The 57,671-nt window shown below is 38.2% G+C and carries 55 protein-coding genes and 1 rRNA gene (1 of these 56 running past the window's edge); 42 read left to right on the forward strand and 14 right to left on the reverse strand.

Features of this window, described 5'->3' with window-relative positions; all coding sequences use genetic code 11:
• Nucleotides 1-94 (forward strand): 5S ribosomal RNA (rrf, locus tag B1B04_RS17725); the annotation flags it as partial.
• A gap of 159 nt (nt 95-253) precedes the next feature.
• On the opposite strand, the gene B1B04_RS17730 is transcribed toward rrf, so the two are convergent.
• Nucleotides 254-925 (reverse strand): LytTR family DNA-binding domain-containing protein, encoded by a 672-nt coding sequence (locus B1B04_RS17730; protein WP_079562734.1) that lies wholly within the window; start codon nt 923-925, stop codon nt 254-256.
• A gap of 214 nt (nt 926-1,139) precedes the next feature.
• Between B1B04_RS17730 and aceA the strand changes: the two genes are divergently transcribed.
• The 7 genes from aceA (at nt 1,140) to B1B04_RS17765 (ending at nt 8,769) form a co-directional block, all read left to right on the forward strand.
• On the forward strand, nt 1,140-2,423 hold the full coding sequence (gene aceA, locus B1B04_RS17735) for an isocitrate lyase (protein ID WP_079562735.1): 1,284 nt from the start codon (nt 1,140-1,142) through the stop codon (nt 2,421-2,423).
• A gap of 110 nt (nt 2,424-2,533) precedes the next feature.
• On the forward strand, nt 2,534-4,132 hold the full coding sequence (aceB, locus tag B1B04_RS17740) for a malate synthase A (protein WP_079562736.1): 1,599 nt from the start codon (nt 2,534-2,536) through the stop codon (nt 4,130-4,132).
• A gap of 477 nt (nt 4,133-4,609) precedes the next feature.
• A complete protein-coding gene (locus B1B04_RS17745) occupies nt 4,610-5,005 on the forward strand; it encodes a GntR family transcriptional regulator (RefSeq protein ID WP_079562808.1) in 396 nt (131 codons plus the stop codon).
• A 3-nt stretch (nt 5,006-5,008) separates the two neighbouring features.
• Nucleotides 5,009-6,106, forward strand: coding sequence for a DUF1648 domain-containing protein (locus B1B04_RS17750; protein WP_079562737.1), 1,098 nt, complete (start codon nt 5,009-5,011; stop codon nt 6,104-6,106).
• Between the two features lie 140 nt (nt 6,107-6,246).
• Nucleotides 6,247-6,918, forward strand: coding sequence for a response regulator transcription factor (locus tag B1B04_RS17755; RefSeq protein WP_079562738.1), 672 nt, complete (start codon nt 6,247-6,249; stop codon nt 6,916-6,918).
• Nucleotides 6,918-8,288 carry a sensor histidine kinase gene (locus B1B04_RS17760; protein WP_079562809.1) on the forward strand — a complete coding sequence of 457 codons (1,371 nt, stop codon included), beginning with the start codon at nt 6,918-6,920 and terminating at the stop codon, nt 8,286-8,288. The genes B1B04_RS17755 and B1B04_RS17760 overlap by 1 nt, the downstream gene beginning before the upstream one ends.
• 76 nt (nt 8,289-8,364) lie before the next feature.
• Complete coding sequence (locus tag B1B04_RS17765) at nt 8,365-8,769, forward strand: hypothetical protein (RefSeq protein ID WP_079562739.1); 405 nt, start codon at nt 8,365-8,367, stop codon at nt 8,767-8,769.
• Nucleotides 8,770-9,244: 475 nt separating this feature from the next.
• Here the strand turns inward: B1B04_RS17765 and B1B04_RS17770 are convergent, their stop codons facing one another.
• Nucleotides 9,245-11,182, reverse strand: a complete 1,938-nt coding sequence (locus B1B04_RS17770) for an SEL1-like repeat protein (RefSeq protein ID WP_240518327.1) — start codon at nt 11,180-11,182, stop codon at nt 9,245-9,247.
• Nucleotides 11,183-11,551: 369 nt separating this feature from the next.
• Between B1B04_RS17770 and B1B04_RS17775 the strand changes: the two genes are divergently transcribed.
• From B1B04_RS17775 to B1B04_RS17790, 4 genes are all read left to right on the forward strand, one after another.
• On the forward strand, nt 11,552-12,262 hold the full coding sequence (locus tag B1B04_RS17775; RefSeq protein ID WP_240518328.1) for a glycosyltransferase family 2 protein: 711 nt from the start codon (nt 11,552-11,554) through the stop codon (nt 12,260-12,262).
• Between the two features lie 74 nt (nt 12,263-12,336).
• Entirely contained in the window at nt 12,337-12,597 is a 261-nt protein-coding gene (locus tag B1B04_RS17780; RefSeq protein ID WP_010857552.1) for a metal-sensitive transcriptional regulator, read from the forward strand.
• A gap of 247 nt (nt 12,598-12,844) precedes the next feature.
• Nucleotides 12,845-13,999: a transglutaminase domain-containing protein gene (locus B1B04_RS17785; RefSeq protein ID WP_079562741.1), complete on the forward strand. Its 1,155-nt coding sequence runs from the start codon at nt 12,845-12,847 to the stop codon at nt 13,997-13,999.
• 100 nt (nt 14,000-14,099) lie between these two features.
• Nucleotides 14,100-15,407 (forward strand): transglutaminase domain-containing protein, encoded by a 1,308-nt coding sequence (locus tag B1B04_RS17790; protein ID WP_240518329.1) that lies wholly within the window; start codon nt 14,100-14,102, stop codon nt 15,405-15,407.
• 213 nt (nt 15,408-15,620) lie between these two features.
• Here B1B04_RS17790 and B1B04_RS17795 read toward each other — a convergent pair whose 3' ends face one another.
• From B1B04_RS17795 to B1B04_RS17815, 5 genes are all read right to left on the reverse strand, one after another.
• Complete coding sequence (locus B1B04_RS17795; RefSeq protein WP_079562743.1) at nt 15,621-16,568, reverse strand: N-acetylglucosamine kinase; 948 nt, start codon at nt 16,566-16,568, stop codon at nt 15,621-15,623.
• Entirely contained in the window at nt 16,565-18,079 is a 1,515-nt protein-coding gene (gene argH, locus B1B04_RS17800) for an argininosuccinate lyase (protein WP_079562744.1), read from the reverse strand. Before argH ends, B1B04_RS17795 begins: the two co-directional genes overlap by 4 nt.
• Before the next feature lie 27 nt (nt 18,080-18,106).
• The gene (locus B1B04_RS17805; protein WP_079562745.1) at nt 18,107-19,828 is read right to left on the reverse strand and encodes an ABC transporter permease; all 1,722 of its coding nucleotides are present in this window, start codon (nt 19,826-19,828) and stop codon (nt 18,107-18,109) included.
• Between the two features lie 12 nt (nt 19,829-19,840).
• The gene (locus B1B04_RS17810) at nt 19,841-20,911 is read right to left on the reverse strand and encodes an ABC transporter ATP-binding protein (protein WP_079562746.1); all 1,071 of its coding nucleotides are present in this window, start codon (nt 20,909-20,911) and stop codon (nt 19,841-19,843) included.
• 292 nt (nt 20,912-21,203) lie between these two features.
• Nucleotides 21,204-22,304, reverse strand: a complete 1,101-nt coding sequence (locus B1B04_RS17815; RefSeq protein ID WP_079562747.1) for an extracellular solute-binding protein — start codon at nt 22,302-22,304, stop codon at nt 21,204-21,206.
• Nucleotides 22,305-22,996: 692 nt separating this feature from the next.
• Here B1B04_RS17815 and B1B04_RS17820 point away from each other — a divergent pair.
• A complete protein-coding gene (locus B1B04_RS17820) occupies nt 22,997-23,344 on the forward strand; it encodes an isochorismatase family protein (protein ID WP_079562748.1) in 348 nt (115 codons plus the stop codon).
• Between the two features lie 281 nt (nt 23,345-23,625).
• Here B1B04_RS17820 and B1B04_RS17825 read toward each other — a convergent pair whose 3' ends face one another.
• Both B1B04_RS17825 and B1B04_RS17830 read right to left on the reverse strand, forming a co-directional pair.
• The gene (locus B1B04_RS17825; protein WP_079562749.1) at nt 23,626-24,543 is read right to left on the reverse strand and encodes an EamA family transporter; all 918 of its coding nucleotides are present in this window, start codon (nt 24,541-24,543) and stop codon (nt 23,626-23,628) included.
• Nucleotides 24,544-24,560: 17 nt separating this feature from the next.
• The gene (locus tag B1B04_RS17830; protein WP_079562750.1) at nt 24,561-25,124 is read right to left on the reverse strand and encodes a GNAT family N-acetyltransferase; all 564 of its coding nucleotides are present in this window, start codon (nt 25,122-25,124) and stop codon (nt 24,561-24,563) included.
• 237 nt (nt 25,125-25,361) lie between these two features.
• On the opposite strand from B1B04_RS17830, the gene B1B04_RS17835 reads away from it, so the two are divergent.
• The 5 genes from B1B04_RS17835 to B1B04_RS17855 all read left to right on the forward strand — a co-directional run bounded on the left by B1B04_RS17835 (nt 25,362) and on the right by B1B04_RS17855 (nt 28,847).
• Nucleotides 25,362-26,309, forward strand: coding sequence for a carbohydrate kinase family protein (locus B1B04_RS17835; protein ID WP_079562751.1), 948 nt, complete (start codon nt 25,362-25,364; stop codon nt 26,307-26,309).
• A 20-nt stretch (nt 26,310-26,329) separates the two neighbouring features.
• A complete protein-coding gene (locus B1B04_RS17840; protein ID WP_079562752.1) occupies nt 26,330-26,761 on the forward strand; it encodes a protein-tyrosine phosphatase family protein in 432 nt (143 codons plus the stop codon).
• Nucleotides 26,762-26,974: 213 nt separating this feature from the next.
• The gene (locus B1B04_RS17845) at nt 26,975-27,178 is read left to right on the forward strand and encodes a PLDc N-terminal domain-containing protein (protein WP_079562753.1); all 204 of its coding nucleotides are present in this window, start codon (nt 26,975-26,977) and stop codon (nt 27,176-27,178) included.
• A complete protein-coding gene (locus B1B04_RS17850) occupies nt 27,175-28,068 on the forward strand; it encodes an ABC transporter ATP-binding protein (RefSeq protein ID WP_079562754.1) in 894 nt (297 codons plus the stop codon). Before B1B04_RS17845 ends, B1B04_RS17850 begins: the two co-directional genes overlap by 4 nt.
• Nucleotides 28,065-28,847 (forward strand): ABC transporter permease, encoded by a 783-nt coding sequence (locus tag B1B04_RS17855; RefSeq protein ID WP_079562755.1) that lies wholly within the window; start codon nt 28,065-28,067, stop codon nt 28,845-28,847. Before B1B04_RS17850 ends, B1B04_RS17855 begins: the two co-directional genes overlap by 4 nt.
• Nucleotides 28,848-29,084: 237 nt before the next feature.
• Here the strand turns inward: B1B04_RS17855 and B1B04_RS17860 are convergent, their stop codons facing one another.
• Entirely contained in the window at nt 29,085-29,804 is a 720-nt protein-coding gene (locus B1B04_RS17860) for a YetF domain-containing protein (protein ID WP_079562756.1), read from the reverse strand.
• Between the two features lie 115 nt (nt 29,805-29,919).
• Between B1B04_RS17860 and B1B04_RS17865 the strand changes: the two genes are divergently transcribed.
• Complete coding sequence (locus tag B1B04_RS17865; protein WP_079562757.1) at nt 29,920-31,122, forward strand: MFS transporter; 1,203 nt, start codon at nt 29,920-29,922, stop codon at nt 31,120-31,122.
• Between the two features lie 111 nt (nt 31,123-31,233).
• Here B1B04_RS17865 and B1B04_RS17870 read toward each other — a convergent pair whose 3' ends face one another.
• Nucleotides 31,234-31,923, reverse strand: a complete 690-nt coding sequence (locus B1B04_RS17870; protein ID WP_079562758.1) for an adenine nucleotide alpha hydrolase family protein — start codon at nt 31,921-31,923, stop codon at nt 31,234-31,236.
• An 843-nt stretch (nt 31,924-32,766) separates the two neighbouring features.
• On the opposite strand from B1B04_RS17870, the gene B1B04_RS17875 reads away from it, so the two are divergent.
• The 12 genes from B1B04_RS17875 to B1B04_RS17930 all read left to right on the forward strand — a co-directional run bounded on the left by B1B04_RS17875 (nt 32,767) and on the right by B1B04_RS17930 (nt 42,259).
• A complete protein-coding gene (locus tag B1B04_RS17875; RefSeq protein ID WP_079562759.1) occupies nt 32,767-35,181 on the forward strand; it encodes a Na+/H+ antiporter subunit A in 2,415 nt (804 codons plus the stop codon).
• Nucleotides 35,168-35,590, forward strand: a complete 423-nt coding sequence (locus B1B04_RS17880) for a Na(+)/H(+) antiporter subunit B (RefSeq protein ID WP_079562760.1) — start codon at nt 35,168-35,170, stop codon at nt 35,588-35,590. Before B1B04_RS17875 ends, B1B04_RS17880 begins: the two co-directional genes overlap by 14 nt.
• Before the next feature lie 3 nt (nt 35,591-35,593).
• Nucleotides 35,594-35,932, forward strand: coding sequence for a Na(+)/H(+) antiporter subunit C (locus B1B04_RS17885; protein WP_079562761.1), 339 nt, complete (start codon nt 35,594-35,596; stop codon nt 35,930-35,932).
• Nucleotides 35,925-37,430 (forward strand): Na+/H+ antiporter subunit D, encoded by a 1,506-nt coding sequence (locus B1B04_RS17890; protein WP_079562762.1) that lies wholly within the window; start codon nt 35,925-35,927, stop codon nt 37,428-37,430. The genes B1B04_RS17885 and B1B04_RS17890 overlap by 8 nt, the downstream gene beginning before the upstream one ends.
• Entirely contained in the window at nt 37,430-37,912 is a 483-nt protein-coding gene (locus B1B04_RS17895) for a Na+/H+ antiporter subunit E (protein WP_079562763.1), read from the forward strand. The genes B1B04_RS17890 and B1B04_RS17895 overlap by 1 nt, the downstream gene beginning before the upstream one ends.
• Nucleotides 37,912-38,196 carry a Na(+)/H(+) antiporter subunit F1 gene (locus tag B1B04_RS17900; protein ID WP_079562764.1) on the forward strand — a complete coding sequence of 95 codons (285 nt, stop codon included), beginning with the start codon at nt 37,912-37,914 and terminating at the stop codon, nt 38,194-38,196. Before B1B04_RS17895 ends, B1B04_RS17900 begins: the two co-directional genes overlap by 1 nt.
• Complete coding sequence (locus B1B04_RS17905) at nt 38,174-38,533, forward strand: Na+/H+ antiporter subunit G (RefSeq protein ID WP_079562765.1); 360 nt, start codon at nt 38,174-38,176, stop codon at nt 38,531-38,533. The genes B1B04_RS17900 and B1B04_RS17905 overlap by 23 nt, the downstream gene beginning before the upstream one ends.
• Nucleotides 38,534-38,674: 141 nt before the next feature.
• A complete protein-coding gene (locus B1B04_RS17910) occupies nt 38,675-38,899 on the forward strand; it encodes a hypothetical protein (protein ID WP_079562766.1) in 225 nt (74 codons plus the stop codon).
• A 30-nt stretch (nt 38,900-38,929) separates the two neighbouring features.
• Complete coding sequence (locus B1B04_RS17915; protein WP_079562767.1) at nt 38,930-39,727, forward strand: transporter substrate-binding domain-containing protein; 798 nt, start codon at nt 38,930-38,932, stop codon at nt 39,725-39,727.
• Between the two features lie 84 nt (nt 39,728-39,811).
• Nucleotides 39,812-40,471 carry an amino acid ABC transporter permease gene (locus tag B1B04_RS17920; RefSeq protein WP_079562768.1) on the forward strand — a complete coding sequence of 220 codons (660 nt, stop codon included), beginning with the start codon at nt 39,812-39,814 and terminating at the stop codon, nt 40,469-40,471.
• Nucleotides 40,464-41,186 carry an amino acid ABC transporter ATP-binding protein gene (locus tag B1B04_RS17925; protein WP_079562769.1) on the forward strand — a complete coding sequence of 241 codons (723 nt, stop codon included), beginning with the start codon at nt 40,464-40,466 and terminating at the stop codon, nt 41,184-41,186. Before B1B04_RS17920 ends, B1B04_RS17925 begins: the two co-directional genes overlap by 8 nt.
• A 257-nt stretch (nt 41,187-41,443) precedes the next feature.
• Complete coding sequence (locus B1B04_RS17930) at nt 41,444-42,259, forward strand: metallophosphoesterase (RefSeq protein WP_079562770.1); 816 nt, start codon at nt 41,444-41,446, stop codon at nt 42,257-42,259.
• Between the two features lie 426 nt (nt 42,260-42,685).
• On the opposite strand, the gene B1B04_RS17935 is transcribed toward B1B04_RS17930, so the two are convergent.
• Nucleotides 42,686-43,870: an alanyl-tRNA editing protein gene (locus B1B04_RS17935; RefSeq protein ID WP_079562771.1), complete on the reverse strand. Its 1,185-nt coding sequence runs from the start codon at nt 43,868-43,870 to the stop codon at nt 42,686-42,688.
• A 154-nt stretch (nt 43,871-44,024) separates the two neighbouring features.
• Here B1B04_RS17935 and B1B04_RS17940 point away from each other — a divergent pair, with 154 nt between their 5' ends.
• From B1B04_RS17940 to B1B04_RS17970, 7 genes are all read left to right on the forward strand, one after another.
• Nucleotides 44,025-44,312, forward strand: a complete 288-nt coding sequence (locus B1B04_RS17940; protein WP_079562772.1) for a DUF6509 family protein — start codon at nt 44,025-44,027, stop codon at nt 44,310-44,312.
• A gap of 331 nt (nt 44,313-44,643) precedes the next feature.
• On the forward strand, nt 44,644-45,789 hold the full coding sequence (locus B1B04_RS17945) for a VanZ family protein (RefSeq protein ID WP_079562773.1): 1,146 nt from the start codon (nt 44,644-44,646) through the stop codon (nt 45,787-45,789).
• A gap of 13 nt (nt 45,790-45,802) precedes the next feature.
• Nucleotides 45,803-47,137, forward strand: coding sequence for an FAD-dependent oxidoreductase (locus tag B1B04_RS17950; RefSeq protein ID WP_079562774.1), 1,335 nt, complete (start codon nt 45,803-45,805; stop codon nt 47,135-47,137).
• 18 nt (nt 47,138-47,155) lie between these two features.
• A complete protein-coding gene (locus B1B04_RS17955; protein ID WP_079562775.1) occupies nt 47,156-47,629 on the forward strand; it encodes a glutathione peroxidase in 474 nt (157 codons plus the stop codon).
• 272 nt (nt 47,630-47,901) lie between these two features.
• Nucleotides 47,902-48,669, forward strand: a complete 768-nt coding sequence (locus B1B04_RS17960) for an ABC transporter ATP-binding protein (protein ID WP_079562776.1) — start codon at nt 47,902-47,904, stop codon at nt 48,667-48,669.
• A complete protein-coding gene (locus B1B04_RS17965) occupies nt 48,656-50,524 on the forward strand; it encodes an FtsX-like permease family protein (RefSeq protein WP_079562777.1) in 1,869 nt (622 codons plus the stop codon). Before B1B04_RS17960 ends, B1B04_RS17965 begins: the two co-directional genes overlap by 14 nt.
• Before the next feature lies 1 nt (nt 50,525).
• A complete protein-coding gene (locus tag B1B04_RS17970; protein ID WP_079562778.1) occupies nt 50,526-50,888 on the forward strand; it encodes a YxeA family protein in 363 nt (120 codons plus the stop codon).
• A gap of 27 nt (nt 50,889-50,915) precedes the next feature.
• Here the strand turns inward: B1B04_RS17970 and B1B04_RS17975 are convergent, their stop codons facing one another.
• Nucleotides 50,916-52,307, reverse strand: a complete 1,392-nt coding sequence (locus tag B1B04_RS17975) for a sensor histidine kinase (protein ID WP_079562779.1) — start codon at nt 52,305-52,307, stop codon at nt 50,916-50,918.
• Nucleotides 52,304-53,026 (reverse strand): response regulator transcription factor, encoded by a 723-nt coding sequence (locus tag B1B04_RS17980; protein WP_079562780.1) that lies wholly within the window; start codon nt 53,024-53,026, stop codon nt 52,304-52,306. The genes B1B04_RS17975 and B1B04_RS17980 overlap by 4 nt, the downstream gene beginning before the upstream one ends.
• A gap of 263 nt (nt 53,027-53,289) precedes the next feature.
• On the opposite strand from B1B04_RS17980, the gene B1B04_RS17985 reads away from it, so the two are divergent.
• From B1B04_RS17985 to B1B04_RS18005, 4 genes are all read left to right on the forward strand, one after another.
• Nucleotides 53,290-53,856 carry a sigma-70 family RNA polymerase sigma factor gene (locus tag B1B04_RS17985; protein ID WP_240518330.1) on the forward strand — a complete coding sequence of 189 codons (567 nt, stop codon included), beginning with the start codon at nt 53,290-53,292 and terminating at the stop codon, nt 53,854-53,856.
• Nucleotides 53,853-54,887 (forward strand): DUF4179 domain-containing protein, encoded by a 1,035-nt coding sequence (locus B1B04_RS17990; protein WP_079562781.1) that lies wholly within the window; start codon nt 53,853-53,855, stop codon nt 54,885-54,887. Before B1B04_RS17985 ends, B1B04_RS17990 begins: the two co-directional genes overlap by 4 nt.
• Nucleotides 54,888-55,287: 400 nt before the next feature.
• The gene (locus tag B1B04_RS18000; protein WP_079562783.1) at nt 55,288-56,646 is read left to right on the forward strand and encodes an acetamidase/formamidase family protein; all 1,359 of its coding nucleotides are present in this window, start codon (nt 55,288-55,290) and stop codon (nt 56,644-56,646) included.
• Between the two features lie 502 nt (nt 56,647-57,148).
• Nucleotides 57,149-57,671: the 5' end (the start) of a hypothetical protein gene (locus tag B1B04_RS18005; RefSeq protein WP_079562784.1), read on the forward strand. 953 nt of this gene lie beyond the right edge of the window; the window shows 523 of its 1,476 coding nt (coding positions 1-523); its start codon is at nt 57,149-57,151; the stop codon falls past the right edge of the window.

Consider the following 57,671-nt stretch of genomic DNA (forward strand, 5'->3'; position numbering starts at 1 on the left):
TCACACCCGTTCCCATACCGAACACGGAAGTTAAGCTCTTTAGCGCCGATGGTAGTTGGGGGCTTCCCCCTGTGAGAGTAGGACGTCGCTAGGCAATCTAAAGTCTGAGAATTATTTCTCAGGCTTTTTTATTTTTTTTAGGCTGTCTTATACAAACAATGTATAGGACAGCCTTTTATCTTTATTCAGCGAATGTTTTTCTGTGCGAAAGCAAAGCGACAGCACAATAATAGTAATTACGCTAAGACAAAATCTAAAATTCAAGAGCATTTCGAAGATTATTTAAATAAGATTGGCTAACGGGTAGTTCACTTCCATCCTTTAAAGTGACAATAAAATTGGAAGTAAGATCACGAGCCATTTTTTTTATGAAATGAATATTAACAATATAAGATCTATGAATGCGAATAAAAGATGACGGTAGACGCATTTGGAGTTCTTTCAGTGTAATACTTGTTTTAAATTGTTCTCCCTCCACATAAAACCACGTTTTTTTCTGCAGACTTTCAATATGAGAGATTTTTTCAATTGCAATAGGATTCCATTCTTCTTCTTGCTTTCCTGTTAAAAATTGATAGGGCTCTAATTTCTTTTCGGTAAAGGTTGAAGGTAATACTACAATAAGTGCTGCAGGTACATCTAAAATGTTAATAGGATAACCTATCCCATAATACGGTGTTTCGAATAAGGAATTATCTAGAACGGCGTCTGTTCGTTTCCTTGTGCGTAGTACTTGTTCTGCAATGCTACCGGATTGTACTTGCTGGCCTACTTCTAAGTTAATGTTTTGATGTCCAGAATGAAAATAAATATAAGAGTTTTCAGCGGCAATTGCGATGGATGAATTGACTGGAACCCAGTCCTTTAGCATTGAAATAAACTGTTGTGAAATATCTTTTGGCAAAGAATTAAACTCATTATTCATTGTGAATATCCCCCTTATTTGTAAACAGTTTACCAAATTTCATCGCCAAAAAAAGCGGTTTCATCATTAAAATTTGGTGTTTTATCTAAAAATAATGAAAATTCAGAAGTTCTGTTATATATTAATTTACAACAAATAAACCTGTTATGGAACAGCGGATTAAAAGTTTTTTAACAGAGTATATTGTCTACAAAGGGGAAGGTGGAATTTCAATATGTCAACACGTCAAGAAAAAATTCAAGCATTAGAAAAGCAATGGGCAGAGAACACTCGTTGGGCAGGTATTGAACGTGCATATTCAGCTGAAGAGGTTGTTAAGTTACAGGGCTCTGTTGTACTTGAACAAACTTTAGCAACTAAAGGTGCGGCTCGACTATGGAACTCTTTACAAGAAGAACCGTTCATTAATGCGTTAGGTGCATTAACTGGTAATCAAGCTGTACAACAAGTGAAAGCTGGATTAAAAGCAATCTACTTATCAGGCTGGCAAGTAGCTGCTGATGCTAACCTTTCTGGTCAAATGTACCCTGACCAATCCTTATATCCAGCAAACTCTGTACCAGCAGTAGTAAAGCGTATTAACCAAGCTTTACAACGTGCAGATCAGATCGATCATGCTGAAGGACGTGTTGATCAATTTGATTGGTTCGCTCCAATCGTGGCAGATGCTGAGGCTGGCTTCGGTGGTCCACTAAACGTATTTGAGCTTGTAAAAGGTATGATTGAAGCTGGAGCTGCTGGTGTTCACTTAGAAGACCAATTAGCTTCTGAGAAAAAATGTGGACACTTAGGCGGTAAAGTTTTACTTCCAACACAAAATGCTGTTCGTAACTTAATTGCTGCTCGTCTTGCAACAGACGTAATGGGTGTTGATACAATTTTAATCGCTCGTACAGATGCTGATGCTGCAGATATGGTAACATCTGATATCGATCCACGTGATGCTGAGTTTATTACTGGTGAACGTACTCCAGAAGGCTTCTTCCGTACAAAACCAGGTATCAAACAAGCAATTGCTCGTGGGTTAGCTTACGCGCCGTATGCAGATTTAATTTGGTGTGAAACTTCTAAACCATCTCTTGAGGAAGCTCGTGAATTTGCGGCAGCTATTCATGCAGAATTCCCTGGTAAATTGCTAGCATACAACTGCTCACCTTCATTTAACTGGAAAGCAAATCTATCAGAAGAAGAAATCGCAGAATATCAACGCGAGTTAGGTAAATTGGGATACAAATTCCAATTCGTAACATTAGCTGGTTTCCACGCATTAAACCACTCTATGTTCGAGCTTGCGCATGATTATAAAGATAATGGTATGGCTGCATACTCTAAGCTACAACAAGCTGAGTTTGCATCAGAATCAAAAGGCTACACAGCTACTCGCCACCAACGTGAAGTAGGTACTGGTTACTTTGATGACGTATCTCAAGTTATCTCTGGTGGTACTTCTTCTACAACAGCGATGGCTGGCTCTACTGAAACAGAACAATTCGTATAAGTTTCATAAAGTACGTGTATTCCTAAATTCATAATCATAGATTAGTCTCTCCCGCTCCTCCTAAAGCGGGGGAAGACTACTTAAAATCGCAAAGGTGGGGGAAATAACTGATGGAACAAGCAACAACAGGTAAGCTTAAAATTGTTGGGGAACAAAATGAGCAAACAAAAGAAATTTTAACACCAGAAGCCCTTGAGTTTGTTCTTGCCCTGCACGAAAAATTTGATGCTCGTCGAAAAGAGCTGTTAGAGGCTCGTCAAGAACGCCAAAAGCGTCTTGATGCAGGTGAGAAACTCGACTTCTTACCAGAGACAAAGCATATCCGTGAGGGAAATTGGACAATTGCACCACTTCCAGCAGATTTGCAAGACCGTCGTGTAGAAATTACAGGACCTGTTGACCGTAAAATGGTTATTAATGCTTTAAACTCTGGTGCAAAAATGTTTATGGCTTGCTTTGAGGATGCATCTGCTCCGACATGGGAAAACATGATTGGCGGCCAAATAAATATGCGTGATGCTATTAATAAAGCAATTGAGTTTACACAAGCATCTAATGGTAAAACGTATAAGTTAAACGAAAACACAGCTGTGTTATTAGTGCGTCCACGTGGTCTTCATTTACTTGAAAAGCATGTACTAGTAGATGGCGAACCGATCTCTGGTAGTTTCTTTGATTTCGGTCTGTATTTATTCCATAATGCTAAAAATGCATTGGCACAAGATACAGGACCATATTTCTACTTGCCGAAGCTTGAAAGCCATTTGGAGGCTCGCTTATGGAATGATGTCTTTGTGTTTGCACAAGATTATATCGGAATCCCACAAGGGACAATTAAGGCTACTGTATTAATCGAAACAATTTTAGCTGCATTTGAAATGGATGAAATTTTATATGAACTGCGTGAACATTCAGCTGGTCTGAATTGTGGACGCTGGGATTACATTTTCAGCTACATCAAGCGTCTACGTAATCAACCTGATGTAATTTTACCGGACCGTGGACAAGTAACAATGACTGTACCATTCATGAAGGCATATACGTCTTTATGTATTCAAACATGTCATAAACGTAATGCTCCTGCAATGGGCGGTATGGCAGCACAAATTCCTGTTAAAGGGGATGACGATGCGAATGCTGTAGCGTTTGCAAAGGTTGCCGAAGATAAGCGTCGTGAGGCAACAGATGGCCATGATGGAACTTGGGTAGCACATCCGGGTATGGTTGCAACGGCGATGGAACAGTTTGATGCGATTATGACGACACCAAACCAAATCGATAAAAAACGTGAGGATGTAAATGTTACAGCGGAAGATTTAGTAGCTGTTCCAGAAGGTACAATTACACTTGAAGGGCTTCGAATTAACTGTAGCGTAGGGGTTCAGTACATTGCTTCTTGGCTACGAGGCAACGGAGCTGCACCGATTAACAACTTAATGGAGGATGCTGCAACTGCAGAAATCTCTCGTACACAAGTATGGCAATGGATTCGCCATCCAAAAGGTATCTTGGGTGATGGCCGTGGTATTACATTGGCCTTTGTATTAGAAATCTTGGAGGAAGAGCTTGTGAAAATTAAAGAGGCTGTTGGGGAACAAGTCTATAACAGTGGCCGCTATGAAGAAGCTGCTGAGCTGTTTAAATCTTTAATTGAACAAGACGAATTTGCGGAATTCTTGACGCTTCCAGGTTACGAAAAATTAGCTTAACTTGCTTTCAGCATAGATTGATTTGAGATACGAATCTATTAAACGAACATATCCAAGCTTTCCTAAATTGTTGTGGACTAAACTCGAATGGAGTCCACCTTATTCTACTAATGTAACGAGCGGGGTCTGTTCCCCCGTTCCTTACTGAAAATTGAACACGGTTACAAAAAAGGGGTCATGAATAAAGGGATTTAAAAGGGTAAAGGATGTCTTACGAGCTTAGATGGGGAGCTTGTAAGGCATTTTTTTATCTTCTAAAACATTGCAAGGAGGGAGTATAAAATGGAAATATTGCTGGCTCCCGGGGCGATGCCGGTAGTTGACGAAATTTATGATGCATTAGCAATAGTTGAAAGGGAATGTCTCGAATTAATCATGAGACATCTCTTTTTTGATTGTTCAATTGGTCTCGTTTTTTATGCACAAAGAATGATTATTTGTTATATTAGCTATATAACAATTTTGGAGATGATAGTAATGTTTATTCAAATAGAGCCACAATCTGATGTACCAATCTATGAACAGGTAACACGGCAAATTATTGAAGGTATTGCAAGAGGAGAAATGAAACCAGGAGATACCCTACCATCTGTACGTAGTTTAGCGGCTGATCTGGGCGTAAATATGCATACGGTTAATAAAAGCTATCATGAGCTAGAGCAAAAGGGGATTATTACTATTAGAGCCAAATCAGGTGCTATTATTCGTTCAACAGAGGAGCGAGCGTTAACTCTTGAACAATTTAAACAAATTGAAAAAAACCTAAAGCCTGTTGTGGTAGAAGGAATGGTGCTCGGCGCAACAGCCGAACAAATCGAGCACATGATAAAAAAGGTATTTTCCGATTTGCAAATACCTGCAGAAGGGGTGTAGCATATGCTACTTTTCGTTTTCTTAACCGTCTACCTCTTAACATTATCTCTACAAGTATTTGTTCCATATATAGTACGTGAGACAACCATTTTTGGCGTTACTGTACCTGAACAAAATGTAAAACATCCTGCATTACGTAATATGAAAAAGCATTATGCACAAATCGTTGGAATATCTGGTGTCCTATTTTTAATGATTATGATTGCCAGCTATTATTACCTTGCACCATCTGAGTTTATGCAAGGTATTTTACTGCTTGGGTGCTTATTTGCAATGCTTGCAGTCAGTATGACACTATATTGGATAAACCATCAAAAAGTTTTAAAACTCAAAAGGCAAGAGCAATGGGGCTTGAATATTAAACAAGTTCGTGCAGTTGACTTAACGGCACGTAGTCGTGATGAAATGCTTCCTTGGCCATTTTATGTAGTTCCTTTTGGTGTTACAGCGTTTTTAATTATCTTTACAATCCTCCATTATGATCAAATACCGGATCATATTGCTGTACACTGGGGACCTAGCGGAGAAGCGGATTCTTGGAGAAGTAAAACATATTTTACAGCGGTTTCAATGCCGCTTGTTATGCTGATGATGCAATGTATGATGTGGGGAGTTGTAGATTCCATAAAGCGTTCTGCAATCAAGTTGGCCGTTAATCGTAAGGAAGAATCATTAGAAGATCAGTTGAAAAGCCGAAAGTATATGAGCTGGAACATTATGTTGTTAAGCTATGCCCTTACTATATTATTTACAGTATTACAGTTAAACAATATCTATCCTTCAATGACTTCAGGAAATAGGCTATTACCGATATTTATTTTATTTTTATGCCTTGTTTTTGGCTCTGTCCTTATTTACGCATGGAAAAAACGCAAGCTGAGAGTGGAATATGGAAATAATGTTGTTTCAGAAGTAATGGATGTTGATGAGGATCGCTATTGGAAAGGTGGATTAATTTATGTGAATCGTCAAGATCCTTCCGTTTTTGTAGAGAAGCGTTTTGGGGTCGGTTGGACGATGAACTTTGCAAATCCACGAGGCTATATCGTAATTGGTTTGCCGTTACTTATATTGCTGTTGATTTCTTTCTTTTCGTTATAATATAAATGCGAAAGAAGTAAAAAATTCGCTACACTCCCGCGAGACAGCGATCATTGCATTTGTAGATCGCCCACACGGAATGGAGCGGATTTTTTGTTAAAGTAGTGTACCGGAAACAAGTTGGATGGGGGTAAGTTTGAATGAAAATTCTCGTTGTAGATGATGATGTACATATTTTACAGCTAGTAAATATTTATCTGACAAAAGAGGGCTATCAGGTGATACAAGCGGAAAGCGGACAACAGGCTCTTCAACTACTTGAGGGAAACTTGCCTGATTTAGCTGTTGTAGATGTTATGATGCCGGGTATGGATGGTTTTACATTAACTAAGACATTGAGCCAGGACTACGATATTCCTGTACTGTTATTAACAGCAAAAGGTGAGCTTGAGGACAAGGAACGAGGTTTTTTGGCAGGCTCAGATGACTATGTTGTAAAGCCTTTTGAACCTAAAGAATTGCTGTTTCGCATAGCAGCGATATTGCGTAGATTAGATAAAAAAAATCAGGTAACCATCCAGGTGAGCAGGCTAGTTATTGATCGTCGTAGCTTTGAGGTGGTCATTGGGGAAGATACACTGGTTCTGCCTTTAAAGGAGTTTGAACTATTGGCTTTACTTGCTTCCCGCCCGAATCAGGTGTTTACACGTAGTTTTATTATGGAGCAAGTGTGGGGCTATGACTACGATGGAGATGAGCAGACTTTAAATACGCATGTGAAGCGGATTCGTGAGCGGCTGCATCGTTATGAAACAGGTGTTGAGATTACAACGGTGCGAGGCGTTGGCTATAAGCTAGAGGTTATTGGATGATGAAAACGTTATATAGTAAATTTGTTGTCACGACAATGCTCGTTATGATCGGCAGCTTGTGTATCGGCTTTTTAGCGACGAATATTTATTATCATCAAGTTGTAAAGGAAAAAAACGATGCGAAAAACGTGAAGATTGCGCAAGATATTGCAAAATACATTGAGTCGTCAAAGCCTAGCGATTTAGAAAATTATTTAACAACTCTTGGGGAAATAGGTTATCAGATTTATGTAACAACCGGTGACGCAGGACATTTTTTCGGCGGTAAGTATCGTGATAAAGCACTACCGCCCAAAACTGTCGAGCGTGTTTTAAACGGGGAAATTTATCATGGTATGCGTGATTTTCCTAAAGAGACTTTTGTGACAGGCTTTTTTGCGAATGAGCTAATAAATACGATAGGTGTGCCATTTACTTATGAAAATAAGCAGTATGCACTGTTCATTAGACCCGATATTCGCTTGTTGTTTTCTGAGGTTCATACGATACTTGGTGGACTTATTTTAGCGATGGCAGTACTTAGTCTGTTGGCAATGCTACTTTTTGCTAAGGCACTAATTCGCCCTATTACACAACTAACAGAGGCAACACATCAGCTTGCACATGAAAAATTCGATACGCTACTAGATATAGAGCGAGCTGATGAGATTGGACAATTAGCAGATAGTTTTAATGTCATGACAGAAAAATTACAGGAAAATGATCGAATACGTAAAGAGTTTATTAGTAATGTGTCCCATGATTTTCAGTCGCCGTTGTTGAATATTCAAGGCTATGTAGATTTACTAAAGAATCCCTTGCTTACCGACAAGGAAAGGCGGGAATATACAACGATTATTGAACTAGAAACGAAGCGTTTGTCGACATTAACTAAGCAATTACTTTTACTAACGTCACTCGATCAATCTACAAGGTTGTTAAAGCGTGAGCCTTATCGTTTAGATGAGCAATTAAAGGAAACAGTAAGAAAATACCGCTGGCAGCTTGAAGATGCCAATGTACAATTATCGTATCAGCTAGAACCAATAATATGTAATGGTGATGCTGGGCTATTACAAAATGTTTGGGATAATTTATTGACGAACGCTATTAAATATAATGTCGAAGGTGGAGAAATTCATATTCACTTGCAAGAATTCTCAACCTCAATTGAAGTACTTATTGAGGACAGTGGCATAGGATTGACTGCTGAACAACTACAAAAGGTATTTGATCGCTTTTATCGAGTAGATGAGTCCAGAACAAAGCAAGGTACTGGGCTTGGACTAGCCATTGTGAAGCAAATTGCCGAGCTACATGGGGGAACGGTTCATATAGAAAGTGTTATGAATTCCGGCACAAAGGTCCGCGTTCACTTACCAAAATTGTAATGAGGAGTTCATGTAAAGTTCATGTTCACGAGATAAACTGCTGACTAAGTTGAAAAAACTTAGGGGGAGTTATTGTATGGAACTAAAATGGAGTATACGCCTTATTCGTCTTGCTGCGATTTTTGCTTTATTGGGAACGTATCTAGGCTCACATATTTCCGCCTCAGGTAGTTATGAATATAGACCGATACATGCACATATTTTGCTCGTAGGTTGGTTAAGTATGTTTGCATGGGGCATTTTCTATCGAGCTTTTAAAGTGAAATCGCAAAAATTAGTAACAGCACATGGTTGGACGGCTATTCTCGGGGTTTTTGGTTTAACACTAGGCATGTGGTTCTACAATATAAATCCATTTCATTTTAGCAGTACATTTACATTAATTTTCTTTATTATAGGTGGGACAACGCTATTAATTAGCTTTGCTTTATTTATCGCTGTAACATTTATGGTGAATCTAAAAGAAGAAATGAAAAACTAGAAAATACCGTGTCACTGTCTTTATGAGGTGGCACGGTATTTTATGCTATTGAAGCCTTTAAATAATGTATGGTTCTTCTGCAAAACGAGGGGTTGATTCCCGTTCCGACTGGGCGCTTTGTTGCTGTCGCTACGTTAGCACTACGCTTTCGCACAGAGCAAAGCTTCCTGGGGGCGTCCGATGAGCCGCTTCGCTGCGCTGCAGGGTCTCGGGCCAACACGATGTTTATCACAGGGCGTGATGCTTTTAGCCTTCGTTCCTCTATATCGCTGATCCCCAAGGAGTCGCCCAGTCGTAACGAAGATCAACCACTTCACATAGCAATGTATCTTCTGCATATCGCTCTAATTTAATGATAAAATGAAACTTCGGTAGCGATGTATCTGTGTGGAAGCGCGGGATGCGGCTCCACGCTCATCTATAGGAATGCGAGTAGCCTAAAAGAAATCACCCCCACGTTATGAGGGTGAGTACTTTATTTCATATTTTCAAGAGACTTTTTAAGCCATTTTGTTGCCTCGGTATAGTCTTGTGCGACACCATGTCCTTTTTTGTAAAGCATACCGAGCTGGAATTGTGCTTTTTGATGCCCTTGATTGGCAGCGAGTCGATACAGCTGGGCTGCTTTCACAAAATCCTTCGGTACCCCTTGTCCATGACTGTGCATTTGAGCTAATTGATATTGTGCTTTGGCATGTCCTGTAGCGGCAGCTTGTTCAAGCCATTTTGCTGCCTCGGTATAATCTTGTGCGACACCTTTTCCCTTATCAAATAAATTACCGAGCTGATATTGAGCACCTGAATGTCCTTGGATGGCTGCTAGTCGATAGCAGCGCCGTGCCTCTTCTAAGTCCTGCTCGACCCCCAATCCATGCTCATATAATAACCCTAATTGATATTCAGCCTGAATATGGGACTGATCAGTAGCGGCTCTCCACCATTTCACTGCTTCATCATAATTCAAGTTAGCTTCATATAATAATCCGAGCTCGTACTGAGCATCAGCATACCCCTTTTCAGCAGCAGCTTTGAAGTAAGGGAGCGCTTTTTCTGGTTGCTGAAGTTGGTATACATAAATACGTCCAAGCTCAAATCCTGCACTTATATGTCCAGTGTTAGTGGCTAACTGTAACCATTTTTCAGCTGAAGATATATCGTTTTCTTTGACATAGAGTACACCGAGACAGTATTGAGCATTTAAGTGTCCTTTATGTGCTGCGAGTTTAAACCATTTTATAGCCTCTATATGATCCTGAGGAATACCTTGACCAGTGTTATATAGCATTGCCAATTGAAATTCTGCATTAGTATGGTCTTGAAGTGCAGCTAAATGGAACCATTGCGCAGCTTCTTCAAAATTTTGTGAGATCCCACGACCTTTAAGGTACATATAGCCAAGATTATACTGAGAACTTGCATCACCAGCTAATGCGGCCATTTCAAAATAGGCTATAGCTTCCTCATAGCATTGCTCGACGCCGGTTCCATTGTGATAAAGGAATCCAAGGTTATTTTGAGCACTTGTATTCCCTTGATTGGCTGCTAGCATGTACCATTTTGCTGCCTCTGCAAAGTTTTGTGGCATACCAAGACCTTGATTGTATAGAACCCCCAGATTGTACTGTGCATCTGCGTTTTCTAAATCTGCAGCAGCTTTATAATAGCGAGTAGCTTCTTCATAGTCTTGTACAACACCATGTCCTAAATGATAGAGCACGCCTAAGCTATAAAGTGCATTTGCATCATTTTGAGCTGCGGCACGTTCATACCACATTTTTGCAACTGCATAATCCTTCTTAACACCACGACCTTGATTATAAAGAGCACCTAAATTATATTGAGCACTTGCATTCCCTTGTTTTGCCGCAAGCTCAAACCAGTTTGCGGCACTTTTATAGGCCTCAGCTGATTGGTTATCTTGAAGAAGCATATTTATATCAAAAACTGAGGTACTATTTTCAAAACTAGGGGCTATGCGAATCATCTTTGCCTTTACGCTACGGTCATAGCGTTTAATAAACCATTCTACAATGTCACTTATATAATCAAGAACAATTTTTGCGACCTTTGACTCCACAATTTCACTACTATTACTAGAAGTCATTTTGTTTACAAGATTCATTAGTAAATAAATGCGACGTGGATGAATTTTTGCAACAAAGCTACGATTATTGAGTAATGACCGGATGTTTTTTAGCTTTGGTTCTGAATCCATTTCTAGTTTATAAAGCTCATATAAAATTTCCTCCAGTACAAGGAGTGATTTTTGTAAAGATAGAGCTGGCTTTGACGTGGCGAGAGCGCTAGCATCCTGTAAATTTTTAGCCAATTTAATGAAGGACAAAGCTTTTAATTTCTTACAATGATCTTGGAAAATATCATATTGAATGACGATAGCACTCACCTCTTTCATAAAGTTTTTCTTATGCTCATTACCGAAATCTAGATATTTAATATGTAAAAACGTACACCATCTATATTAGTTGATCTTCGTGACCGACCTCGTGCTGCTGCCGCTACGTTAGCACTACGCTTTCGCGCAAAAAACATCATGTTGGCCCGAGACCTTGCAGCGAAGCGGCAGCTATAAAGCGCCCAGTCGGAACGGAAATCAACCATACGTTACGATGAAGTCCTCCTTTTTCATATATCGGGAAAATACCGTTATTGTTGAATTGTCCTCGTTAAATGATACTATGTGATATAAGGAGACTCGTCGAGGTTTGAAGTAGCGATTAAAAAAGTACATCTGTCAAAGTTTCATGTTATCCGGGGGATAGAGATGATGAAAAATATTGCAGCAATTATACCAGCCTATAATCCACAACAGTCACTTATAACCTATGTCCATCAATTATTAGCCACCACTATTAGCCAAATTATTATTGTCAATGATGGTAGCGATCAAAAATATGCATATGTATTTGAAGAGTTAAAAAAGATTGATTGCTGTCGAGTACTAGAGCATGACCACAATATTGGTAAGGGCGGCGCACTAAAAACAGCTTTTGCCTATGTAAGGTCGCAAAGAAGCATGTTTCAAGGTGTTATTACAGTAGGTGCTCATGGGCAACATACTTTACAAGATGTAAAGCTCGTTTTAACGATGACAAAGGTATTTTCTGAAGGGATTGTATTAGGAGTACGTAACTTCCATTCGGCGGACAGTAATCTTTTATCCTATTGGGGTAATCGTGCAACAAGTTTGTTTTTTGAAATCCTTTATCATAGAAGATTAGTGGATACCCAAACAGGTTTGCGGTTTATTTCTATAAAGGAACTACCGTGGCTGATGAAAGTGAAAGGTGAACGATATGACTACGATACCAATATGCTAGTCGCTGCGCTTAAAAGAAAGTGTCCAATTTTTGAGGTAGAGATAGGTCAGTTACGAATAAAGAAAAATACAGTGATACAGTATGATGAAATAACAAATGCAGGGTCAATTATTGCTACCATGCTTATGAATTATTTAAAACCAAGGGAAAAATAGCTACATGTTACATTTTGTAATAGGATAATAATTACTCAAGGGCGTAGCGAGTATAGAAAGAAGGAGCAATGATGATGGAATATTCAGATCAAGTGAAAAATCGTGTAAAGCGCATGGAAGGCCAGCTACGTGGGATTTTAAAAATGATGGAAGAAGAAAAGGACTGTAAGGCAGTCATTACTCAATTATCGGCTGTACGTTCAGCAGTAGATCGCACAGTTGGTGTCATTGTTAGCACGAATCTTTTAGAATGTGTACAAAATGCTGAAGGTGATGGCGAGAAAATGAATGAAGTTATTCAAGAGGCAGTTAATTTAGTAGTAAAAAGTCGTTAACATAAAGAGAAGCCTGCGCGCTAGAAAAGGGCTTAGAAAACTCACTAAAAACAGGTGAGTTTTTATTTTTGTACAAAAATATAGTTTAATTCGATACTTATTTTTTATTAAAGGGAGTTTGTACCTATGTGATGAATGGTGGTTATATAGTTAAAAGTCACAGTTAGTGAACTTGTCCGATAGATTCGTAGTCACTTTCTCTGTTATTCTAATTACAAGAATATAACAAATGGGAAGGTGATTTATTGTGAAAAAATGGTTGATAGGTGGAGCAGCATTGCTGATGTTAAGTCCAACAGCAGCTTATGCTCAACAGGCAGACGCTCGTTCAGTAAATACTTCCCCGGTGAGTGCTTATCATGTAGTAGCTAGTACTAACGTAACAACTTGGGATCAATTCACAACAGAAATCGTAAAGCAATTAAATAATTTCGCTCCCGAAATTAACATTACATATAGTGGACCAATGACAGATTTCAAAAAGAATTTTATGGAGTCCTTTAAAAAAGCACAGGAGCAAGCAGTCTATGCGGGTGGTCATATGGAAAGTACCAATATTTCTGCAGACTCAACAGGCAATGTAACGTTTAAAGTGAAGTATTTGACAAACCAAACGCAAGAAGCGGCGGTGCAAAAAAAGGTTGATCAATTATTAAAAGCGATTATTAAGCCTTCGATGACAGAATTCGAAAAAGTAAAAGCGATTAATGATTATATCGTGTCAAATGCTTCATATGGTACTAAAACAAAGGCTAGTCCCCATAGTGCTTATGCATTGTTAATGGAAGGACAAGCTGTGTGTCAGGGTTATGCGTTAACGGCTTATAAAATGTTGGATCAAGCTGGATTCGATGCAAAGTATGTTGTTGGTACTGTTAATGGTAACGAGGCACATGCATGGAATTTAGTAAAGGTTGATGGTCAGTGGTATCATTTAGATACAACATGGAATGATCCATTACCAAATCGTTTAGGGGCTTCTTCGTACGATTATTTTTTAGTAACGGATGCACAACTAAAGAAAGATCATAAATGGATAGCATCAAATTATCCAGCTGCAACAAGTGCAAAATATAACTATATGCTAAATGTTCATTTTGCATATCAGGATAAAAATACACTATACTTTAGTAATACAGCTGATAAAGATAAATTGTATAAGCTTGATCTAGCAGGTGGTAAGAAAACAAAGGTCATTGATAAACGTGCCTTGTATATTACTGGAGCGGATGACTTTTTATATTTCAGTGATTACAGTAACAGCGGTTACTTAACAAAATTAAATCTAAAAACATTAAAAACTGAGGTGCTCGTGAAACAGGCAGTTACAGATTTAAGAATTAATGATAATTTTTTAGTTTATAATGTTAAGGGCATCGAACAGAAACTTAAAATTAAATAAGAATATCCTTATCTATTGATAAAATGAAAGCACAAAAGGACCTCCAACTGAGTTCTTTGTGCTTTTTTTGTATATAATGAATACAGGAAACCGGTTGGAGGTGAGGATTTTGTGGAAAAAGTTAGCCATTATCGTAATAATCATTATTTTTATTGACCCCATTTATACGGCTGGTAAGGCAGTTGTACAGCAAGTGATAACTTGGACCAATAATGATGAGATAGAAACGATGCTTCTTTCAACAAAGGAAAAAATCATAGACGTTACTGCTAAGCTTTCAGAGAATACCTCCATTGAAACGGCCACACCACCTATAGAAGACAAACTAGAAGAAGGAGTAGCCGTTACAGCTCCTGCAGTCAAAAAACCTGAAGCAAAGTTAGTTGTAACAAATGCAAAGGAAATGGCTGATGCGATGTATGCGTACTACAGTAGTTTTTCGCCTACATTTGAGATTCAATATAAAGGCAATACACAACGAATTGAACAGTTAGTGGAAGAAGCTTATGAAAATGCTATTAAACGAGATGATTATGTATACGGTCATATTAGTAAACACTCAATTCGTTTTGAATATGGAGGAAGAGCGGCCAAAGTCTTTGGGGAGCAAAGTTATTTAATGACACCAGAGCAGTCCGGATATGTTGAAATGAATGTTCAAGAGGTTGTAGCTTCTATCGATAAACAATCATTAAGTAATGTAGAAAAGGTTAGGGCTGTCAATGATTATATCGTTGCCAATACCGCCTATACGGATCAAACGAATTCAAGTCCACATAGCGCTTACACAGTGCTTGCGGAACATGGTGGTGTTTGTCAGGGCTATGCATTGCTGGCTCATTCGATGTTACAAAAGTTAGGTATAGAAACAAAATATATAGTAGGCTATGTCGGACAGGAAGGACATGCATGGAATTTAGTAAAGCTGGATGGTCAATGGTACCACCTCGATACTACATGGAATGATCCGGTGCCTGATCGTAAAGGGGCAGTGCGTTATCAATATTTTTTAGTGGATGATCGAACGATGGCAAAAGATCATACGTGGATTGCTGAAGACTACCCGAAAGCAACGAGTACAAAGTATAACTACTTTCACAATGTAGATTTCGCTGCAAAGGTAGGGCAACAAATATTTTATAGTAATGTTTCTGAAAATAATAAATTGTATGTGCTTGATTTAGAAACAGGTAAATCGAAACGAGTTTCTAATTCGCGTGCCCAGTACCTCGTTTATGCTGATGGCTGGCTATATTTTAGTAATTATTCACACGGAGCGTATTTAACGAAGATTCGTCCGGATGGAAGCGGAGAACAAATATTAAATAGGGAAGAAACGAAGGATTTATTTGTGAAGGACAACTATTTATATTTCACGACAAATGAACTGAAAAAAATAGCGCTTTAACTTGATTGATCAATAAAATGATATGAGTGGCATGCCAGAAGATACACGTTATGTGAAGTGGTTGATTGGAGTGGAGACTGGACGCCCCCAGGAAAGCGCCCAGCCGGAACGGAATTCGACCCCTCGTTTTGCAGAAGAGTAATACTTTGTTTAAATACACACCTTGATTTCATTGAACATAATAGTGTTCAATAACATGAAGAGCCTATGACATTACAGATTGTCATAGGCCTTTTTTGTCCGCTCTATAAGATAATGGATTGGCGGATGCTGACACAGAGAAACTTCAATTTGCGGATACATCGATTTCATTTCCTGTGAAAAAGTTTTAAAAATTAATGGATTATGCTTAATGGCTCCACCATTACAATAAAGGCTAAAGGCGTCGTCTTGATAGTCAATTTTTTTCAACACAGCACATGCAAGGAGCGCTAGCTCATGGGCAGCACACATTGATATTTGGATGGCGCATGGATCCTTTTTGTCCACGGCATCTGCTAAAAATGCCCCCATTTTTGCAAGCTGCGCGTTCGTGTAAGATGGGTGGAAAAGCCATGTAGCTAGCTCTGTGACGTCTCGGATCCGTAAGTGATTATAGACAGCATTTTTTAATAGGGTCGGCTCACCGCGCCCGTCCTCCATGCGGAAAATGGCGCGTATTACTTCTTGCCCTAGCCAATAGCCACTGCCTTCATCTCCAGCACGATGCCCCCAGCCACCTGCACGTACTATTTGTGTACCGGTAAATGCGTAAGCAATGGCTCCTGTCCCAGCGATGAGTAACGCGCCTGCCTGTCCAGCAGTAACGCCGAGTAAAGTGGCTTGCGCATCATTTTCTATAATAAGCGTATCTATTTTTAGCTGTAATGCTGATACGGCGCTATGAACGATTGTTGATACGATTTCATGATCTTTGGGAGAATCAATCCCAGCCATTGCAAAGGTAGCTACAGCAATAGTAGAGTCATCTTGCTTTTGCAAAAAGTCCTGCACATTTGCTAATAACGCTTGCACTATTTCTGTAGCAGGTTCAGCACCGATTGCTTGATAATTCGAGCCACTTGTTGATGTTGTATAGATTATTTCACCAGACTCGGCATGTACGAGCGCACATGCCGTTTTTGTAGCACCACCGTCAATAATAAGTAGCCATCCCATCATTGATTCCATTCCTCTAAAAATACTGTTAATTGTTTTTCTGCTTCAATAATTTTAAATTCCTTCAAACGAATCCACTCATAAAGATTATGAGAATTTGCCTTGCAGTGTTCAAGAGATGCTTTCATCGTTGCGGGTGCTGGACCACCAGGTAATGTACGTACACCAACGAAGGTCTCCGGTTTTAATGTGTTATAAAAATCTTCCTCAGAAATTTTTAATGGTTTACCCGTAATTAATTTGGCTTGTGTATTGGTGAGCCCCCATGTAAGACTTGCTAAAGATTCCTCCCCATGAGAGAGCAATACTTTAATACATTTACTAACAATACTATGTGCCTGCCGGAATGAAATCCCTTCAGAACGCACTAACGTATCGGCAAGCTCTGTGACATTGGCAAAGCTATTGTTTGCTCGATTTCTTAGTTTTTTCTTGTTTACATCCATCGTGACAACTAGCGAACCAAATAGTTCGTAAATACCTATTAAACGGTCGATGGCGCGCCATAAATATGGTTGCATATCATCTTCTGTGTCTACAATATCTCCAAAAGGTGTATTATGTACCATCTGTAATACTGTACTAGCGTCACCAACAACTGCTGATAGCAATGAACGTGTATGCTCTATTGAAACAGGATTGCGTTTTTGTGGCATGATTGAGCTAACTTGTACGTACGGGCTCGCCAACGTAAATGCATTGAATTCCTGTGTAGCCCATAGTAGAAAATCCTGGGATGTACGGCCAAGATTAAGTGCCGCAAGCTGAACGATACTCGCTGCCTCTGCGATATAATCTGCACCAGCAACAGCATCCCACGCATTCTCGATAATATCATCGAAGGCCAATAACTCACGCATGCGCTCTCGATTAATATTGAAGCCTGTTGTCGTTAATGCTGCTGCTCCCATACTACTGCGATTCACCGTTTTGTAGACATGCTGTAAACGTTCAAAATCGCGTTCAAGTTGATCGATGACAGCCTTCAAATAATGAGCAAAAGTTGTTGGCTGTGCCTGCTGCGTATGTGTATAGCCAATCATAATCGTATCAACGTGCTCCTCAGCAGCTGCGATTAAATCATCCCGTAATGTCAGTAATTCTCGCATTAGCAATAACAATTTTTTTCTTAAAGTCATGCGATAGATGGCAATGCCCATATCATTACGACTTCTCCCAATGTGAAGATTTCCTGCAACATCGCCAGCAAGCTCTATCAATTTATTTTCGATGCGGAAAAACAAATCCTCATATAGTGGGCTGTAATCCTCTATACGATAATAGTTCAAATCTAGTTTTTTTAGAGCGATTCCAATTTCTTTAGCTTCTTCTTTTTTTACTAGTCCCTGTTCTTCTAACATTTTTAAGTGTGCAATATTGATTTGTAGAATAATTGTTAAAAAGTTTTTCTTGGCTTCATCGTAAGCCGGCTGTAAGACAATTTTACGATAAATATTAGAAGGGAAGATCATCCCATCTTCTTGCTGTGTTTTGTTGCGAAAATCTTCAAACATATGAATTGCCTCCTATTAGATTAGCAGTTATATGGCCGAACCAGCACTGCCTTTAGATAACTTCTCAGAAATAATAAGCACAATTAAAATTAAACAAATTTGTAAGACGCCATATGCACAAGCAGTTCCAAATTTAAACGAATATAGTTTTTGGAAGATCGCCACTGATAATGGGATGGTCGACGTACTGTAAATAAGAATAGACGCTACGAATTCGCCAAAGCTTTGAACAAGTGCTAGTAACGTACCTGCCAAAATGCCCGTAAATGTAAGGGGAAGTACAATACGTCTAAATGAATACCACCATGTTGCACCTAAACTCCGTGACGCTTCTTCGATAGATTGATCTAATTGAACAAGTGATGCCGATGTCGAGCGGAAAACAAGAGGTAAATGTCTAATAAAATAAGCTAATGGCAAAATCCAGAACGTCCCGACAAGAACTTGATTAAAGGCGAATATATTTTCTGTACTAAAGGCTGCAATCAAATTGACAGCTACAACCGTTCCTGGCAATGCCCAAGGAACCATAATTAAAATATCGAGTAATGTTTTACCTTTAAAGTTTAAGCGAACCATTGCATAGGCTGCTGCAACACCGAAAAGAATGTTGCCGAAAGTTGCAACAATCCCCATTTGAATGGAGTTCCAAATCGGTCGCCACGTCCGTTCATCTGTAAAAAGTGCTTGATAATGATCCAATGTATAGTCTGTTGGGAGAATTTGTGTTTTCCATGCACCATCAACGGAAAATGAAATTAAAATAAGTACTAAAATCGGTAAAATTAAAATTAATGTGCCTATGAAAGACGCAATAGTTGCCATAATTTTCATGCTTCTTGAAGACACTTCAGAACGGTGAACACTAATACCTTTACTGAGGTTTTGATAATTTCGACGGTTTTGATACCAGCGCATCACAATTAAAAAGGTAATGGACACAAAGGATAAAATCATAGATTGTGTCGCTGCCATATCTAAATTCCCATTCGTACGAGATAAATAGATTTGCATGGTCATTGTACGTTCGACACCGAACATTAGAGGTGCAGTGTAGGATGCCATAGATATCATAAAGACGAGTAAGGAGGAGGCAACAATCGAAGGTGTTAACATGGGCAAAATAACCTTTGTCCATACCCGAATACGCCCGGCACCTAAACTAGTAGCGGCTTCTTCTAAAGCTGGATCAAGACCTTTTATAGCTGCTGAGGCAGTTAAGTAGAAGTAAGTGTACATAGTGAATGTATGTACTACGATAACCCCCCATATGCCTTTTAATGAAAAGGGTACTTGCTCTAAACCGAATAGGTGCTGAAATGCACGCGGGAAAATACCACTGTCTCCATACAAAAAAGTAAAGGACAGTACACCTACTAACGGCGGAAGAGCCATAGGTACCAATACTAAAACAGAGAGTATTCGTCTACCTGGGAAATTATAGCGTTCCAGAAGAAATGCCATAGTTACACCGACGATCGCACAACAAATAACACTGATAGCGGATATATATATACTAGTCCACAATGCCTCTATATTTGCTGGGCTAGCTATATTAAAGAAATTTTTATAATTAGAGAGTGCATCATCACCTGAAAAGCTCTCTTTAAACGTTTGATAGAACGGGTATACCACATAGGCAAACAACACTAAAAATAAAGGTGCAACTAAAATATAGACAAACCAGTTCGCGCTAGTTAAACGTGTCCATGCATTTCCTTCAGAAGAACTGTGGTGTGTTTTTTCCATGTTAGTACCCTCCTATTCTCCTAAAAAATACAGTGAATCTTGGGCTATAGTTAGAGTGATTTCTTCACCAATTTTTTTGAATTGACCATTCATATTAATAATCATTACTTTTAGTGAAAAATCTAGACATTCTACAATGTAGTTCACACTAATTCCTGTAAATTCAACAAAAGTGATTTTACCCGTTAATGTGTTTTCACCAGTACCTTCATGAATAGATTCAGGACGAATAGAAATAAACACTTTGTCTCCAATCATATGCGTTAAAGTGGGGGAGCTTTGTTGCTTTCGCCCAGTGAGAATAAGTCCACTCGCTGTTTTTACTTGTATATCGTTACCGTTAATAGCATCGATTGTCGCTTCAATTAAGTTCGTCTCGCCAATAAAATCTGCTACGAAGCGGTTTGAAGGTCGGTTATAAATTTCTTGTGGTGTACCGATTTGTCTGACGTTTCCATTCTCCATGACCATTATCCGATCTGACATAGACATAGCTTCCATTTGATCATGCGTAACATAGATGGTTGTAACACCGAGCTCGGATTGAATACGTTTTATTTCGACGCGGGTTTCTTCACGTAGTTTAGCATCTAAATTTGACAAGGGCTCGTCTAATAATAAAATATCAGGCTCTATGACAAGCGCCCTTGCTAATGCAACTCGTTGCTGCTGCCCACCAGATAATTCATTAATTTTCCGATTACCATATTGCGATAAATGGACAAGCCCTCTAATACGGTCAACTTTTTGCTTAATCTCTGCCTTTGAAAATTTTCGTACTTGTAATCCAAAGGCGATGTTTTCGTCTACCGTCATGTGTGGAAAGAGGGCATAATTTTGAAACACCATACCAATGTTCCGTTTATTAGGTTGAAGCCTTGTCACATCAAAATCATCGAAAAGAATTTTCCCGTCAGTCGGGTAATAAAAGCCTGCAATCATCCTAAGAGTTGTCGTTTTCCCACAACCACTTGGACCGAGGAATGTAAAAAATTCACCAGATTTAATATGAAGATCTAAATCTTTTACGCCGTGAATGTGACCGAATTTCTTAGAGACATTTTCTATTTTCACACTTTTCAACTGAAATGCTCCTTTCTCGTTAGAAAATTAGTTGCATGAAGCCTCGAGCGAAATATACTCGAGGCTTAAAGATATGAACAATATTCATAGATGTCTTATGATATTAAAAGGCTCATCACCATAACGTGGGGTTGATTTCCGTTCCTCTATTGCTGATCCCCATGGAGTCGCCCAGTCGTAACGAAGATCAACTTATATACAAAGCAGACAATTTCACTAATGTCATTCCTAATTATTTTTGTGAAGAGCCTGTCAGCAACATAGGGCAAGTTCATAACTTTTTAGTCATCGGTCACTTTTTTCCTCGGCCTTTAATATTGTTATCCCAATGCTCCATCCATTCAGCTTCTTTCTCAGTCATGAGCTTCCAATCTATATCAAAAGTTTTTAAATCTAATTCTTTATACCACTCAGGCATTGCCTCTTTATCGATATCTGAGCGAGTAGGAATTTGATAGTAATCGTTGGCTAGCTGAGTCACCATACCTTTTTCAAATATGAATTCTGTAAAGAGCTTTGCATTTTCTAAGTTTTTAGCATTGTTTACAACACCAACACCGTCAACTAAAATCGGTGCACCACTTTTCGGATAAATGTAATCGAACGGATAATCAGTCGTATATTTCTTTAATAAAATATCTTGTAAATTCCATAAAGAAACGCTGCCTTCTTGTCGTGTCATCTTTAAATAAAGTGCATTTGGATCTTGTGTATATTCCTTAGTGTTGGCATCTAATTTTAATAGCCAATCGTAGCCTTTATCAGGTGAATCTGCGCCTTGACGTAAGATCATAGAGGAGTAAATAGTACGCATCGTCCCAGAAGCTAATACACCTCGAATTAAAATTTTATCCTTCCACTTTGGATCTAATAAATCATCCCAATCCTGTGGGCCCGTTTCTTTCTTTAATACATCACTGTTAATCATAATAACTTCGGGGAGTAACATTTCACCAAACCAACGACCATCTGCATCTTTATAAGCCGCATCAATAGAGTCGTTAAAGCTAGGCTTCCAAGCCTGAAGTAAATCTTCATCGGCGCCGACAGTTAGTGCAGATTGCGTACCGCCCCACCAAAAATCAGCCTGAGGATTAGCCTTTTCACCACGTAGGCGTTCTAAAATTTGCTGCGCACCCATCGTTAAAAATTCCACTTCAATGTCCGGGTACTTTTCATTAAACTGATCGATTACCTTTTGCACCATTTCTTCATCGCGCCCCGTATAGATCACAAGCTTTCCAGATGGCGTAGCTGCCACATCGGTCTTTTCAGAATCGGACGCTTTGCTATTTGTTGTATCTTTTGTAGAAGTCTTATTATCACTACTACAAGCAGCTAAGATAACAACCATCAGCACAAGTAAAAAGCCGAAGATACGTGTTTTCTGCATAATCTTCCCCCTCCCTAATAATGAAAAACTTACATATAGCAGTATAATCCGGAGACCTTACATTAATGTTAGAATAATTAAAAAATTATAATTGGATTCATCATAGCTAAATAAATACTAGATAGCAATGGTGTTTAACTTCTTTCAGCGGGTGCCCAAACACCCGCTGAAATAGAGGAACTCAGTCTAAGAATGCCACGTCCTGTGGCAACGACTGAGTGACCAACATCACGTTGGCCCAAAGCCTCCAGCGGATGTCGCGGAATCGAAAAGGAGTTCTTTGTGCAGGCACAAAGCCGATTCCGGACGCACTTATACCGAGGTATAAGAGATCTAGAGTCGAAAACTCTTTAAAGTAGCGAGAAGACCCAATTTTGGGGACTTTAAGAATAGATTATTAAAATATGTTCAAAAGTGAACAAAGATTGATTTTAGTAATTTTGAAATGAATGCTACGATTTAAAGCAAGAATATCTCTAAACTTTAAGGAACGAATTATACGACTGGGGGAGAGACTCATGAAAGAAGCTTTACTAATAATTGATTATCTAAGTTATATATTAGATTTTATAGATCAAAAATAAGTACTGGATAATATACAAAAATTGGTGGATTCATTTGAGTGAGAAGAAAAAGAGATTATATTTGTAAAAAACATTGTAGAAAATGATGATGTTAATGAGGATATACAAATGGATATAAAAGAATATCCCGTGTTCGAAAAGAAAAATCCAAATGCATTTAGTAATAAAAACTTTTATAAATATCTTCAACAAAAAGGAGTAGAACTTTTATTAATCACAGGATTTAACATTGAATATTGGTGCCTTTTTACCTCAATTGTTGCAAGCCACTTAGGGTTTCAGACGATCATGATAGAAGATGCTTGCGGTACAACTGGTGATGAAAATTCGTATGAAATGCCAGGAATAGATATTGTAGATTTTGTAGGCACTATACTCAATTGGTCTGATTATGTAGAAGTTCTATATTATGATGAATATATTGAACAGCGTAAAGAAATTGTTATTGATAATTGAAATATCAGGAATGAAAGCTTTAGCGATAGGAAGATAGAAATGGATAAGCCTATTTTTACTTTTGTTTTAGCAACTTCGATAAATCCAGGGCTTTCTAATTTGTTTAGGTAATAATGAATTTTTGAATAAATCATAAACCATTTTTTCGGTTTAGTGTGTGCTATGAACATATAGAAAAGCGCGAGAAATCAACGATTCTAAAATTGATTTCTCGCGCTTTTTAAATTTTGAGTAGTTTTTTTTAGCCTCAATATGTTTAGTGTTTTTTGATGCAACAATAGTTATTTATGGACGGACTCAATTACTTTATCCTTTTGTCGTCGATGCGAAAGTATTGCCGGTAGCATCATACCTAGAATAACCAAAATAATACCCGCTATTTGTAAAAGAGTTAAAGGTTCATGTAAAACAATAACTGAAACAGTTACAGCCACGGGTAACTCGATAGCACTTAAAATAGAAGCAAGGGCTCCTCCCACTTTCGGAACAGCTATAGAGAATAAATAAATCGGCAAAATAATACCGAAGAGTCCCAATGCTAGTCCGAATTTCCATAAACCACCGGCGAATAATTTACCGTTCCAAAGAACTTCAGGGTTTAAGAAAATACTAATTATGATAAGGGCGACAAAGGAAACAATCAACACGCGTGATGTAGTTGTAATACCTTCTACATGACGAGAGTTAAATTGAATAAAGCAAGCAAAAGTAAAGGCAGCAGCAAAACCTAGCAGCCAGCCTTGAATAGCAATACCGCTTAAATCTACATTCAGTACACCAGCCGCTAAAATAGTTCCAGCAAATAATACAATGATAGAAATCACTTCAGTCCGACTTGGTAAGCGTTTATGAAGTGCGCAATCTATTAATAAGCCTATCCACGTGAATTGGAAGAGCATTACTACTGCAAGAGATGCGGGAAGATACTTTAACGATTCTCCGTATACAATACCTGTAGTACCGGTAAGTATCCCGGCGCACACTAAAATTAGCAGTCCCTTTTTAGAAATCTTCGGTAACTGTCTTTGTGTCACTATAAAAATAGTTGCAACAAGCATAAAGCCAATAATATATTGACTTGATACTGCCTCTCCTGTTGTAAAGCCATGCTGCATAGCTACTTTGACAATTGTCGATAGTATTCCGTAGCTACTAGAAGCAATGACAATCAATAGAGGATAAATTAAGTTCTTTTTCATGTTTTTTATTTCACTTCCTAAAATTGCTTGACCATATGATGAAATGGTTCATCGATTATGGACCATGGCTCTGTAATAACAAAGCCCATACGTTCATAAAGGCGACGAGCGTCCTCTTTTTCCGATTCAACATTTAATGATAATTTTGAATAGCCTCGTTTTTGCGTTTCCTCTAAGGCGAATTGTAATAATAATGTTCCTATTCCTTTACCGCGAGCTTCTGGTGATACACAAATAGTATCAATATAATATTCATCTTCATGAGCTTCTTTATCGATGATGACGGATGGTGCATTTTTTTCTTCAAGCCATTTTACGAGATTCGCATCCATATGAATGGCTTGGACACCATTATAGTAAACAAGAATTCCTAGTACTTGCTCATTCTCAACAGCTACAAAAGTATTTAAATAGGAATGTCGATTATCCTCACGCTTGAATAGTACAGTAAGTTCTTGTTCTACTGCTTCAGCTGTCTGTTCTCCTGTTAAACGGTTGGCAATTTCACCAATCGCATCAATAATTAGTGGTATAACGGCATGGGCATCCTGCGGTTGCGCTTGTCGAATTGTAATACTCATTGTCAAAATCCCTACCTTTCTATACGCAAGTATAACAAAGATAAAGGATGACTCAAGTTTTTGAATAAATGGTGATATTCTGACGGCATCTTTACCGTATTGTTTATCTGCTCGAAAGCGAAGCGACAGCAACAATTAAGCCAAGGCATAATTGATTATTTTTCCGAAAGTTTAAAACTTTATACGATATCTGATTTCGTGTTAATCTATAAAGACTAGAGTTTCGGGAGGACAACAATGACAAAGGAAGATAAGGATTATATTTTAGTTTATGGAGATGCTTTTATTGACTATATCGCTGATGATGTAACAAATACATCTTTTACTAAATATATGGGCGGTGCGACGGTAAATGTTGCTGCGGGAATTAGCCGTATCGGTGCCCCATCTGCATTAATTACGATTACTGGAGACGACGAAGGCTCTCAATTCGTTCGAGATGGCCTTGTGCAAGAAGGAGTAAACCTGGATTATGCGGTATTTGACCCTGCGAAGCGTGTTAGCGGTGTCTATGTTCATTTAACGGAGGCATGCGAACGAATTTTTAAAGATTATGTCGATGAGACGCCAGATTTACAAGTAGAAGCAAGGCAATTAAATGAAGCAGCTTTTAAACATGCATCTGCTTTAACAGTGTGCTCGGGAACTATGTTCCATCCTACAGCCCTTGAGACAACACGTGCTGCTGTAGAGATGGCAAAAGAAAAAGGCGCAATTATTGCAATGGATGCGAATATTCGCCCTCTACGTTGGAGTAGTGAGCAGATTTGCCGTGAAACGATCACGTCATTTTTCGAGAACGTAGATATTTTAAAGGTCACTGATGAGGAATTATTTTTCCTGACAGAAACAACAAGCTTGGAAGAGGGAATTGAGCAATTAAACAGCTATTTAGTGCCTATTATTTTAGTAACAGTAGGGGAAAATGGCACATATGCGGTATTAAATGGTGAGGTTATCCATGTACCGACAGAAAAGGTTGTGCCAGTAGATACTACAGGTGCTGGAGATGCATTTATGGCTGGTGTATTACGCGATGTTCATTATAATGGTTTACCTACAACAGAGGAAGAACTTGCTCGTTGTGCAAGTTTTGGCAATAAGCTAGGTGCTTTGGCAGCTACTAAAGCAGGGGCATTAACAGCTCTTCCATACTTTGATGATATTAAGCATTTACTTAAATAGTCGTTTGGAGTGTGCATACAATGGAGAAAAATTACGATGTATTAGTGAAGGATCGATTATTCTTTGGCGGTGCGAAAGATGCAGATGTAGCTTTTGAACAAGAAACGGTGGATATTGTGATTGATGTTCGCGTAAATGGCCTATCTAATGAGGAGCAAGATGCGGCTTCATATGTGTACAAGCATATGCCAATTGCTGATGAGGACATAGAAGTAGCACCATCTATTCAAAAAGTTGCGAAAGAAATTGTTACTGCCTATGAGAGTGGGCAGAAAGTGTACTTCCATTGTGGAAGTGGGGGAGGTCGCGCAGGAGTGGCAGCCACTGCTGTACTAATGGAGCTTGGCATGACGGATTCTCTAGAGGAAGCGGAAGCAGCTGTAAAGGACGCGCGTCCACAAGTAACCATTCGACCAAAAATGGCAGATGCTTTGCAGAAGTTATATAAATAAATGAGAAGGTGTACCAGATTTTGGTGCGCCTTCTTTTTTAGTTAGTCGAAAAAACCTGAAAGTATTCCGATAAAATTAAAAAGTTGGATGATATTTTGTTAAAACGTATGTCATGTGCATAGATTGACCATTCTCAACATACATAAAATTGTGCTATGCACATTAGAACAGTTTTTGTTATAGTAATGATATAACAAAGGTGAGGTGATCTCTATGATGGAGGAGTTAGCGGAAGTTCCATGGGCAGTCATAGCGCCACTAATTGTTGTCCAATTTATTTTAATGATTATAGCTCTAGTTGATTTACGAAAAATCCATGCAACAAATGGGCCTAAAATTTTATGGGTGTTTCTTATCATTTTTACTAGTTACATTGGTTCGATTGCGTACTTTATAGTGGGGAGAAAACAATCATGACAATATTACTTCAGGTAACAGGACTTACAAAGCAATTTGCAGAAAGAGTAGTTGTGGACGGAGTGGAATTCACATTAGAAAAAAATACATCGACAGCTTTAATTGGACCTAATGGCGCTGGTAAAACAACAACATTATCGATGTTAACAGGTTTATTAAAACCAACCTCTGGAAGTGTGAAAATGCTAGATGGTAATTTAAGAGCTAATATTGGTTTCTTGCCGCAATATCCACAATTCCATCCTTGGTTAAGTGCGTTAGAGTTTACTGAAATGGCTGCAAAGTTAAATGGTGTGCCTGCAAAAAAAGCAATAGTAGAGGCACAAAAAACACTTGAGTTTGTAGGTCTAGGTAATGATTTAAATAAAAAAATTGCTACATTTTCTGGTGGCATGAAGCAACGGCTTGGAATTTCCCAGGCAATTGTGCATAAGCCTAAATTACTGTTATTGGATGAACCTGTATCTGCATTGGATCCGGTAGGTCGTAGAGAAGTTCTTGATTTGTTAAAGGGCTTACAACTAGAAACAACTATTTTATATTCGACGCATATTTTAAATGATGCCGAAGAGATGACCGATCAATTATTGTTTTTACGTGATGGGAAGTTAGTGGAACAGGGGACATTACGTGAAGTTCGACAACGTTTCGATGAACCAAATTATGTTGTAGAATTTAGCACTGAAAAAGAGGCAAAACTTTTTGCCAGTCAATCTGAACTTGTTGGAGAAGCAAAGGGTCGTAATGTATATATAGAAATTATTAATGAAAAGCCGAGTATGCAAGAGCTCCTTCAATATTTAAGTAGTAATCCTTATAAAATACGAAAAGTGGAGCGGCAAACAGCATCACTTGAAGAGATTTTCATGAAGGTGGCGAGAAAAATATGAGAGGATTTACTGTACTTCTGCAAAAGGAATTCAGAGAAGCTTGGCGAAGTTGGAAGTTTTTATGGATACCTCTTGTATTTGCGTTGCTTGGTATGAGTGATCCGCTAACAAACTATTACATGATGGATATTTTAAATGCTATTGGTAACTTACCAGAAGGCTTTGAAATGTTGATGCCGGAATTAATGCCAGTTGACCTATTACAAGCTTCCATTGGCCAATTTCAAACGATAGGTTTACTCGTAATAATAGCTTCTTTTGTAGGAGCAATTAGTAAAGAAAGAGCAAGTGGGATGGCTACTTTATTGTATGTCCGTCCTATATCGTTCGGCGCTTATTTTATGAGCAAATTTATCGTCATGAGTACTGTAAGCTTAATTAGCATTTTAGCTGGTTTTGCTGCGAGCGTATACTATACGGTCGTGCTTTATGGGACATTTGAGATAGGGACACTTATGGCAAGTTTTTTCACGTATTTTTCTTGGCTACTCTTCGTAATAGCAGTGACATTAATGATGAGTGCGGCTTTTACAACAGTGGTAGCAACAGCATGTGCATTCGCTGTCATATTTATTGGGCAAATAGTGGATGCTATAGTAGGGGCATTTTGGACAATATCACCGTGGAAACTGCCGGTATATGGCGTTCAATTAATGAGGGGCACGATGGAGATGTCGGATTATTGGTGGAGTCTATCTATTACATTAGCGATCACGATAATTTGTATGAGTATCGGAGCTTTGACGATGAAGAAAAACGCATCGATGACGAAAATCTAACTTCTTCTCAGTCTAAAAACGCCACGTCCTGTGGCATTACCGAAATGATCGACATCGAATCGGCCCTAGGGAACTCCATGTCTAACTTTGTTTTTAAATAACTTAATTATATTCATGAGCATCAACTTGGTAGATTTTTATCGGGTTGGTGTTTTTTTTAAGTAACGCCGCCTCGAAAACGAATCGGCATTGTGACACCGTTAGATATTAATAAATAAAACAAGACGAGACAAGCTGTTAAGGGCTTGATCGTCTTGCTTTATCCTTCAAGCTTATATATAAGGAGCCGTTTGCTTGAACTTGGGCAAAAAAGACATCTGTAACGGATTGGACATTTTGTTTTTTTAACTTTTTCATAAGCCACTCTTCCGTCAACTCAAGTTCAACTAAGTTTTCATAAATAATTTGCCCATCTGAAGCCACCTCTGTTGGAATATAAGTTGGTGGTGTTACATCGGCCTTTACATCTTGTTTTGTAGCCGGTTGTTCAGTAGGTTTTGGTAGCACACTAAGTTTACCGGTAGTTTCAAGTAGTGCATATTGCACATCTTGAACAGAGAATACAGCTTGTTCTCGTAGCATCATTGTTAACTCATCCATATGCAAACGATTTTTCCTTAAAGCAGATTCTAAAATAAGTCCATTTTGAATAAGGATTGTTGGCTTATCATCAACAATTACACGAGCTCTTTTAGATTTAATAGTAAGGATAGTCATCAAATATGTTAAAACGCCCCACCAAATTAATGCAATAAGTCCATCTAAAAAGGGTGTTTCTGCCTGTGCTGCTATTTCAGAAGCAATCGACCCAAATGTGATACCTGTTGTATAGTGGAAAAATGTAAGCTGACCAAGCTGTTTTTTTCCAAGAATTCGGGCTACCATTAGTAGTGCGAAAAAAGAAAGTGTTGCTCTAAGTATCATTTCCCAAAAATGAGCGTGAATAAAATCGTCCATACATAAATCAACTCCTTAAAACCGCTATTGAAAATAGCTTGTGCAAAAAGGTCAATAGTATGCGACAATCATTTGTAACCAAATTTTGAGATAATTTTAAAAGTGAGGTGGCAGCATGAAACAAGTCGGAAATTTAAATAACCCAGTGTATCCAATTATGATAGCAATAGGTATTGCCCATCTTATCAATGATACGATGCAAGCTGTTATACCAGCGATGTTCCCAATATTAAAGAGTGATTTAGGGTTAACTTTCACTCAAATAGGTCTTATTTCGTTCGCATTAAATATGTTTGCCTCTGCCTTGCAACCGGTTGTAGGTTTTGTTAGCGATAAAAAGCCGATGCCCTATGCATTACCAATTGGTATGATTAGTTCATTTATTGGCATAGCCATTATAGCGTTCACATCACAATATTCGATAATAATTATTGCAGTATTATTTTTAGGGTTTGGCTCAGCTATTTTCCATCCTGAGGGTTCACGTGTTTCATTTATGGCAGCAGGCTCAAAAAGAGGACTTGCTCAATCGATTTATCAAGTCGGAGGTAACTCTGGGCAAGCACTCGCACCATTAATTAGCGCTTATGTTTTCGCTATCTTTGGACAGCGTGGTGCAGCAATGGTCTTAGTAGTGGCAGCAATAGGTATTCTACTATTAAGTAAAATTGCAAAGTGGTATAAGAAGCAGTTGGAGCAAGAACGTATGGCAAAGAAAAAGCGAGTATTAGTTTCTAACTTGCCTCCATTAACGAAGAAACAAGTAGGCATTGCGTTGACGTTACTATTTACTATTATTTTTGCGAGATCATTTTATACAACTAATATTACAAGTTTTTATGTGTTTTATTTAATGAATCATTATGGCGTTAGCCTTCAACTAGGCCAAGTTTTAATATTCACCTTTATGGCATTTGGCGTTATTGGTACATTTTTTGGGGGTTCATTATCAGATCGAATTGGTAGAAAAAATGTTATTTTACTGTCCGTTGTTGTACCGATGCCATTTTGTTTAGCGTTGCCATATGTACCATTATGGGCAGCTATTATATTTTTAGTAATTATCGGTACACTCATTATGATTAGTTTCTCGGTAACGGTGGTTTACGCACAGGAGCTTGTTCCAACAAAAATTGGTACAATGGCTGGTTTAACAACTGGCTTTGCTTTCGGAATGGGGGCAATAGGTGCGATGGTCATTGGTGTATTGATGGATCATAGGGGAATTGATTTTACGATGATGGTTGTATCTTTGCTACCATTATTATTACTAGTAGCCTTTTTCTTACCTAAGGATAAGCCAGCTTCGGCGGTGTAATCATAAAGATCGCGAGGAGCATCGAGTTTGTTTCCTCCAAAGTGAAAGGTATTCATTATTTTATCGATAAGCAAAAACGCGTTCTCTAATTATTAGAGAAACGCGTTTTTATTATTGACGTAATGGTGATAAAAATTCAGAAGGAAGTTTTCCCTTATCTAGTATATAGCCCTCTGATATGTGAACTTCATGCATTTTATCATTGTAAGTGAATTTAAAAATACCATTATCAAAGTCAGTACCAACCTCTTTGAAGAATATCCCTTCAATGGATACATATTTAGGACATGTAAATGCTACTTTAAAGTCTCCATGTTCTTGAATTAAATAAGCACGTACACCTTTCTCATATGTATCGTTTGCATCATCATCGTCAGTTGGACGTTGGACAGCCACGATGTGAAAATCAACGAAAGGAACCTCTTTTAATAAAACATTTAGGAAAGAACCTTTTGTAATCTCTTCCCAGCGGCTTTGTGCGCTTTGGCCTACGATAATTTGAGAAATTCCGTAATTTTTTGCCACTTCTGCTATAACCTTTTGTATTGGACGCTTTTCATTATCTTGTAATATGAACTCTTCAATTTCAAGCTCATCAGATAACTTTTTCCATTGCTCAATGTAGCTAGACTTCTCTGCGTCAAAGGCATCAAGGGGTTGCGAATCGACTGAAAGGATATAGAGTGGACAATCTAGCATTGTAGCCATTTTATGACCGCGTCGTATTAATCGCTCGCCGTTAAGCCCATAGTAAACACAAACTAATATACTTTCGTCTAAACGCCCTTTTACATGCTTCATAAAAATTAACACCTCTTATCATGTTGTTATTTTATTAATTCTACTGTCGATTTTGAAAAAAATATCCTAAAACAGCTAAAATCGATGCTGATACAGTGCATTATGCTCATTTATATTGTATACTAAAAAACGTATAAAAGTTAATGACAATATATCGGGAAAACCTTGAGAAAACTGGGTTATCTTTATACTTTACAGTTATTTGATTTATGCATTTCGTGCATTTAAACCAATTGCTTCTATATGCCACACTATTATGCAGTTAGTTAAATAGATAGTCAAGTGACTTGGTACACCATTGTGTGTGTACATATTATCTCGTTTAAAAATCATGCCATTCTCTATAGGATTAAGGCGATATTGGTTATTTTTGCTTCTCAGGATATGAAGCTAAATAGCTAAAAAAGTTCCCCAGGTTTTATGCAGTGCTACTACCATCAAAAGCTTCTCTCTGCATAAAGTATGTGTTGAATGTTGAATGTTGAATGATCTAGATTTGTCTATATTTATAATGTCTATTATTACAACGCATACCGCTTACTTTCCAATTCAAGTTTATTACGTGAAAAAATCAAATTTCAAGAAAATTTCTGATATGTTAATTAGCTTTATTGATCTAATATCTTCCTGGTGGGAGGCAAAAAGGCTTAACTTTTTTTCAGTGTAAACGTTTGCTGAATAAAGTTAGAGTCTCCAGCGATTACTATAGAATTTTTGTGTTCGAAATAAAGTATAAACAGTAGTAACTTCAGTAGATTTGGGAATACTTTATTATCGGTTGTCACAGTTTTTCGCACTATAGTAAACAGTTGCTGAACGAAATTGATAGTAGGAGGTTTTCACTTGGTTACAGTTCTCATTGCGATACTTTTACCATTTGTTTGTGCTGCGCTTATTCCACTACTTTATAGGCGGTTAAGGCGTGTTGCACATCTTGGCTGGTTTGTTTTATCCGTTCCATTCATCCTATTTCTTTTACTCGCGCGCTATATTCCTCAAATTGCCGAGGGTAAAACGTTTATTCATACATATGAGTGGATTCCCTCTTTTAATATAAATTTCACAACTTACCTCGACGGACTCAGTATGATTTTTGGCTTGCTGATTACGGGTGTAGGTAGTTTAGTCATTTTATATTCTATATTTTATTTATCAACGAAAGAATCTCTTCACCATTTTTACTGCTATTTATTACTATTCATGGGTGCAATGCTTGGCGTCGTCTTTTCAGATAATCTAATGGTATTATACACATTTTGGGAGCTAACAAGTGTGTCATCATTCCTGTTAATTGCATTTTGGCATCATCGAAAAGCATCTCGTGCTGGTGCAAGAAAAGCGATGACTATTACCGTTTTTGGTGGCCTTTCAATGCTTGCAGGCTTTTTGATGCTGTATGTAGCATCGGGTACATTTAGTATTCGTGAAATCGTAGCCGACGTAGAGGTTATACGAGATCACACACTGTTTATTCCAGCGTTAATCCTTATTCTAATCGGTGCATTTACAAAATCTGCACAGTTTCCTTTCCATATTTGGCTTCCTGATGCGATGGAGGCGCCAACTCCTGTCAGTGCTTACTTACACTCGGCAACAATGGTAAAGGCCGGGATTTATTTAGTTGCACGTTTTTCTCCAGTGTTTGGAGGAGAGGCTGTTTGGTTCTGGCTAGTCAGTGTGATTGGTCTTGTAACGTTGTTCTGGGGCTCATTTAATGCTGTGAGGCAAACAGATTTAAAGGCGTTACTGGCCTTTTCAACGGTTAGTCAACTCGGTTTGATTATGAGTTTATTTGGACTAGGATCAGTAGCACATTATTACGGCTATGCTGCAGATACTGTTCTTTACACGCAGGCAAGCTTTGCGGCGTTGTTTCATCTTATTAATCACTCCACGTTTAAAGGTGCACTTTTCATGATGGTCGGTATTGTCGATCATGAGGTGGGCACACGTGATATTCGTCGTCTTGGAGGGTTAATGGCTTTAATGCCTATAACTTTCACCATTGCAGTTATTGGTGGATTTTCTATGGCCGGCTTACCTCCATTTAACGGTTTCTTAAGTAAAGAAATGTTTTTCGCTGCAGCATTAACTATTCGCAATGTAGAGGCATTTTCAATTTCTGATTTGGGATTATTATTTCCAATAGTGGCATGGGTAGCAAGTATCTTTACATTTGTGTACTGTATGATTTTAATTAGTCGAACGTTTTTCGGAAAACTACAGCTTGATAAGTTGGATAAAAAACCGCATGAGGCTCCGTTAGGTATGCTACTTTCGCCAATCATTTTGTGCGTCTTTGTAGTTGGGATTTTCTTCTTCCCGAATGTGCTAGGGCATTATATTTTAGATCCTGCTATGGCAAGTATTTATCCAGCATTCCCATCGGCTAGTGAATTAACACCACATATTCATGCTTGGCATGGCATTAATGCTGAATTGTTAATGACTGTTGGTGTCATTATTATAGGGATTATCTTGTTTAAAACGTTAAAAAGCTGGAAGCCTTTGTATCGGATATTCCCACAAAGATATACGTTTAATATGTATTACAATCGTTTGATTGAGTTTGGTGAAAATAGTTCGGCAAAGCTTACGAATCGGTATATGACAGGTAATTTAACACATTATTTTGTCTATATATATGTATTCTTTGTTGCCCTTATCGCAGGATATTTTATTTGGTCGGATGCTATTGCATTTAATTTTGCGAAGGATTCCGCAGTTGAGTCCTATGAGCTCATTTTAGTGTTTGTCATGATGTTCGCTGCCGTATGGATAATATTCGCTAAGGGACGCGTAACAGCAATGTTATTGAATGGCGTACTTGGCTATTCAATCGCATTTTTCTTTGTGATTTTCCGTGCGCCTGATTTAGCATTAACGCAATTAGTCGTTGAATCTGTGACAACTGCTTTATTCCTTCTATGCTTTAAATATTTACCTGATTTAATGCCTGAAGCCTCCCGCAAAAAAATGAAATGGTCTAAGGTCATTATATCCATTTTCGTTGGCGCCACAGTTACATTAGTAGGCTTAGCGGTTGTCCATTTCGATCGCTTTGAGCCAGTAGCTACTTACTTCAATGATTCTTACAAGCTGGCGGGTGGTTCAAATATCGTCAACACCATATTAGGCGATTTCCGTGCGTTTGATACGATGCTAGAAGTTGTCGTTCTTCTGATTGCTGGCTTAGGAGTGTATACATTAACGAAGCTAAAGCCACGAAAGGAGGAAACGGATCATGAAAATCAATGACGTCATTTTACGTACTGTCACAAAGACAGTCGTATTCATAATTTTAACCCTTGGTATTTATTTATTCTTTGCAGGGCATCATGCTCCGGGTGGAGGTTTTATAGGTGGTCTCGTACTAGCCTCCGGCATTGTCCTACTATATTTAGCGTATGACATTGAAACAGTGCATAAAGGGATGCCTTTTGATTTTAAAAAAGTTGCTGCACTTGGCGTATTACTTGCGACGGGCACAGCAATTGGCTCACTATTTTTTGATGCTCCGTTTTTAACGCAGACACATAGCTATATAAATGTACCGATATTCGGGAAGATGGGCTTTTCGACGGTAACCATTTTCGAGGCTGGTGTAGCTTTAACAGTAGTTGGTGTTGTAGTCACAATTATTTTAAGTATAAGTGAGGATGAGTAGCCAATGGAGTCTTTAATACTAGTGTTAGTTGGTGTATTAGTAGCTGTTGCGACGTACTTAATCCTCTCGAAACAGTTATTACGTGTGATTTTAGGAACGGCGGTATTATCGCATGCGGCACATTTACTGATTTTAACGATGGGTGGACTGAAGAAGGGGAATGTACCACTTTTAGAGGAATCAGAAGGTCCTTACACAGATGCTCTGCCGCAAGCTTTGATTTTAACTGCAATCGTGATTAGCTTCGCGGTGACGGCATTTGTGCTTGTTCTCGGTTACCGAGCTTATAAAACGAACGGTTCGGCGAATTTTGATGAATTGAGAGGTACGCCGGATGAGTAATATGATTGTTTTACCATTAATCGTGCCGGTTATTACGGCCATTTTACTTGTGTTTTTACGTGACAATGTATTTTTGCAGCGCATCATTAGTTTATTGACATTAAGCTTTGTTGCCTTTATTAGTGTTATTTTATTGCTAGAGATTCAAAAACAGGGTGTAATGCGTATTGATTTTAGTGGCTGGGCACCGCCATTCGGCATTTTATTTGTTGCTGATTCGTTCGCAATGCTTCTCGTATTAGTAGCGAATATTGTCGCAGCTATTTGTCTGTTATATGCCTTTTTTACAATCGGTAAGAGCTTTGAAAAGATGTATTTTTACCCGTTTGTCCTACTTATGGTGGCGGGTGTGAATGGCTCATTTCTAACAGGGGATGTTTTTAACTTGTTTGTGTGCTTTGAGGTGATGTTACTTGCTTCATATGCACTCATTAGTTTAGGCGGCGAGAAAGTTCAGTTGCGAGAGGCATTAAAATATGTCCTTATTAATATTGTTGCATCTTGGATTTTCCTAGTGGCATTAGCTTTTTTATATGGAACCGTTGGAACGTTGAATATGGCACATATTTCAGTCCGCGTGATGGAGCTAGGAGCTGACCCACTGATCACGACTGTGGCTCTTATTTTCTTAATTGTCTTTAGCTTGAAGGCTGGCCTATTATTATTCTTCTGGCTCCCAGGCTCATACAGTGCACCACCAACAGCTATAGCCGCACTTTTTGCTGCATTATTAACAAAAGTTGGGATTTATGCGCTCGTCCGCACTTTTACATTACTTTTCCCGAATAATACTGAAGTGACTCATATGATACTAGGAATTATGGCGGGACTGACGATTATTGCTGGATGTATGGGAGCACTAGCAGGACGAGATGTAAGAACAATTGCCTCGTATAATGTCCTTATTGGTGTGGGCTTTATAGTAGCTGGTCTAGCGATCGGTACCGAGTCTGCCTTACAGGGCGTAACATACTATTTGATGCACGATATGGTAGCTAAGGCCATGCTGTTTTTAGCAGTTGGCATGATGATGTATGTTACTGGCGAAACGGTTATTGATAAAATGAGTGGGCTTATTCGAAATTACCCTCTTTTTGGCTGGTTATTCTTTATTGTCATGTGTTCCCTTGCTGGGATACCACCATTGAGTGGCTTTTTAGGGAAGGTTTTAATAGGACAAGGAGCTATTGAGGGCGGTAATTTTGTTCTACTAGGGCTAGGATTTTTATCTAGTTTAATTGTTTTGTATTCCCTATTACGAATATTTCTTTCCTCATTCTTTGGGGAAACGATTATTAGCCTAGAGGATGAAAAGCCGTTACCAAAGCGTATGGTTTTACCATTAACATTGTTGGCCGCTTGTACGATTGCTTTAGGAATTGGAGCTGAATGGATGGCTCCGTATGTAACAGACGCGGCAGAGACACTCTATACGCCATCAATCTATATTGATGCAGTGCTAGATGGCACAACATGGCAAGGTGAGGTGAATGAATAATGGCGATGCAATTTATTCTGAATTTATTTATCGCAACACTTTGGCTCTTGTTACAGGATGAAGTGGTACCACAGTTTTCGACATTTCTAATGGGCTTTATCGTCGGAATAGGGATTTTATATGCGATGCACCGCTTTTACGGCACACAATTTTATTTACGACGTGTGTTTTCAATCATTAAATTATTATGGCTCTTTAATTGGGAGCTACTATTATCGAGTTACAGCGTATTAAAACAAATTACGACGCCGAAGCTCACTATAACTCCTGGAATATTTACGTATAAAACAGCGCTAAAAGGAGATTGGGAAATAACAGCTCTTGCATTGTTGCTCACACTGACTCCAGGTTCAGTCGTGATGGAAGTTTCTGAAGAGGGAGATATGTTTTATATTCATGCAATGGATATTGAACAATCGAAAGAAGCAGTCATTCGTTCAATAGGAAAATTTGAACAAGCGATCATGGAGGTGACACGTTAATGATTGATAAAATTTTACTTTTAGCTCTTGCATTATTCAGTGTATCGATTGCGTTGTCACTTTTTCGTGTGATTCGAGGCCCTTCGTTACCTGACCGTGCTATTGCACTTGATACAATAGGTGTTAATCTACTTTCAGCAATCGCTATCGTCTCTATTATTTTGAAAACAAAGGCGTATTTAGAGGCGATATTAATATTAGGGATTTTAGCTTTTATCGGCACGATTGCATTTACGAAATATATTGAAAGAGGTGTGATTGTTGAACGTAAATCAAATGATTGAATGGGCGGCAGTTATACTTATATTGATTGGCTCCATTGTAAGTGTTATTAGTGCATTTGGGATGATTCGTTTACCGGACGTATACACGCGTTCACATGCTGCAACGAAAAGTTCGACATTGTCGGTCTTAACATGTCTATTAGGCGCATTTATTTACTTTTGGGTTCATGATGGATATGTTAGTGTACGTTTAATATTAGGAATTGGCTTCGTTTTTGTAACAGCTCCTGTAGCAGGGCATTTAATATGTCGTGCTGCGTATCGATCTCGCGTACCTTTAGCAGAAGGGTCCGGAGAGGATGAGTTAAAGGAAAAGCTATTTGCAGATGAAAAATAAAATAAGTGGCAACCTCCAAAGGCATCTCGGGCTTGGCTCTAGCTTATCCCGTAGGAGTAGCGTTAGTTAATAATCTGAGACCCCATTTTCGGGGTCTTTTTTGTTAAAACGTACGCCATGTATAAGTTGTTGGGAGTACAAATGAAGCGGCCGGTGGAGTATGATCGAGGAGCTTATTTTGTCGGTCGTAAATCTAAATGGATTGATTTTTCCGAAAATTATGTATATAATATTTTATCGGGGAATTTTCAGATTAGCTTGATTATTACTTCGAAAGAGTATATCTTATTAGCAGGTAGATATTTATTCTCCTTGTTGTATAAATATCCATGCGCTTATTTTCAAGAACAAGAGTATTATAGATAATAAAACATAAATAAAAGGAGATTGTTGAATATGAAAAACAAATTTTTCATGGTTATGCTCGTGCTAGTAATCGCTGTCCTAGCGGCATGTGGCGCAAAAGATGATAAGGCAAGCGATAAAGGTTCAAATGCTAACGAAGGCACAGAACAAAAGCAAGTATTAAAAGTAGGTACTTCATCTGATTATGCACCATTTGAGTATGTTGATGCTGCAAAAGGTGATGATATTATTGGTTTTGATATTGATTTAATTAAATTAGTTGGTGAAAAGATTGGTGCAGAAATAGAAGTTCAAGATATCGATTTCAATAGTTTAGTGCCAGCTCTACAAGCCGGAAAAATTGATATTGTTATCTCTGGTATGTCACCTAATGAAGAACGTGAAAAAGTTGTAGATTTCTCTGATAAATATAATCAAACAGAGCAAGTATTTATCGTGAAAAAGGATAGCGGTATTAAAAAAGAGGCTGATTTAGCCGGTAAAAAAATTGGTGTTCAAAACGCTTCTATTCAAGAAACTTTAGGAAATAAAATTGCTAAAGAAGTAGATGCCACTGTTGAAGGTCGTACTCGAATTCCTGAAATTGTTCAAGACATGATGTCTAAGCGTTTAGATGCTGGGATTGTAGAAAGTGGCGTAGCGAAAGGCTATCTTGATACGAACGATAAACTAGAAGCGTTCCCTGTTAAAGAGCAACCTGAAGACTTTAAAGCGATCGCTGTTCCAAAAGGTAGCGATCTTAAAGATAAAATTAACAAAGCATTAAAAGAATTAGCTGCTGAAGGTAAAATTCAAGAGCTAGAAGAAAAATGGTTAAAAGTTAAATAAGTAAGTTTACTGCGATAGCTCTATCTCGAGCTATCGCTTATATCTTTCATTTCCTGAAAAAAGAACAAGAAAGGAGGGGGCACTGTGAATTTAGATTTTACAGCTATCATTCCCTCTATTCCTTATATATTAAAAGGGATAGGTGTTACACTTCAAATTGCATTCGGTGCATCAATCATCGGTTTTATAGTTGGTATATTACTAGCGTTATGCAAAATTGGTAAAGTGAGTGTTTTACGTTGGTTTGCAGATTTTTATACATCAATTTTCCGTGGTACACCGCTCGTACTACAATTAATGATTATCTATTATGCAGTGCCACAATTATTAGATATTCAAATTGACCCAGTTCCAACGGCTATTATTGCATTCGGGTTAAACTCAGGTGCTTATATTTCAGAAATCATTCGCGCTGGTATTAATGCGGTTGATAAAGGACAGATGGAAGCGGCACAAGCGCTAGGTATTCCATATGCGAAAATGATGAAAGATATTATTATCCCACAAGCCGTAAAAAATATTTTACCATCATTAGTGAATGAGTTTATTACATTAAATAAAGAAACGGCTGTCGTGACGGTTATTAGTGCACTTGATATTATGCGCCGTGCTTACATTGTAGGTGGTTCAACATATCGCTATCTTGAGCCTTTACTATTTGCGGGTGTAATCTACTACATTATGACGCTTGTATTAACGTTCCTTGGTAGACGAATTGAGAAAGGAATGAGAAGAAGTGATTAAAATTGAAGATTTACACAAATCATATGGACAAAACGAAGTACTAAAGGGTATTTCAACAGAAGTTAAAGAAAAAGAAGTAATTGCTATTATTGGTCCATCAGGGTCTGGTAAATCAACATTCCTGCGCTGCTTAAATTTATTAGAAGAGCCAACGAGTGGAAAGATTACAATTGCGGGTGACGTTCTAACGGACAAAGGGACAAACATTATGAAAATCCGTGAAGAGGTCGGTATGGTATTTCAGCATTTTCATCTTTTTCCTCATAAAACGGTACTTGAAAATTTAACATACGCACCGATTAATGTAAAAGGAATAGATAAGACAGCGGCTATTAAAAAGGCTGAAGATTTATTAACGAAAGTAGGCTTATTTGATAAGCGTAATGAATATCCAAGCCGTCTATCGGGAGGACAGAAGCAACGTGTTGCTATTGCTCGAGCACTAGCAATGGATCCAAAAGTAATTTTATTTGACGAGCCTACTTCAGCTCTTGACCCTGAAATGGTAAAAGAGGTATTAGCCGTTATGAAAAATCTTGCTGATACGGGTATGACGATGTTAATCGTAACGCATGAAATGGGCTTTGCACGTGAAGTGGCTGACCGTATACTATTCCTTGATGGCGGAAAGTTAATTGAGGACGCACCACCAGAACAGTTTTTCTCATCACCATCTACACAACGTGCGAAAGATTTTTTAGAAAAAGTATTATAAGTAATAAAACGCATTTAGACTCTTTTAAAGGAGTGTCTAAATGCGTTTTTTATTTTCATTTGTTGAGGTGTCCATACATGGGATCCCCTATAGAAAAACTGGCTAGTTAGATCCTCGGTCATCGGTACATTTCGAGCTACTCTTTTTGTGCAATCTAATGATTTTATGTGCATATGCTTACAATTACCTTGTTTTATGCTTATAATAGGAGAGTCAGATTTTTTCTGAAAAAGTAGCCACAAAGTGAGCGATTGCGATTGAAAAAATTATTATATGTAGCTTTTTTTGTTGTTTTTATAGTCATTTTTTTGTACGTAAACAATCATTGGCTGGTTGTAAGCAAGTATGAATTCGAGTCAGAAAAAGCGCCCGCCGGCTTTGATGGACTACGCATTACGCAAATAACAGATTTACAGGATGCTCTCTTCGGTGAACATCAAGAGAAACTCATAGCAAAGGTGAAAGCAACAAATCCTGACCTGATTTTTATTACAGGTGATTTAGTTGATAGTAATCGTTATAATTTGGAGCGAAGCTTGCAGGCTGTTAGGGGATTAGTTAAATTAGCGGATGTTTATTATGTACTAGGAAACCATGAAGTAGCGACGAATAAAGTGAATGTAATTTATGACGAGCTATCATCGTTAGGTGTACATGTATTGTCCAATGAATCGGCCATTATTGAGCGCGACGGGGAGCGCTTGGCGATTGTTGGCATCGAAGATCCGTTATCGGGTAGAACAACGAAAGAAATGCTAGAAATAGCAACAAAAGATGTTCCACCAAATATATTAACGATTTTACTAGCGCATCGACCAGAAGTGTTTAATACGTATGTGGAATATGGAATTGATTTAGTATTTGCAGGACATGCACATGGTGGACAAGTTCGAATTCCTGGTATTGGTGGTCTTTTCGCACGAGGACAGGGAATACTTCCGAAGTATACGGCAGGTGTTTTTGAAGAAGGAACAACAACTATGGCCGTTAGTCGAGGATTAGGTAATAGTACAGTACCTATTCGAATTTTTAATCCACCAGAAATTCTTGTAATGGAATTAAAGAAAAAGTAAGCACTGCGTCTTTGCTACGCAGTGCTTTTTTGTTATACGTTTAACAAGATAAATGAGTATTTCATAATCAAAGTAGAACCAATGCCCATCCCGATATAAAATCAGCCTTGTTTGGTAATTCAAAGAGTAGTTCGGGTGGTACTAGGAACTATTCTGTTTTTATAAATCATTATGGAAAGTTTTTTTATCTGGTGAATCAATTAGATATAATCGAGAGGACTTGTGGGTAATTTGTGTATTGTTTGTGGATAACTTGTGGATAAAATAATTTATTGGTGGATTGATTACTTTAGCTGAGCAATTGTCTGTGGATAATTATCGATGGGGAGATGTCGGCGATAGAATGTGCAGCAAGTGGTGGAATGCATAAATGAATAAAGGAGCCATCCCAGTAATGGAACAGCTCCTTTGTTGTAATCGAAAAGGTTAGTTTAGTACTTCTTGCATTGCTTCAAATAGTTGCTCGGTAGAGATAATACGCTCGCCACCGCCTTGTACCATCTGATCACTGCCGCCGCCTTTTCCATTAATGAGTGGCAGTGCCTTCCCGGCAATGTCCTTCATACTCTTTTCAACTTTTGCACCACGTGCTGCAACAAACTGAAGCTTGTCTTCATTTTCTGAAACAAGTAATACGATAGCTTCTACCTGCTCAGTGACAACAGTTCGAGCTAATTTTTGAAGCTCTTGCATAGTCCGTTGAGTAAAAGCGGCAGTAATAAGGCGTTCTTTACTAGAAACTAACGCTTTTGCTTCGTAATTTAGCAGCTCTTCTTTTGCCGCTACAAGTGCCTTTTCTGTATTTTTCTGTGTTGTTAAGATTTTTGTAAGTGCTGTAGCTGCTTCAATTTCAGGTACACTTAATTGTCTTGCAACGTCAGCTAGAACTTTCTTTCGCATGGCTAGCTCCGCTAAAACTCGATGGCCACATACAAAGGAGACACGAATATTGCCCTTCATTTTTTCTATGCCTAGGATTTTTATTGCGCTGACTTGTCCTGTTGATGTTGGATGTGTACCACCACAACCGTTGTAATCAAAGTCTGGAATAATAACAAGTCTAATATCTCCTGTAACGGCTACATCTTTACGTAGGCTGTAGTTCTCTAGTTCTTTTTCTGTAATCCATGTCGTGTCAATTGGGCGGTTCTCTAAAATAATTTCATTGGCACGGGCTTCCGCGGCAACAAGCTGTTCTTCCGTTAGGACATCCACGGCAATATCAATTGTGACTTGCTCACTACCTAAATGGAAGCTAACAGTTTGTGCATCGAAAAGCTCGACAAAGGCCGCAGTTAAAATATGTTGACCTGCATGCTGCTGCATATGATCAAACCGTCGTTGCCAATTCAATTGTCCATGCACTTCTCCAACTAAGCTAGTAGGGTCGCCTTGAATATAATGGCGAATTTCATCATTGATTTTCTCGACCTCGATAACCTCGATATCGTTTAAAGTACCAGTGTCATGAGGTTGTCCGCCTCCCGTTGGATAAAATGCAGTATTTGATAGCACCACGTAGTTACGGCCATCTGCATCTCTTCCTTTATTGATAATTTTTGCATTAAATTCACGTAACATAACATCTTGATAATATAGTAGCTCTTTCAAGAAAAAGCCTCCTTTATGTAAGAGAATCACGTCTCTCAATTAATTTATTTTCATTGTGGCATAATTACTTTCGAGTGTATACGAGTTTTCTATTTGACCCATGCTGAATTTGATTTAATATATAAGAATAGGTTAACTTAAAGGAGATCGTACAATGGAAATTACACAATTCTCAATGGAAGAAATTTTAGATCCAACAAACATTATTGAAGGCAAGCGTTACGAATTTATTTTAGATGTAGATATTGATGAAGAAGATGAGCTTTATCACGAAGCAGGAATTGAAATTCGTGTACTAATCGCTGAAAAAGGTGAAGAGTCATTTATTTTAAATTACTTCATCATAGAAAAAGCAGAAAGTGAGTATTTAGATTTTGCATTAGAGGATGAAGAGCTAGAAGAGATTTTAACATTCTGCAAAGAGGAAATCGCAAAAGCGTAGAGGTCTGCGTAAAAGCATTTCCAACAAAAATAAATATTTTCTTATTCGATAAAATTCCGCTTTGCTTTCTGTGGACAGGCACGAGTTACATTGGTGTACACTTGTTTGTCTCATGGGAGTTTAAGTGGAATTTTAACTTTACATCACTAATTAAGGATTATTTAAGATTAATGAAATAGTAGTGTTGTGTTAAAAGGGTAAACTAAGTTTAAGAAATTCTTAGGCTTAATCACCAAAGCGGCTAATTGGATGCACCGTCCCAGAAAGTGCTCAGCCAGAACGGAAAACAAACCTATGGTGAATAGCCGATTTTTAAACGAAGAGGTGTTCTATGTCAGTTTATACACATTCTATAATGGTAGCTTTATTAATAACAATTTTCTCATCCTTTATGCTATTTGTACCTTGGCTTATTTATACGTATCGGAAATATGGCTACTTATCTGTATCCAAAACGATTATTACGTTCTCATTTATTTTTTACTTTTTATCGGCATTATGCTTAGTTTTATTGCCTTTCCCAGAAACACGTGATACTTGCTCTTTGCAAGCCCCAGATACAGTCCATTATAATTTACATCCTTTTCAATTTGTTACGGATATTTTAAAGGATAGTGGGATTGTTTTGACGAATCCTTCAACATGGATTTATATACCGAAGCAGCCTGCTTTTTTTCAGGCATTTTTTAATTTCTTGCTGCTCATGCCTTTTGGCGTGTACTTGCGTTATTTCCTTAAAAAAAGAAAGTACTGGAAACGTGCATTTCTATTTAGCTTTTTGCTAACATTGTTTTATGAGGTAACCCAATATACAGGAATTTATGGCATCTTTAATTGTGCGTATCGAATTTTTGATGTGGATGATTTAATACTTAACAGTGTTGGTGCACTATTAGGGTTCTTCTTAGCCCCTGTTGTGTGGGCGCTGTTTCCTTCTCATGAAAAGGTGACGGCTAAAGCAGCAGAAATGGTCGAGAAAGATATTGTCAAACCATTATCGATATTGTTGGCACTAGCAATAGATTTATTTATAGCGCAAGTCATTTTGTTCTTCGTTAGTGTCGTAATAGGCTATAGTGGCATTTTTGAGTTTTTAATAAAAATTGCTTTGTATTTGTTGCTCTTTGGTGTTGTTCCGAGTTTTACAAAAGGTGCAACATTAGGGATGAAGTTTATGCGATTTACAATGGTCAGTGAAAACGGCAAAAGTATTGTCAGTCAATCGTTGCGTCGTTGCGTTGCTATTCTCGTGATAGTCTGCACGTCGGAGATTATAACAATTATAGGGAACATAAAATTAGATATGGATTCACCATTTTATGTACTACAAATTGTCATTACATTGTCAGCCTTTATAGCGAACTTTGTTCTAATGATAGTTATTGCTATTCATGTTATTCGTGTCATTGTAAGTGGAGGTAGACGCCGTTTTTATATGGACTATTATGCAGGCTTATTAGCAACGAGAAAAAAATAGGGGGGATTGTTGGATGAAATACGTAATCATCGGAGGAGATGCTGCCGGAATGTCAGCAGCAATGGAAATATATCGAAATGTACCTGGGGCAGAGATTATATCTGTAGAACGTGGATTTATTTATTCATATGGGCAGTGTGGCTTGCCCTATGTTGTAGATGGGCGTATTTCATCGACAAAGCGTCTTATAGCAAGAGATGTAGAAACGTTTCGTGATAAGTACGGTATTGATGCTCGTGTTGGTCATGAGGTTAACGGAATTGATGTAGACAAGAAGCTTGTTTTTGGAACACAGTCATCTGGTGAATCATTTGAAATTCCTTATGATAAGCTCCTTATTGCAACAGGCGCGGATCCTATTATGCCGGTGAAGAAAGGTTCGGATTTAGCGGGTATACACACGGTGAAAACAATACCTCAGCTAGATGAGTTACTAGCCGATTTAACGCCGGATATAGAAAATGTAACAATTATAGGCGCAGGCTATATTGGGCTAGAAATGGCCGAGACGATCCATGCTTGCGGCAAAAAAGTAAGATTGATTCAACGAGGTAGCTATGTTGCAAGAATCCTAGATGAAGAGCTTGCACAACATGTTCATGAAGAAGCGAAAAAGAATGATGTCGAGCTTGTGCTAAATACAAAAGTAGAGGCATTTGAGGGGAATCACCGTGTTGAGCGTGTTATAACAGACAATGGCGCATTTGATACGGATTTAGTCATTATGGCTGCGGGGATTAAACCAAATACTCAATTTTTAGAAGGTACAGGTATAGCACTAGAGAAAAATGGTGCGGTTATCGTCAATCGACATTTAGAGACATCTGTTGAAAATATTTATGCCGCGGGAGATTGTGCAACGCATTTTAATATTGTGAAAGAACGCCTAGATTATATACCTCTTGGAACGACAGCTAATAAGCAAGGTCGTTTAGCAGGACTCAATATGTCGGGCAAGTTTGCGCCGTTTCGCGGGATTGTAGGTACGTCGATCTTAAAGTTTTTCAATTTAACGATTGCCACGACAGGTATTAATGAGCGTAATGCTAAAGAGCTAGGTTTTGAATATGAAGCCTTTAAATTGTCTGCGCGCCATATTGCGGGATATTATCCAGGTGCCCAACGGATGTTCATTAAAATTGTTGTTCGTAAACGAGATCAACAACTTTTAGGCGCACAAATTGTTGGTCCGGCAGGTATTGATAAACGGATCGATGTGTTTGCGACAGCCTTATACAATAAAATGACGTTACCTGATTTACTAGATTTAGATTTAGCCTACGCGCCTCCATTTAATGGTGTTTGGGATCCACTACAGCAGGTGGCCAGAATAAATGCGCGTTTATAACGAAAGGGGTTATTAGAAATGAGCATTTACGACATTCAGGTTGCTTTGGGAGATGGTACTGAATATAGCTTAGATCGTTATCAAGGCAAGGCAATGCTAATTGTTAATACGGCTTCCAAATGTGGTTTTACACCGCAGTTTGAAGAATTAGAAGATCTATATAAAAAATATCAGGATGAAGGTCTTGTTGTTCTTGGCTTCCCATCCAATCAGTTTAAACAAGAAGTGGCGACTGCTGAGGAAGCGGCGTCACAATGCCGTTTAACATATGGCGTGACGTTCCCTATGCATGAAATTGTGAAGGTCAATGGTAAGGATGCACACTCTATTTTTGAGCATTTGACATCGCATTCAAAAGGCTTTCTCGGCAACAGTATAAAATGGAATTTCACAAAATTCCTTGTGAATCGCAATGGTGAAGTTGTCGGACGCTATGGATCAGCTGATAAGCCAAGTAGCTTTGAGGACGATATTAAAGAAGTTTTATCATAATAAAGTTGAGGATTCACGCACAGTTTTGTGTGTGAATCCTTTTTTATGCTCATTTGAGGGTGGATGTCGATAAAAATTATAAGTTGGGTGATAAAATGCAAAAGTTTATCAATAAAACTAAAAAATTGGGCGATAAACTTCAAAAGTTAGGTGATATTTTGTTAAAACGTATGTCATGTGGATAGGTTGATTTAAGGTTGTTGTAAGCTTGGGACAAATTTGTTGTAAGTTTGAGGGCGTATACTAAAGTCAGAAAGAAGAGGTGAGCGTTTATGACGCCATTATTAAAGGTTCAAAATGTAGAAAAGACTTACGGCAAAGGCGCAAATACATTTACAGCGCTATCGAATATATCATTTGAAGTAAAAAAAGGAGAGTTTGTTGGTGTAATGGGGCCTTCAGGGGCTGGGAAATCGACGTTATTAAATGTGTTAGCCACAATTGATACGCCAACAACTGGTGAAATTATTATTGGTGATACAAACTTAGCGTGCATGAAGGATGCAGAGTTAGCAGATTTTCGTCGCGACAATCTAGGCTTTATCTTCCAAGACTATAACTTACTCGATTCTTTAACAGTTCGTGAAAATATCGTACTGCCTCTTGCGATTGCAAAAGTGCCAACAAAGGCAATTAACGCAAGGGTAGAACGCATAGCTACACTGTTTGGGATAAAAGACTTACTTGATAAATACCCATATCAAATTTCAGGTGGGCAAAAGCAACGTACAGCATCATCACGTGCGTTAGTAACAGAGCCGAAACTAATCTTTGCGGATGAGCCGACAGGTGCTCTTGATTCAAAATCAGCAACAGACTTGCTTGAAAGTTTAAGTGATTTAAATAATTCACAAGCGTCCACGATTATGATGGTTACGCACGATGCATTCGCAGCAAGCTTCTGTCAGCGCATTCTATTTATTCAGGACGGACAGCTTTCTAAGGAAATCCATCGTGGTACTCAAACAAGAAAGCAGTTCTTCCAAGAGATTTTACAGGTGCTTGCTGGCATCGGAGGTGGAGTAAATGACGTTATTTAGTTTAGCGCGAAAAAATGTTCAACGTAATTTGTCGAACTACTTTTTATATATCGCCTCGATGGTTTTTAGTATCGTCATCTACTTTACGTTTGTGACATTGAAATATAATGATGATCTTTCAGCATTAAAACAATCATCGCAGCAAATTAAAGGATTGATGAGTGCATCATCCGTTGTGCTATTATTCTTCATCATCATCTTTATGGCGTATTCCAATTCGTTCTTTATGAAGAGACGAAAAAAGGAAGTAGCACTTTACTCTTTACTAGGTGTGCGTAAGCAGAAAATTGGCTTAATGCTCTTTTTCGAGAATTTAGTGATTGGGCTTGTCTCTCTAGTACTAGGAATTGTTCTTGGATTCTTTATGTCACAAGGGCTATTAATGATTTTAGTTCGTTTAATGGGCTATGAGGTTGTAGGAAGTTTAACTTTTTCCTCTGAGGCTCTAGTAAATACAACAGGCATTTTTGCGCTACTATTTTTATTCACATCTTTACAGGGCTATCGTGTCATTTATCAATTTAAACTGATTGACTTGTTCCATGCTGAGAAGCAAGGAGAGAAGATTCCACGTGCATCATTAGTAGCAGCTATTCTTGGGGCAGCGCTAATTGCATTTGGTTATTACACAGCATCTGAAGATATATTTACAAGTGATATCTGGAGATTCTTCACAATACTAGGTACGCCATTAATGGTTATAGGTGTGACCATTGCAGGGACATATCTGTTATTCCATAGTGTTAGCGTATTTGTGTTAACGGCGTTGAAAAATGCAACTTCTTGGTCATGGAAAGGCTTGAACTTAATCGGGGTATCACAATTATTGTACCGTATTCGAGCAAACGCTAAATCGCTTTCGATCATCGCTATTTTAAGTGCGACGACGATTACAGCAGGTGGCGGCGTTTTCGGGATGTATTACAATGCGGAAGCAACTGTACGTCAAATGTTACCTAACACATTTATGTGGAAGGGTGAGACAGTAAAATTTTCGCAAGAAGACGTCTTGTACAACGAAGCGCTTTCTGTAAAAAATTTACGTGTCGATAATGAATATTCGTATTTTGAATATACATTATTAAAGGAATCTGACTATAATCGTTTAGCAAAATTGCAGGGGAAAGATGAAGAACTGCACATTGCAGATGGTTCAACAGTGTTACTTGATACAACTTTCGATGAACGTTTTTCACATGATTTTACGGGTGAAGAGTTTAAATTGGAGAACGGGGAATCATTCCATGTTGATAAAATGTATACGGAGAGTGTGTTAAACTTTTTACCAGCTGGTACAGTACTCGTTGTTAATGATAAAGTGTTCACAGCAACAAATGCAGAAAGTGTTAAAATGCAGGTAGTTGGTATGGATAATGACTTGAAGCAACAGGATATTTCAAAGGAGATTTCCAATCAACTAGCTACTGAACAGCAGGATGGGTTTTCAAGTGTTCCACAAAGTTATGAGGCTAGTTTAGCTACTGTAGGATCACTATTGTTTGTAGGAAGCTTTTTAGGATTAGTATTTTTAGCGGCGACAGGAAGTATTATTTACTTTAAAATTTTAACAGAGGCTGAGGAAGATCAGTCTAAATATGCGATTTTAAATAAAATCGGTGTTAATAAAAAACAGATATTAAAAACAGTTGCAGGACAGGTTGCCGTTATCTTTAGTGCACCACTCGTTGTTGGTATCGCACATAGTGCATTTGCGCTGCTAGCCTTTTCACAGTTATTTGGTATGGATATAACGAAACCAGTAATACTGTGGATGATTGCTTATTCTGCAATTTACGGCATATATTATATCTTTACAGTTCGTTCATTCTATAAAATTGTTAGACAGGGGAATTAAAATGAAAAAAGTATTCTTAGGTATAGGAGCATTGTTTTTATTGTTCGTAGCGGGTCTTGTTGTTCTAATGACCGTAGATTTTAACCGTTTAAATAAAGAAGCATACTATGTTCATATCACTTCTGATGGTGATCTAAAGGAATATAAGCTAGATACTGGAGAAATTATGAAGTCCTATTTGTACGAGCTACCTGCTTATGACGAGAACGGTGAAGAGCAAACATTGGAGTTTTCAGCTCAGAAAAATTTACGTCACGATGCATACTTGAAGCTTTATGTAAAAAAAGAAACGGAAGTATCATCATATGATGAAGTAAAATTCCATGAGCTACCAAAAAAAGTGCAAGAGCTAATGAAAAAATAAGAAGAAGGAGTAGTCCCTAGTTTAGGGCTACTCCTTTTTTTCTATTTGAAATTGAATGCTAACAGTTGTACCTTGTTGTCCTTCGGAGGTAATTGTTACAGTTCCTCCGTGCGCTTCAATAATGTCTCTAGCAATTGCAGTACCTAAGCCAGTACCGTGTGTTTGCTCAGTATTTGTCCCTCGATAATAGCGCTCGAAAATATGTTCAAGATCTTCAGCAGAAATGCCTTTACCGTTATCAGAAATCGTAATGGAATGATCTTCAACAAGAATAGTAACTGATACATCAGAAGGATTATGAAGCAATGCATTGTGTAAAAAATTCATAATCGCTCGTCGCATAAAGTGCTCGTCAATGTGATGCTTGATGACATCGTTAGTTGCATTAAACTCAATATTGGCTTCCTCATATTGAGGGGTATTGAGTGTATCTATAACGATTTCACGAATAAATTGCACCATATTTACTTCGGTTAAGCTGAGCGGAAGCTGCTGATGTCTTAAGCGCATAGTTAAATTTAAATCATCGAGTAAATCTTGCATATGCAATGATTGTTTTTCGATAATGTGAGCGTAGTCTCTTTGTTCATCAGCAGTCAATTTTCCATCATTCAGTAGCTCCGCATAACCACGAATCGAAGCAAGAGGTGTTTTCATATCGTGTGACACATTGCTGATCCATTCCTCACGCATCATTTCTAATCTTTTTCGTTCCTGCTCGTGTGCGGCAAGCTCTTTTGATACTTCATTTAAATTCTCGAAAACAGGTTTGTAAACACCACCTGGCATTTTACTAGAAACATGCTCATGATTTTTTAAATGACGAATACGTTCAATCATTGCGTGTAGGGGCTTGGTCAACGTTCGACCGAAAAGCCAGCCAACGAGTGTAGCTACTAATAAATCAGCAATGACAATAAGCAAACCAAACTTGCCAATAAACTGTAAGACGGATGAGCCAGAAAAATGAGTGACATATCTAGTAACGCCACTGCCCTCAATACCGATAAGATAACTAATACTTTCTTTACTTCCTACATATACGGTTGTATCTACGTCGAACTCTTTATATTTATAAACTTGAATTAAATCAATCGGCGCATAGTGTGCAGGAGCCTTCTCTGGAGCAAAATGGGCTTCAATGACCTGTCCATTATTATCAAGTAATTGAATCCAAGCATTTCGCTGATGCAATTGTTGAAGTCCATCCTTGCTTACCGATACCGTTCCATTACTTATATCAATATACTGTTGGAACTCGCGCACGAAGTTTTCCTCTGAATACGAAGTTGTTTTATCGTATTTATTTACCTGTTGGAAAATGAAAAAACCAATTAAAATGGCTGTATTCAGGAAAATAACAATAATAACAATAGACAGCACAGACAGAAGAAATCTAGCTGTTAATTTCCATTTCATACTTGCTCCTCTTTTGGAACGACAAATTTATAGCCAAGCCCTTTTACAGTTGTAATATACACAGGTTTTGATGCATCGTTTTCAACCTTTTCACGCAGCCGTCGAATATGCACCATTACGGTATTGTCTGAGCCGAAAAAGTCCTCTCCCCATACACGCTCAAATAGAGTTTCTTTACTTAAAATTCGATTAGGATTATTCATAAAGCAAGCCATCAAGCCGATCTCTTTCGCTGTTAGCTCCAATAAAACTTCGTCCTTATGTACCTCCGTTTCATCACCATTAAGTAAGAATGGGCCAACTTGAATTGACTTCGCGGAAGGATCTGGTGCTACTTCCTGCGTTTGATAGCCAGCTCTGCGAAGCTGTGCCTTCACACGATAGGCGACCTCTTTAGGACTAAAAGGTTTCGTAATATAGTCGTCTCCTCCGATGGCAAGCCCTAAAATTTTATCAATTTCATCATTTTTCGCTGACATGAAAAGCACTGGCACATGCGATACTTCCCGAATACGACGACATAAATCGTAGCCCTCGCCATCAGGAAGCATCACATCAAGAAGTACAATATCGGGTTGTGTTTGTTGAAAGCTCATCCAGGCTTCTTGAATGGAGCCAGCTGTATGAATTTGTTTATAGCCTTCTTTTTGTAGGCTGACTTTTAGAAGGTTTGCTAAATCTGCCTCATCGTCCACCACTAGAATAGTTGGTTCTTTCATGGTTCACACGTCCTTTCTTCTTTTTTATTAAAAACTGTTATTAGTATTTCAAGAATAGTGTATAGCTAATATGTTTAGCAGTAGAGAAATCACTTTATGTGACTCATTATAAATGAAATTTGTTTGAAAGAGGAGATTGAAGCACGAATGATGATTTTTTAATGAAAATCATCATTTCTCACAAAAATAGTTGAGAGTTTTAGTGAGTGAGCTTCGATATAGTTAGTGAAGAAGCTTTTTCAAATAAACATAAGGGGGGAGAAATGGTGAGATGTACAGCTAAAAACTTTATTAGCCGTCTGCAAAACCAAAAAGAAGATGCGCTTGAGTTTGTAATTGAGCATTATTCTGGCTTCGTGCATGCCATAGCTTATAAGATTCTTTCCGGTATTAATAAAGATTCTATTGATGACTGTGTTAATGATGTATTCCTAGCTATTTGGCAAAATGCAAAGCAATTTAAGGGCGAATCTGAGGATTTTAAAAAATGGATAGGGATGCTGACAAAATATAAAGCCATAGATTTATTCCGTAAACTTGAAAAACAACAACAAAGAGAAAAGGGAGATGAGGAGCTCTTGCAAAAGGCTGATATAAAAGATACACAGCAGGAGCTTTTGAAAAAGGAGCAACGAAACGATTTGCTATTAGCTATTAGTCACTTAGAAAATATTGATCGAGATATTTTCATGATGAGGTATTATTTGCAATTAACGAATTCCGAGATAGCAGAAGCACTGCATTTATCAAAAGCAGCCGTAGAAAATCGGCTTTATAGAGGGAAGAAGAAACTAGCATCAACAATACAGTTGAAGGAGGCATTTATATGACAAAGACTTATAAAGAGTGGCTGGACCTGGATGTGGATAAAATTGAACCAATTGAATTATCTGCACAGCGAAAGAGGAACCTTAAACAAACGATTTTAAAGAAGCAAGCAACAAGAAAGCGTATGCCAAAATGGGTACGTCATACAGCAGCGGCAGCAATAATTGGCATCAGTATGGTAACTACCGTAAGCATTGCTTTTCCTACACTTGCTTCACAAATTCCGTTTATGAAAAACATTGCTAGCAATTTTGATAATAAAAACACAATGTTTGAGAACTTTGATAGTCACGCAACGGAAATTGGACAGGTTCATTCTAGTAATGGCTTATCTATGATGATTGAAAATGCTGTGTATGACGGTACATCTCTGACAATTTCTTTTGCACTTGAAACAGATAAAGATTTAGGAGATTCTCCGTTTATAGAAGGAGACTTCATGGATATCAAAGGAGCTATAGGTGGTGGTGGAAGTAGCCGACTGGAAAAGATAGGTGATAATAAATATATCGGATTAGCAAATACAACACCTTATTTTGATAAAGAAGCACCAGATGAATTAGAAGTAACATGGAAACCAGAAGCTTTTCTCAACATGAATAACGATATAAAAGTGGAAGGGGATTGGGCATTTAATTTTAAAGTCTCTAAGTTAGCAGGTGAGCTACAGCTAGTCAACGAAACTGTTACAAACTATGATGTCATTGCTCGATTTACCGCCCTTGGAAAAAATGATATGTCCACTGTTATTCATTATGAATATGAAGTTATCCCAGAAGTGTTAAAAAAGTGGCCAGATGTTACAGTTCAATTTGATGAACTACGAGATAATCTAGGGAACACCTATGTAGTAAATGGAAATGGTTCATCAAGTCGAGAAGGTGGAATTTCTTATAAATCAAGTGCTACTGTACAGGCGATCAATCCAACTGCTACATCCATTACATTTGTTCCTGTTATTTATTTCTCCTTAGGCTCAGGAAAAGGCACGGAATTAAAAGAGATGGATCCTGTGACAATCCCATTAAATTAACACACGCTTACAAAGAAATGAAGTTTATTACAAAATAAAGTACAGACTTTTACAATACATTTGTAAGAGTCTGTGCTTTTTATGTGTATATGGTTGAAAACACACAAAATAAACGTCATAATTTTCCATGTACTTTGTAGCCCATATCTACTTCTATTGGACAAAAATCATGCATTTACATACAGGAAAAGCACTAGGAGAGAAGAATTTCAACGCTACTTTGATTATTCAATACATACGATTCATGATATCTTCCTCGAAATGGAAGGAATTATCGAGCTTAATGTCGAAATTAAATTTTACAATCGACAATTTACTACAAAGAGAGAAATCAAGCGTTGAAATCAAATTTAACAAAGATCAATATACATAAAATAAAAACTAGGAGCGTGACGAAAAAATGATAAACGAATTGCATGTGCTAGAAAAAGAAGAAATACAAAATGAAGATCTTGTACAGCAGCCGCAAGCCGTCGAAACATTATTCGTAAATGAGTTCATAGATGGTATTTTAGATCCACAACAGAAAATGCTTGGACCTGTCAAAGACGGTGGAACAATCATAGCTAATACGACACCAGGATGCTGGGGGCCGATGCTAACACCAACGATTCGTGGTGGGCATGAAGTAACAAAGCCTGTATTTATAGAAGGTGCAGAGGTAGGAGACGCCATTGTTATCAAGATTAAATCACTACAGGTAACATCTGTAGCAACAGCGTCTGGGCATGATGAGGCAATTATAGATCGTTTCATTGGGGATCCATTCGTATCAGTAAAATGCCCGGGCTGTGGTAAGCTTCATCCGAATACAGTTGTCAAAGGGATAGGTCGGCAGGTTATTCGCTGTTCGACATGTGATACTGAAACATCACCATTTAACATGACAAATGGCTATACTATGGCGTTAGATCATAAGGGGAATATTGGTGTCACGGTTGGGCGAGAAGGGGCTCGCCGTATTGCACTGGATGCGAAAAATTATATGCGTACACCTGAAAACTCTGTGCAAAATCCTGTAGTTGCGTTAGCACCAAGTGATTTGATAGGTGTTATGGCAAGAATACGACCGTTTTTAGGGCAGCTTGGAACGACGCCTTCAAAGGCAATGCCAGACTCCCACAATGCTGGTGATTTTGGTTCGTTTTTAATCGGTGCACCACATGAATATGCATTTACGCAGACTGAATTAGATACACACCGTACAGATGGACATATGGATATAAGCCGTGTTCGTGAGGGCGCAACCATTATTTGTCCAGTAAAGGTTCCAGGTGGCGGTGTGTATATTGGTGATATGCACGCAATGCAAGGAGATGGAGAAATTGCAGGACATACAACGGATGTTGCTGGTATAGTTCAGCTTCAGGTAAGCGTACTGAAAAAAGTAGCTTTGGACGGCCCTATTTTATTGCCAAATACAGAGGATTTACCTTATACGGCTAAACCTTTTACAAAGGAAGAAAAACGTCGTGCACGTGAGCTTGCAGAGGAATATGGCGTTAAACAAGTGGAGGAAGCATTCCCAGTATCAATTGTTGGCTCAGGAACATCGTTAAATGAAGCAACAACTAATGCTATAAGCCGTGCTGCAAGGCTGTTTGAGATGAGCGAACCAGAAATTATGAATCGAGCGACGATTACAGGATCGATTGAAATTGGCCGTCATCCAGGCGTCGTAACAGCAACCTTCCAAGTACCTAAAACTGTCCTGAAAAAAGCACGAATTTATAAACCTGTGAAAAAACAATATGATTAAATGCGTACGGTGAAGTCCAAATTGTCGCTTCGCTTTCGATGCAGAAAAAAACACGTCAAAAAATTTGACGTGTTTTCTTGTGACTATTTTGTTAGTTGCTCGTCTACTGTTGTGAAAATTGATTTTTCCCGATTGTATTGGTGAATGATGCATAGCTTTCGTGCGTACTATGGCGCTAGCTTTTATTGAGCTAGGGTTACTAACTTATGAGTGATTGTCCAATGAGTTCATTTAACGTTCTTTTTTTAGCCTTAACTTAATTTTTTAACCCATCCACGAGGGATTTGCCCCTTATAGATGGCTTTTTTTATGCTGCTGCAGCTGAAGTTGTCGATTTTGCACGAATACTTTTGTTGTCTTCTTTTATGCATATTTCTATTTCTTTAGCATATGATTGATAAGATTTGTTATATTGAAGAAAGAGAGTTAAAAGGTTTGGCAAGTATTTTACAGAATAGGGGAAGATCGTTGTTGGTTGAATGTGATGGGGGGCTCCAGTTGCATGCTGTTGGATTGTGATGAGCAGTTATTCATGACATATAAACATAATGGTGAAAAGGGTGCTGAAAAATTACTGTCAAAATGGTTAGAGGCAGAGAGTGATTCACCGGCAGACCCGAAAATTCTAGGTACTGCACTTTCACCGAATTTATTTTTAGTGAATGAGGAAACTGCGATGAATATTGCGTTTTCAACTGCGCGAAAATATTGGGGTCGTGTAACGATAGATATGCAAACTTTTTTTAACAAGTATGGCTTGGATACTAAATTTGTGAATGAACGTCTCAATGCTTTTTTTTATACGCAAAAAGGCAAGGAGACCTTTTTTGAGCAACTTTTTGCACAACACACAATGGACTTAGAGCGATTAATCTGGCTAATTTTCGGAAAGCGAATGCAAATTACAATGCCAGTCAACGAGCTACAAACTATATTTTTATATAAATTTGAAAATGAATATTTAGTGCATATGATTTATAAAGAAGATACTCACTTTTGGCATTGGCTATTTATGAAAAAAGTTT

The sequence above is a fragment of the Lysinibacillus sp. KCTC 33748 genome (assembly GCF_002237755.1).
Lineage (GTDB): Bacteria > Bacillota > Bacilli > Bacillales_A > Planococcaceae > Lysinibacillus.

Excerpts from the sequence above, each read along its gene's own strand:
- B1B04_RS17730 (WP_079562734.1), bottom strand. The coding sequence starts at position 925 with ATGAATAATGAGTTTAATTCTTTGCCAAAAGATATTTCACAACAGTTT.
- aceA (WP_079562735.1), top strand. The coding sequence starts at position 1,140 with ATGTCAACACGTCAAGAAAAAATTCAAGCATTAGAAAAGCAATGGGCA.
- aceB (WP_079562736.1), top strand. The coding sequence starts at position 2,534 with ATGGAACAAGCAACAACAGGTAAGCTTAAAATTGTTGGGGAACAAAAT.
- B1B04_RS17745 (WP_079562808.1), top strand. The coding sequence starts at position 4,610 with ATGTTTATTCAAATAGAGCCACAATCTGATGTACCAATCTATGAACAG.
- B1B04_RS17750 (WP_079562737.1), top strand. The coding sequence starts at position 5,009 with ATGCTACTTTTCGTTTTCTTAACCGTCTACCTCTTAACATTATCTCTA.
- B1B04_RS17755 (WP_079562738.1), top strand. The coding sequence starts at position 6,247 with ATGAAAATTCTCGTTGTAGATGATGATGTACATATTTTACAGCTAGTA.
- B1B04_RS17760 (WP_079562809.1), top strand. The coding sequence starts at position 6,918 with ATGAAAACGTTATATAGTAAATTTGTTGTCACGACAATGCTCGTTATG.
- B1B04_RS17765 (WP_079562739.1), top strand. The coding sequence starts at position 8,365 with ATGGAACTAAAATGGAGTATACGCCTTATTCGTCTTGCTGCGATTTTT.
- B1B04_RS17770 (WP_240518327.1), bottom strand. The coding sequence starts at position 11,182 with ATGAAAGAGGTGAGTGCTATCGTCATTCAATATGATATTTTCCAAGAT.
- B1B04_RS17775 (WP_240518328.1), top strand. The coding sequence starts at position 11,552 with ATGATGAAAAATATTGCAGCAATTATACCAGCCTATAATCCACAACAG.
- B1B04_RS17780 (WP_010857552.1), top strand. The coding sequence starts at position 12,337 with ATGGAATATTCAGATCAAGTGAAAAATCGTGTAAAGCGCATGGAAGGC.
- B1B04_RS17795 (WP_079562743.1), bottom strand. The coding sequence starts at position 16,568 with ATGATGGGATGGCTACTTATTATTGACGGTGGTGCTACAAAAACGGCA.
- argH (WP_079562744.1), bottom strand. The coding sequence starts at position 18,079 with ATGTTTGAAGATTTTCGCAACAAAACACAGCAAGAAGATGGGATGATC.
- B1B04_RS17805 (WP_079562745.1), bottom strand. The coding sequence starts at position 19,828 with ATGGAAAAAACACACCACAGTTCTTCTGAAGGAAATGCATGGACACGT.
- B1B04_RS17815 (WP_079562747.1), bottom strand. The coding sequence starts at position 22,304 with ATGCAGAAAACACGTATCTTCGGCTTTTTACTTGTGCTGATGGTTGTT.
- B1B04_RS17820 (WP_079562748.1), top strand. The coding sequence starts at position 22,997 with ATGGATATAAAAGAATATCCCGTGTTCGAAAAGAAAAATCCAAATGCA.
- B1B04_RS17825 (WP_079562749.1), bottom strand. The coding sequence starts at position 24,543 with ATGAAAAAGAACTTAATTTATCCTCTATTGATTGTCATTGCTTCTAGT.
- B1B04_RS17830 (WP_079562750.1), bottom strand. The coding sequence starts at position 25,124 with ATGAGTATTACAATTCGACAAGCGCAACCGCAGGATGCCCATGCCGTT.
- B1B04_RS17835 (WP_079562751.1), top strand. The coding sequence starts at position 25,362 with ATGACAAAGGAAGATAAGGATTATATTTTAGTTTATGGAGATGCTTTT.
- B1B04_RS17840 (WP_079562752.1), top strand. The coding sequence starts at position 26,330 with ATGGAGAAAAATTACGATGTATTAGTGAAGGATCGATTATTCTTTGGC.
- B1B04_RS17845 (WP_079562753.1), top strand. The coding sequence starts at position 26,975 with ATGATGGAGGAGTTAGCGGAAGTTCCATGGGCAGTCATAGCGCCACTA.
- B1B04_RS17850 (WP_079562754.1), top strand. The coding sequence starts at position 27,175 with ATGACAATATTACTTCAGGTAACAGGACTTACAAAGCAATTTGCAGAA.
- B1B04_RS17855 (WP_079562755.1), top strand. The coding sequence starts at position 28,065 with ATGAGAGGATTTACTGTACTTCTGCAAAAGGAATTCAGAGAAGCTTGG.
- B1B04_RS17860 (WP_079562756.1), bottom strand. The coding sequence starts at position 29,804 with ATGGACGATTTTATTCACGCTCATTTTTGGGAAATGATACTTAGAGCA.
- B1B04_RS17865 (WP_079562757.1), top strand. The coding sequence starts at position 29,920 with ATGAAACAAGTCGGAAATTTAAATAACCCAGTGTATCCAATTATGATA.
- B1B04_RS17870 (WP_079562758.1), bottom strand. The coding sequence starts at position 31,923 with ATGAAGCATGTAAAAGGGCGTTTAGACGAAAGTATATTAGTTTGTGTT.
- B1B04_RS17880 (WP_079562760.1), top strand. The coding sequence starts at position 35,168 with ATGAAAATCAATGACGTCATTTTACGTACTGTCACAAAGACAGTCGTA.
- B1B04_RS17885 (WP_079562761.1), top strand. The coding sequence starts at position 35,594 with ATGGAGTCTTTAATACTAGTGTTAGTTGGTGTATTAGTAGCTGTTGCG.
- B1B04_RS17890 (WP_079562762.1), top strand. The coding sequence starts at position 35,925 with ATGAGTAATATGATTGTTTTACCATTAATCGTGCCGGTTATTACGGCC.
- B1B04_RS17895 (WP_079562763.1), top strand. The coding sequence starts at position 37,430 with ATGGCGATGCAATTTATTCTGAATTTATTTATCGCAACACTTTGGCTC.
- B1B04_RS17900 (WP_079562764.1), top strand. The coding sequence starts at position 37,912 with ATGATTGATAAAATTTTACTTTTAGCTCTTGCATTATTCAGTGTATCG.
- B1B04_RS17910 (WP_079562766.1), top strand. The coding sequence starts at position 38,675 with ATGAAGCGGCCGGTGGAGTATGATCGAGGAGCTTATTTTGTCGGTCGT.
- B1B04_RS17915 (WP_079562767.1), top strand. The coding sequence starts at position 38,930 with ATGAAAAACAAATTTTTCATGGTTATGCTCGTGCTAGTAATCGCTGTC.
- B1B04_RS17940 (WP_079562772.1), top strand. The coding sequence starts at position 44,025 with ATGGAAATTACACAATTCTCAATGGAAGAAATTTTAGATCCAACAAAC.
- B1B04_RS17945 (WP_079562773.1), top strand. The coding sequence starts at position 44,644 with ATGTCAGTTTATACACATTCTATAATGGTAGCTTTATTAATAACAATT.
- B1B04_RS17950 (WP_079562774.1), top strand. The coding sequence starts at position 45,803 with ATGAAATACGTAATCATCGGAGGAGATGCTGCCGGAATGTCAGCAGCA.
- B1B04_RS17955 (WP_079562775.1), top strand. The coding sequence starts at position 47,156 with ATGAGCATTTACGACATTCAGGTTGCTTTGGGAGATGGTACTGAATAT.
- B1B04_RS17960 (WP_079562776.1), top strand. The coding sequence starts at position 47,902 with ATGACGCCATTATTAAAGGTTCAAAATGTAGAAAAGACTTACGGCAAA.
- B1B04_RS17965 (WP_079562777.1), top strand. The coding sequence starts at position 48,656 with ATGACGTTATTTAGTTTAGCGCGAAAAAATGTTCAACGTAATTTGTCG.
- B1B04_RS17970 (WP_079562778.1), top strand. The coding sequence starts at position 50,526 with ATGAAAAAAGTATTCTTAGGTATAGGAGCATTGTTTTTATTGTTCGTA.
- B1B04_RS17975 (WP_079562779.1), bottom strand. The coding sequence starts at position 52,307 with ATGAAATGGAAATTAACAGCTAGATTTCTTCTGTCTGTGCTGTCTATT.
- B1B04_RS17980 (WP_079562780.1), bottom strand. The coding sequence starts at position 53,026 with ATGAAAGAACCAACTATTCTAGTGGTGGACGATGAGGCAGATTTAGCA.
- B1B04_RS17985 (WP_240518330.1), top strand. The coding sequence starts at position 53,290 with ATGGTGAGATGTACAGCTAAAAACTTTATTAGCCGTCTGCAAAACCAA.
- B1B04_RS17990 (WP_079562781.1), top strand. The coding sequence starts at position 53,853 with ATGACAAAGACTTATAAAGAGTGGCTGGACCTGGATGTGGATAAAATT.
- B1B04_RS18000 (WP_079562783.1), top strand. The coding sequence starts at position 55,288 with ATGATAAACGAATTGCATGTGCTAGAAAAAGAAGAAATACAAAATGAA.